The organism is Mesorhizobium sp. M1329, assembly GCF_040318035.1.
Lineage (GTDB): Bacteria > Pseudomonadota > Alphaproteobacteria > Rhizobiales > Rhizobiaceae > Mesorhizobium.
In genome coordinates this window covers 1-55,874 of record NZ_JAMYLN010000039.1, presented here as the reverse complement: position 1 = coordinate 55,874, position 55,874 = coordinate 1, and the positions used below count along the sequence as shown (strand labels likewise).

Genomic DNA, 55,874 nt, shown 5'->3' with positions numbered 1-55,874 from the left:
GAACGCTACTACGCCATGTTGGATGAACCAGCCATAGCCGCGTGACTCAAACGAAACGGCCTCCGGAAAACCCGGGGCGGTTCACGTCGTCGCCAACGCGCTCCTTGAGGTAGAGCCTTTTGGCGTCTTCAAGGGTCGGGACCGGCTGAACTTGCCGCGCACCATACATGAGTGCTCGAAGGGTAGCCGCATCTTTCGAGCCAATCCCCGTCGGGTTCCCCTCATCGTCGAGAGGATACTTCGCCGCGATCTGCTCAGCGATTACCTCGCGTTTGAGGGCCTCGCTGTCATGCTCGTCTTCGGTGCCAGACCATTCCGGGTCTAACCGCCATCGACGGACATCTTGCTGCCCCCATTTGAACTGCTCCAACGCTGTCAACGATTGGTGCGAGTTGGGCGAGGGCGCCTTCTTGCTGGAAAGGGCCGATAGGAGAAGCTTCTCGGCCTCGGCATGAACCTTAGGGTACTTCTTGATGGCTATGGCTTCGGTGGGGCCGAGCGGGATTAGGATTTCCCTCTTCCCCAAGATGGCCCGAAGTTCCTCCGGGATTTTGCGCCTGTAACGCCATCCGGCTTTGCCGCGTTTTTGTATATGCTTCACGTCAATCTTCATGCTCAGGGTACCCCGCAGTGTATCGCGCGGTGTATCTCTGGGGAAGCGGGAACCCTTGCAATCCTTGGGTTTCAAGGCTTTTCTGGTGATAGTGGCTCCCCGGGCCGGATTCGAACCAGCGACCAACCGGTTAACAGCCGGTTGCTCTACCACTGAGCTACCGGGGAACAGAGGCTCTTGCGTGAGTGGGGCAGCCTATAGCAAACCCGTTTCGGCTTTGCAAAGAAGCATTTCGCATTTTTTCGAGGCTTTTTGGCGCGAGGCTTTCTGGCAATGGGCGGCGAGCGCACTCATATGAGCTGTCTCACGCCTGTCACGGAACGGAAAAGGCCGTTGCGGCTTTCTCCGGCTGATGCAAACGGATCGACATTTCACATGACGGCAATGAGCGACGAACAGCCACCGGCCCGGAAAATCTCGGTCTTCGGCCGCCAGTTCACCATGCCGCGCTCGCGCGGCCTCAGGATTGCGATCGGTGTTGTGCTGATCATCGGCGGCATTCTCGGCTTCCTGCCGATCCTGGGTTTCTGGATGGTACCGATCGGATTGCTGGTGCTCTCCTATGAATTTGCATTGGTGCGCCGTCACCGGCGCCGCTTCGTCGTCTGGTGGGAGCGACGGCGCCGGCCGGATTGAGGTTGCCTGCTGACAAGCCGGAAACAGGCAATTGTTTTGAGAGCGGCGTGCTCCGCCTATCCACTACCGAGGCTCGTCGAAACAGCTTTCCAGGCGTTCGCAAAGTTCCTTGAGAACGGCGGTAGCCGACGCCAGCCGCGCCCGGTCGCGCGGCGGCAGGCTGTTTGCGCCTTCTATGCCGAGGCGGTCGATGGCATAGCGCACAAGCTCTGCAGACTGCGACAATCCGCGCGGTGTGCCGTCTTTCGTAGTTGCTTGAGCCATGGCGGAACCTCCTTTCTGCCCAACGTGATCGCCGGTATCGGGTTCCTCTCGCCGAGAATCATGCTTAACGATAAGCTAATATGTTATTGCTAGCATGGCATGGCGTTGATAAGCAGTGCCTCGATGTCGGAAGAACCGTTGGGAATGCATGGTGGCCGCTTGACGGCATTTTCGCCGCAACCTATTGGAGCCGGGTGGAACGCCGGGAGCAATGAGGCCTCGTGGCGGAGTGGTTACGCAGAGGACTGCAAATCCTTGCACCCCGGTTCGATTCCGGGCGAGGCCTCCAATGCCCGAGCTCCCGCGCGTCAGCGCCAGGGGCTTCAGTTCGGGTCGAAACAGCCGCGCCCTTCGCGCGGCAAGCGGATGGTTGGAACATGAGCGCTGATTTTGCCGAACGCCGGGTGAAGATGGTCGACGGCCAGATCCGCACCACCGACGTGACCAGCGCGCCGCTGCTCGAGACGATGCTTGTCGTGCCGCGCGAGGCCTTTGTTGCCCCCGGCCAGCGCGATCTTGCCTATATCGATGAGGACATCCGCATTGCCGATACGGCCGATGGTCCGCGCTATCTGATGGAGCCGTCGCCATTGGCCAAGCTGATGCAGCTGGCCGATATCGGCCCAAGCGATTCGGCACTCGATGTCGGTTGCGGCACCGGCTATGCGGCGGCGATCCTGTCGCGGCTGGCAAGGTCCGTGGTCGCGCTGGAATGCGATGCGGCGCTGGCCGAGACCGCCACGTCGACGCTCGCGGCACTTGGTTGCGACAATGTCACCGTGGTCCAGGGAGCGCTGCCGCAGGGCCATGCGGCCAAGGCGCCTTACGACGTCATCCTGATCGGCGGCAGCGTCGGCGAGGTGCCGGCGGCGCTGTTCGACCAGCTTGCCGAAGGCGGCCGACTCGTCGCCGTTGAAGGGCAGGGCAATTCGGGCGTAGCCCGGCTTTTTTTTAAGACTGGAGGGGTTGTAACGGGAAGACGCGCATTTAATGCGGCAATTAAGCCACTACCGGGATTTGAACGCATTCCCGCCTTCGAATTCTGAGTGATTTTGCCTTGCAGCGAAGGCGTTGTCATGATCGCTTGCGTTTGAACAATCGTTGCTGATCTGCATAACCGGGCGTTTCTGGGGCTTTCAGCGGGGGAACGATAAAAAACGCGGCGCCGGCTGATCAGAAGGAGAAGCCAGCGTGGCGCAGTTCCCGTGCAAAACGAATGAGGGAATATAACGTGCCGTCTGTACGCAAGTTGCTTTTTACCGCTGTCCTCGTTTCGGCGACCGCGCTGTCTCCAATGGCCGCCTCGGCCGAAACCATTCTCGGGGCACTTTCAAAGGCCTATCAGAACAATTCCTCGCTCAATTCTTCGCGCGCCGGCGCGCGCGTCACCGACGAGGGCGTGGCAATCGCCAAGTCCGGCTGGCGCCCGACCATCACTGGTTCCGGAAGTATTGATTATACCGCCAGCCACAGCAACCGGTTGCACCGAAACATCTCGATAACCACCGGCAACTTCGGCGTCGAGATCGACCAGACGCTGTTTGACGGTTTTCAGACCAGGAACAATGTGGCGGCCGCCGAATCGCGGGTCCGCGCTTCGTTCGAAAGCCTGCGCAACGCCGAAGAGAACACTCTTTTCAATGCGGCAAGTGCCTATATGGACGTTATCCGCGACCGGCAGGTCGCCGTGCTGACCGAACAGAACCTGCAATTCCTGACCGAGCAGGCACGTGCGGCGCGTTCGCGCTTTGAGGTCGGCGAAGGTACCCGCACCGACGTCGCGCAAGCCGACGCCCAGCGTGCCTCCGCGGTGGCGCAGTTGAGCGCCGCCCGCGCGACGGCGCTGGCAAGCGCTGCGACCTATCGCCAGATCGTCGGCGACGAGCCGGGCAGGCTCAGGCCGGCTTCGCCGGTGTCGAAGCTGTTGCCGTCGAGCCTCGATGCGGCGATCGCGATCGCATCGGCCGAGCATCCGGCCATCCTCGCTACCGCGCATCTGGTCGACGCGGCGGCGTTTTCGGTGAAGTCTGCCGAAGGCGCGTTGCTGCCGCAACTATCGGCGTCGGCCGGTGTTTCGAGCGCCATTCGCGGCACCGCGCCCGGCTCGCTCTCCTCGACACAGGATGGCGTAACCAATTCGGCGAACATCGGCGCGACATTGACGATACCGATCTATTCCGGCGGCCGGACCTCGGCATTGGTTCGCCAATCAAAGGAATCACTCAGCCAGGCCCGTATCGAGGTCGATGTCAGCCGCGACACCGTGCGCCAAGCGGTGACCTCGGCATGGTCGCAATACACCGCCGCGCAGCAAAGCGTCACGGCCAACCGGCAGGTGGTCGCCGCCGCGCAGCTTGCCTTGAACGGCGTCATCGAAGAGCGCAATGTCGGCCAGCGCACCACGCTCGACGTGCTCAACGCGCAGGCGACCCTCATCACCGCCAAGATCAATCTTGTCAGCGCCGAACGCGACGTGGTGGTAGCAAGCTATGCCATCCTCTCGGCGGTTGGCCATTTGTCGGCAGAGCGCCTTGCGCTCAACGTGACGAAGTACAGGCCGGAAGAGCACTACGACGCCGTCAAGGACAAGTGGATCGGCCTGCGCACGCCGGACGGCCGCTGATCGCCAGGCCGTGTTTTCAGCCCGCGCTCGAACGACGCGCGGGCTTCAACTCCCGACCCTAATCTGTTGAAATCCGAGATGTCGCCAGATTGGGGATTCTCGTAAGCCGTTCCGTCGGTTACGCTGTCGCCATGATTCGAATCCGGCATTGCCGGACAGGAAATCTGAGAACGAGTCACAAGGGCGGCGGATGTGACGATGGCGACGGCAAGCAGCGTACAGCGCGAACCTTCCATGGAAGAAATACTGGCTTCCATCAGGAGGATCATCGAGGACAGCGATACCGGCCGCAAGCAGCCGGGCGACACGGACGAACTGCGCCAGGATCTGCAACCGGCGCCGGCTGCGGGACGGGCAGCGGAGGGGGATGCGTTCCGTTCCGAACTGCGCGGCGGACTGGAGATCGCCAAGCCGGCCATGCGGGCCGAGGTGCAGCCAACGGTCGCGCCGGTCATCGAGCGCCTGGAAACGCCGCTCCGCCCCGGCCCGGTAAAAGCAACGGTGACGCTGGCTGAGGTGAACACCGCTCCCGAACCGCCCGCAAAGCCGGATCGGCCTGCGATGGCCAAGGCTGCCGAGACAACCGACACCATCATCGCCGATTGGCGGCGCGAGATCGCCGCGGTCGGCGACGCAATGGCCAAGCCGGAGCGCGCCGAGCCATCCCATACGCCGGACGTCGAGCCGAAGGCCGAGGTTTTCGAGGACGAGGCGACTGCTGGACCTGCGCCGGAGCCTTCGGAGATTGGGCTGGAGCCTTCGGAAAGCAGCCCGGGACCTTCGAAAATCGGATTTGCGCGTCCGGCGGCCAGCGAGGCGCCGCCCGCACGTCCCGCGATCCTTTCGGAGCATACGGGCCGGCAGGTTGCCGCCGCCTTCGGCGAGCTTTCCGACGCGTTTGCCAGCCGTAGCAAGAAGACCTTCGACGAGATGGCCGAGGAGATGCTGCGGCCCATGCTGCAGGACTGGCTGGACAACAACCTGCCGACGCTGGTCGAGCGGCTGGTGCGCGAGGAAATCGAGCGCGTCGCGCGCGGCGCGCAGTAGCAATTCGAGAAAACGCCGACAGGCGGCTCGACCGGCGAATTGTCGAGGTCGGCGCTGCCCCTCATCCGCCTGCGGACAGGCGCCATCGGCGAAGCATCCAATCTCCCCCCTTGCGGGGGAGATGCCCGGCAGGGCAGAGGGGGGTGCTGTCCCTCCGGCCTCTCAACGATCGCAGCCACGCCGTCAGGCAATTGAATTTCCGAGATTGGGGAAGACCGAAGTCGAGGTTGGCGATCCTTCCCACCCCCCTCTGTCCTGCCGGACATCTCCCCCGCAAGGGGGGAGATCGGATGTCTCTTTGGCTTTCGCCAACCACCAAGGCTGGAAGGCACGGCAAGGGGCAGCGCAAACCTGAAGCGATTGCCTTGCAACATTCAGTTCCGCGAGTTGCACCGAACCATGCCGGCGCTATGTATTGGCCATGCCGCCCTTGCGGTTGACTTGGCAACAACCTTCCGATTTACACCGGACCACAAATTCCGGACAGCGCGGACCGTTTTCCCATGCTCGAAAAGACCTACGACGCCAAAGCCGTCGAGCCGAAGATTGCCAGGATCTGGGAAGAGGCCGACGCGTTTCGTGCCGGCGCCGGGGCCGAGGAGGGGGCTGAAGCCTTCACCATCGTCATCCCACCGCCGAACGTCACCGGCTCGCTGCATATGGGCCATGCGCTCAACAACACGCTGCAGGACATTCTGGTGCGCTTCGAGCGCATGCGCGGCAAGAATGTCTTGTGGCAGCCGGGCATGGATCATGCCGGCATCGCCACGCAGATGGTGGTCGAGCGCCAGCTGATGGAAAAGCAGATCCACCGCCGCGACCTGACGCGCGATGAGTTCATCGACAAGGTCTGGGAGTGGAAGGACGAGTCCGGCGGCGCGATCCTCAACCAGCTGAAGCGGCTCGGGGCCTCGGCCGACTGGAGCCGGGAGCGCTTCACCATGGACGAGGGCCTCTCCAAGGCCGTGCTCGAAGTGTTCGTGACGCTCTACAAGGAAGGGCTGATCTACAAGGACAAGCGCCTTGTGAACTGGGACCCGAAGCTGTTGACCGCCATCTCGGATCTCGAGGTCGAGCAGCAGGAGGTCAACGGCAACCTCTGGCACTTCCGCTATCCGGTCGAAGGCACGACATTCGATCCGGAAAATCCGAAGACCTTCATCACCGTTGCGACGACCCGGCCGGAGACGATGCTGGGCGATACGGCTGTTGCTGTGCACCCCGACGACGAACGTTTCCGGCATCTTGTCGGCAAGAACCTTGTTCTGCCGATCGTCGGCCGCAGGATCCCGGTGGTCGCGGACGAGTATTCCGATCCCGAAAAAGGCAGCGGTGCGGTCAAGATCACGCCGGCGCATGACTTCAACGATTTCGAGGTCGGCAAGCGCCACCGGCTGCCGGCGGTCAACATCCTCACCGTCAATGCGGCGGTGAGCCTCAAGGACAATGAGGACTTTCTGGCCGGACTGGAAGTGACGCCGGAGCGCCAGGCTGTCTGGGACAGCCTCGACGGTCTCGACCGTTTCGATGCGCGCAAGAAGATCGTCGAGCTGATGGAGGCGGGCGGCTTTCTCGAGAAGGTCGAGCCGCATCGCCACACGGTGCCGCATGGCGACCGCGGCGGCGTGCCGATCGAGCTGTTTCTGACCGACCAATGGTATGTCAATGCGGCGGAACTGGCCAAGCCGGCGATCGCCTCGGTGCGCGAGAGCCGTACCAATTTCGTGCCCAAAAACTGGGAAAAGACCTATTTCGACTGGATGGAGAACATCCAGCCCTGGTGCATTTCGCGCCAACTGTGGTGGGGCCACCAGATCCCTGCCTGGTATGGGCCGGACGGGCATGTCTTTGTCGAAAAGACCGAGGAAGAGGCGCTCGGTGCCGCCGTCGAATATTATCTGGCGCTGGAAGGGCCGTGGAAGGCCTGGGTCGAGGACAAGCTCGAGAATTTCCAGCCTGGCGAGATCCTGACCCGCGACGAGGACGTGCTCGATACATGGTTCTCGTCGGCGCTGTGGCCGTTCTCGACGCTCGGCTGGCCGGACCAGACGCCGGAGCTGAAGACCTATTACCCGACCGACGTGCTGGTCACCGGTTTCGACATCATCTTCTTCTGGGTCGCCCGCATGATGATGATGGGCCTACATTTCATGGATCAGGAGCCGTTTCATACCGTCTATGTCCATGCGCTGGTTCGCGACAAGAACGGGCAGAAGATGTCGAAGTCGAAAGGCAACGTCATCGATCCGCTCGAGCTCATCGACGAATACGGCGCCGATGCGCTGCGCTTCACCTTGACGGTGATGGCAGCGCAAGGGCGCGACGTGAAGCTCGATCCGGCCCGCATTGCCGGCTATCGCAATTTCGGCACCAAGCTGTGGAACGCGACGCGCTTCGCCGAGATGAACGAAGTGGCGCGCGACGACGATTTCTGGCTGCAGGACGCCAAGCTGGCGGTCAACCGCTGGATCCTGACCGAGCTGACGCGAGCCGCGCGCGACATAACGGACGGCATCACCTCGTACCGATTCAACGAGGCGGCGGGTGCCGCCTACCGGTTCGTCTGGAACCAGTTCTGCGACTGGTACCTGGAACTGCTGAAGCCGGTGTTCATGGGCACCGACGAGGCCGCCAAGGCCGAGAGCAGGGCATGCGTCGCCTTCGTGCTGGACGAGATCTACAAGCTGCTGCATCCGATGATGCCGTTCATGACCGAGGAACTGTGGGCCGAAACCGCCGGTGAGGGCAGGCAACGGCCATCGCTGCTTTGTCATGCGGCATGGCCGTCGCCCGATTTCGAGGACGAGGCGGCCGCCGCCGATATCAACTGGCTGGTCGATCTCGTCTCCGGCATCCGCTCGGTGCGTTCGGAAATGAACGTGCCGCCAGCGGCGATCGCACCGCTCGTGGTGATCGGCGCCAACGACGCGACACGCGAAAGGCTCGAGCGTCAGGGCTCGGCTATCAAGCGTCTCGCGCGGGTCGGCGACATCTCGCTCGCCGAGGCGCCACCCAAGGGCTCCGCGCAGATCGTCGTTAACGAAGCGACCATTTGCCTGCCGCTCGGCAGCCTGATCGACCTTGCCGCCGAGGCAGCGCGCCTGCAGAAGGAACTTGCCAAGGTGACCGAGGAAATAGCGCGGCTCTACAAGAAGCTGTCCAACGAGAAATTCGTCGCCAACGCGCCGGAAGAGGTGGTGGAGGCCGAGCGTGAAAAACTCGCCGAATATCGCGAGGCGCAAGAGAAGCTTTCGGTGGCATTGACGCGGGTACGCGAGGCCGGCTGATCAAACAAATTGGGCCGGCTGGCCGCGATAGATTCGCCGGTCACGAATCTGCTTTCCAGATAGGCCGCCTGCCACGAAAACAGGCATTCCGCAGCGTAAATCTTGAGGCAAACTGAATGTTTTTGCCCCATTGTTGCCGTAATGTAACAATGGCTGGCTGGGCATGCAAAATGCCCCGTTTTGTAGTGATTTAGGCGGTTTTCCGGAGTTTTCTCGTTGATTTGTATTTGAGCCGGCCATTTTCCCGCCTTGTCGTGAAGGCCGACACCTTGTCGCAAATGCGTTCAGCCAAGGTGTACATGTACGCACGGCGAATTCGTTGTTGCGCCGTTAACCTGAATTGGTTCTAGCTTGATGCAAGGATATTTCGGGGAGGAGATTCATGTGTTATTCGCGTCTGAAAGTGCTGCTGGGCGCGGGGGCTTTTTCGCTGGCTTTGGCTGGGACGGTGCAAGCCGGGGGCTTTGACCGGGGCGGCGTCAACATCGACCAGCTGTTCGACGCGGCGCCATATTCGTTCGATGCGGGCGTGACCTATGTTTCGCCACAGCGCAAACTGAAGAATGTGCAGCGCCTGGATGGCTCGGGATTGTCGACGTCGGCGGTGGATGTTGGCGGCGACTATGCGGTGCCGCATGTCGGCATCAAAGCCAACATCTTTGAGCCCGTAGACTGTCTTGCGACCTATACGGAACCGTATGGTGCGGATGCAAAGTTCGGCGCCAACAACGCCTATTCGCCGACAGCGGTCAAATACGCCGTCGACACAAACGATTTCGGTCTTACCTGCTCCTATAAGGTGAACGTCGGCAAGGGCGCCATACGATTCATCGGCGGTGTCTCATACCAGCAGGTAGACGCGTTTCTTTCCCGCCAGACACTGCTCGCCTTCGGCAATACCGGCCTCGGCGTCTTCAAGCTATCCGACGAGGCATGGGGTTGGCGTGCGGGCGCAGCCTATGAGATCCCCGAGATCGCCCTGCGCGCCAGCCTGATGTACTCTTCGAGCTACAAATATGACGGGCTGTCGGGAACCGTCGACACGACCGGCTTCAGGGGCGCCTTTCCGGCGGACCTGGTTCCCGGCTCTACCGGGGTGTACCCGGTCTCGGCGTCGGCTGAGATACCTCAAGCTCTGGAATTCAAGCTGCAGAGCGGTATAGCCCCTGGCTGGCTGGCCTTTGGTTCCATCCGCTGGCAGGAGTGGAGCAAGCTTGGCGTCATTGCCATCAATGGCGTGCGCAGTCCGGTAACCGGTGCTCCCTCGCCCGTTTCATTCGACCTGCTTTATCGCGACGGCTGGACGGTCACGGGCGGTATCGGTCACAAGTTCACCGATCAATTGTCGGGCGTGGTTTCGCTGACCTGGGATCGCGGCACCTCGACGACCTCCGGCTATCAGTCGGATACCTGGGCCGTGGCCAGCGGCGTCTCCTATTCGCCGAACGATCAGGTCGAGGTCAGGCTCGGCGGCTCGATCGGTGTGCTGACGAGCGGGTCATCGACTTTCAGCGGTGTCGGCGACGTGGCAAATGCCGTCACCTATAGCTACGGCAACGACCTGCTTCTCGCCGGTTCGGCTTCCGTCAAGATCAAGTTCTAACTATTAATTTTTAAACGACAAAACGGCCGGGCACTGCCCGGCCGTTTGTTGGGTGCGTGGCGTCCGGCATTCGGCCGGCGCAACAATTGTCCCCATGATGTTCGCTCCTGTAATTGTGACGTTTTGGCAACAGTTTCTGAACAACCCTCGCGCCACCCGGCCGCCTGGGAACATTGCCCATTTCCCGCCATAAACCCGGCGCACCTCAAACTTGTCTCGGGACACGCGCCAAAAGGCTAGGCGAAGAGGCAGGCCGCACCGCCCGCGGTAAGGACGAGTATGGACGCCAGAGGGATCTCCAAGGCCAAGCTGCCGAGCCGCCACGTGACCGTTGGTCCCGAGCGGGCGCCGCATCGCTCCTACCTCTATGCGATGGGGCTGTCGGCGGCCGAGATCGCGCAGCCTCTGGTCGGTGTCGCCAGCTGCTGGAACGAGGCCGCACCCTGCAACATCTCGCTGATGCGCCAGGCGCAAGTCGTCAAGAAGGGCGTGGCATCCGCCAACGGCACGCCACGCGAATTCTGCACCATCACCGTTACCGACGGCATCGCCATGGGCCATCAGGGTATGAAGTCGTCGCTGGTGTCGCGCGAGGTCATCGCCGACTCGGTCGAGCTCACCATGCGCGGCCATTGCTACGATGCGCTGGTTGGATTGGCCGGTTGCGACAAGTCGCTGCCTGGCATGATGATGGCCATGGTGCGCCTCAACGTGCCGTCGATCTTCATCTATGGCGGCTCGATCCTGCCCGGCAGCTACCGTGGCCGGCAGATCACCGTGCAGGACGTGTTCGAGGCGGTCGGCCAGCATTCGGTCGGCACCATCGGCGACGCCGAGCTGCTCGAGATCGAGCAAGCCGCCTGTCCGTCGGCCGGCTCCTGCGGCGCCCAGTTCACCGCCAATACCATGGCCACCGTCGCTGAGGCGATCGGCCTGGCGCTGCCCTATTCCTGCGGCGCGCCGGCACCCTACGAGATGCGCGACCGCTTCAATTTCGCTTCCGGCGAAAAGATCATGGAGCTGATCGCAAGGAACATCCGCCCGCGCGACATCGTTACTATAAAAGCGTTGGAAAATGCCGCGACCGTGGTCTCGGCCACTGGCGGCTCGACCAACGCGGCGCTGCATCTGCCGGCGATCGCGCACGAGGCCGGGATAAAGTTCGATCTTTTCGACGTGGCCAGGATATTCGAGAAAACACCCTATATCGCCGACCTCAAGCCGGGCGGCAAATACGTCGCCAAGGACATGTTCGAGGCCGGCGGCATTCCGCTCTTGATGAAGACGCTGCTCGACCATGGCTATCTTCATGGCGATTGCCTGACGGTGACCGGCCGCACTTTGGCCGAAAATATGGAACATGTTTCCTGGAATGACAGCCAGGATGTGGTCCGTCCCGCCAACAGGCCGATTACCCAGACCGGCGGGGTCGTGGGCTTGAAGGGTAACCTTGCCCCCGAAGGCGCGATCGTGAAGGTCGCCGGCATGACGGAGCTGAAATTCTCGGGTCCGGCGCGCTGCTTCGATTCGGAAGAGGAATGTTTCGAAGCGGTTACGCATCGCAACTATAGCGAAGGCGAGGTTCTCGTCATCCGTTACGAGGGTCCGCGCGGCGGCCCGGGCATGCGCGAAATGCTGTCGACGACGGCGGCTCTCTACGGCCAGGGCATGGGCGGCAAGGTGGCGCTCATCACCGACGGGCGTTTTTCGGGCGCGACGCGCGGTTTCTGCATCGGCCATGTCGGGCCGGAAGCGGCAGTGGGCGGCCCGATCGGGCTGCTTAGGGATGGCGACTTGATCTCGATCGATGCGGTGAACGGCACGATCGAGGTTGCATTGTCCAAAGCCGAACTGGCGGCGAGGGCAAAAGGATGGAAGGCGCGCACGACCGACTATCAGTCGGGCGCGATCTGGAAATACGCACAGACGGTCGGATCTGCCCGCGACGGCGCGGTCACCCATCCCGGCGGTGCCAAAGAAACACACTGCTATGCGGACATCTGAGTTGTTGAGGTCGTCTGTCCTTTCGGCACTGGTTGCGCTCGCCACGTTTGGCGCGACCTTGGGCGCCGTCGGCCAGGCCATGGCCTTCGACGACAAGGTGTTCGACGACAAGACCGGTGTGAAGCCGCAGTCGAGCCCGTGGGCGGTGTTCCAGTTCGGCTTTTCCGCCTACAAGAACGGCCATAAGGAGCAGGCCGCGGAAGCCTATAAATATGCCGCCGAGAACGGCCAGATCGGCGCCACCTGGAAGCTTGCGCGCATGTATGCCGAAGGCGATGGCGTGGCGCGAGACGACTACGCGGCATTCAAGTTCTTCAGCGAGATCGTCGACCAGGATGTCGAGCCCGGTTCGCCCGAGGAAAGCTATGTTTCGGACGCGCTGGTGGCGCTTGGCGACTATCTGAGGAAAGGCATTCCCGGCAGCCCCATCGAGGAGAACGAGGTGGCGGCCCAGGAATATTACATGCGTGCCGCCGCCAACTATCGCAATCCGAACGCCCAGTTCGAGATGGGCCAAATGTTCCTCAAGGGTGAGGGCGGCGTCAAGGCCAGCGTCAAGCAGGCCGGCCGCTGGTTCCAGCTGGCGGCCGAAAAGGGCCATGCGGGCGCGCAGGCGACGCTCGGCAACCTGCTTTTCCAAAGCGGCAAGATCGTGCGGGGGCTGGCGATGATGACCGCGGCGCTCGAACGGGCCTCACCTGCCGACCAGCCATGGATCCGCGGCATGCAGGAGGAAGCGTTTGCAGCCGCCGGCGAAGCCGACCGCCGCACCGCGATCTCGCTGGCCGACGACATCCTCACCAAGGGTGGCGGCGACCAGTAGGTCGGCAGAATTTCCGTTTTTAGATCAATTGTCGGTCGGTTCCGCCGGCATGCCGCCGGGCGCCGGCGTTGAGATCGGCGTGCCCTGCAGATGTGGGGCGAGCGTGTTCTCCGGGCAGCCATCCCGCTGCTTTGTCCAGGACGTGTTGTTGAGCACCATCTCGCAACGGGCGAGGTAGCTTTGGCCGGCAAGCGTCAGGCAGGCGACCCGGCCGATCTGGAATGATTTGCCGTTAGCCAGGCACTCTGCATCGGCAAAAGCAGGCGTCGCCACCGCCATCGCAAGCGCGCAGCCGATCGGGCAGAGTACAAATCGAGTAGTCATGGGAACCCCAGCCACCATGATGATTTCTCATCAAGCGCGCGATTTGTGGCGATAAGAGGTCAACTTATCAATGTGCCGCCGGACAGCAGCTCCGGTCAGGCCGGCTGCAGCGCCAGATCGATCGCCACCGGCACGTGGTCGGAGGGCTTTTCCCAGGCGCGCACCTGCTTTTCGATCGAAGCCGAGGAAAACCAGTTCGCGGCTTCGGGCGACAGAAGCAAATGGTCGATGCGGATGCCGTTGTTCTTCTGCCAGGCGCCGGCCTGATAGTCCCAGAAGGTAAAGACGTCCGGGGCGTCGGTGACAGCACGCACGGCTTCGGTGAAGCCGAGATTCTTCAGCCGCCGGAACGCCTGCCGCGTCGCGGGCTGGAACAGTGCATCGCTTAGCCAGTTTTCTGGATATTTGGCGTCGATCGGCTCGGGGATGACATTGTAGTCGCCGGCCAGCACCAGCGGCTCTTCCAGTGCAAGCCGCTCCTCGGCCCAGCGCTCCAGCCGTGCCATCCACGAAAGCTTATAGGAGAACTTCTTCTCGTCGTCGATCGGGTTGCCGTTCGGCAGATAGATCGAGGCAACGCGCAAGGCGCCCTTGTCGGTCGAGAACACGCCTTCGATAAAACGCGCCTGTTCGTCGGCATCGTCGCCCGGCAAGCCGCGATTGACCTCGTCGAAACGCAGCTTCGACAGGATGGCGACGCCGTTGAAGCCTTTTTGGCCGTAGGTCTCGACATTGTAGCCGAGCGCCTCGATCTCGGCCCGGGGAAACTGCTCGTCGACCGTCTTGATCTCCTGCAGGCAGGCGATGTCGGGCGCGCTTTCCGTCAGCCAATGGGTCAAATTGCCGATGCGGGCGCGAACGCCATTGATGTTCCAGGTGACGATTTTCATGGTGGCCTCGATAGGCTGGTGGTCCGGAGACTAGCGATCCGGTGGATGACGTTCGACAAGGCCGATCGTATTGCCTGCCGGGTCCTTTAGGAAGGCCATCCATTCGCTTTCCCCGGCCTGGCCGAACAGGCCTTCGGTGTCGCGATGGACGAGCGCCGGCGGCGCGGTGAAGGGAACGCCGGCGGCCTTTGCCGAAGCGTGGAACTCTTGGAGGCCGGATATGTCGAGATAGACGGTGCCGGCCGGCAGACCGTCGGTGAAAAGCAGGCGCACGTCACCGGCCAGGATGAAGGCGATGCCCGGCGGATCGAAACGCGCGTGCAGGCTCATGCCGAGCACCTCGCGCCAGAACGCCAGCGTTGCGTCGAGGTCGCGCCCGGCGGAAAGCGCGACCTGACGGACCGCGCCGATGTCGGGCATTTCTAGATCGAGAAGCTGGTGCCGCAGCCGCAGGAGGCGACCGCATTGGGGTTTCTGATCTGGAACGACTGGCCCATTAGGTCGTCGACGAAATCGATCACCGAGCCGCCCATATAGACCAGCGACAGGTCGTCGATCAGCACGGTCGCGCCGTCCTTTTCGATGGCGACGTCGTCGTCATTGCGCCTGTCGACCAGGTCGAACTTGTAGGAGAAGCCGGAACAGCCGCCGCCCTCGACCGAAACGCGCAGGGCCGTCTTACCGGCTTCGCTCGCCACAATCTTGGCGATCCGCCTGGCGGCGGCATCGGTCATCTCGACTTTCATGGCAGTCTTGGCATCAGCGCCCATGGGCGTCACCTTGCTTTCGGTTTTGTATGATAGGTATGAAGCGCGACGGGGCAAGTCAACTGCGGCATACGCTATGACCAACGAGTTGGGCGACATCGGATTCGGCTATCGGCCGCGCGCGGCCTATGCCAGCGACCCGGCGAAGTCGCGCGGGCGACTGTTCGACGAGGTGGAAAGCCCGACGCGCACGCCGTTCCAGCGCGACCGCGACCGCATCATCCATTCGACGGCGTTCCGCCGGCTGAAGCACAAGACGCAAGTGTTCGTCGCACACGAAGGCGACCATTACCGCACAAGGCTGACGCATTCGATCGAGGTGGCGCAAATCGCACGCGCTCTGGCGCGGGCGTTGCGCGGTGACGAGGACCTGGCCGAGGCGGTGGCCCTGGTGCACGACTTCGGCCACACGCCCTTCGGCCATACCGGCGAGGACGCGCTGAACGAGAAGATGGCCGCCTGGGGCGGCTTCGACCACAATGCGCAGTCGCTGCGCGTGGTGACGCGGCTGGAGCGGCGCTATGCCGAGTTCGACGGGCTGAACCTCACCTGGGAAACGCTGGAGGGGCTGGTCAAGCATAACGGGCCATTGACCGATGCCAAGGGGAAAGGGCTGAAGGGGCCGGTGCCGCAGGCGATCCGCGACTATTCCGAACTGCACGACCTCGAGCTCGACCGCTTCGCCGGTATCGAGGCGCAGTGCGCGGCGATTGCCGACGATATCGCCTACAACACCCACGACATCGATGACGGCTTGAGGGCAGGGCTGTTGACGCTGGATATGCTGGAGGGCGTCTCGCTGCCGGGGTCAATCCTCAAGGGCGTTCGTGAGCGCTATCCGGCGCTCGATGACGTACGGACCGGCCACGAGCTGATGCGCCGGCAGATCACCATCATGGTCGAGGACGTGATCGTCTCGACGACGGCCAATCTGGCGCGCATCAAGCCCGGCAGCGCCGAAGCGGTAAGGGCGGCCGGCGAGACGATGGTGAGCTTCTCCGCCGAGACGGCCGCATGGGAAAAGGAGCTGAAGGCCTTTCTTTACAAGCACCTCTACCGACACGCGGAGGTCATGCGGGTGCGCGCCGATGCCGATCAGATCGTCAGGGACCTGTTCGACGTCTATTTCGCCGATCCGCGCGCCATGCCGGATGGCTGGCGCGAAGGGCTCGACCGGGCAGAGGACCGCGTCAAGGCGCGCAGTGTTGCCGATTTCCTGGCCGGCATGACGGACACTTATGCGCTCAAGGAACACAGGCGTTTGTTTGACCATACGCCGGATTTGAGCTAGGGCGGGCTCGATTTTGCCGGCCAACGCGCCGGATCCATGCAAAACCGTCAGAGCCATAGCAATGAACATCTTCGCCGATTTCAACGCGCGAATCATAAAGGCCGTCGAAGCGCTTGATTTGAAAGACAAGGATGGCGTGTCGCCGGACCTGTCGCGCATCGCCGTCGAGCCGCCGCGCGATGCCAGCCACGGCGACCTCGCGACCAACGCTGCCATGGTGTTGGCCAAGCCGACCGGCCAGAGCCCGCGTGCGCTGGCCGAAAGGCTGGCCGAGGCGCTGCGCGCCGACGAGGATATCGCGGCCGCCGAGATCGCCGGCCCGGGCTTCGTCAATCTCAGGCTCAAGGACGGCTTCTGGCAGGCGCATCTGACGGCGCTGCTCGGCGAAGGCCGCAATTACGGCCGCTCGACGGTTGGCGGCGGCAAGAAAACCAATGTCGAATATGTCTCGGCCAACCCGACCGGGCCGATGCATGTCGGCCATTGCCGGGGTGCCGTGGTCGGCGACGCGCTGGCCAATCTGATGGCCTTCGCCGGTTACGACGTGACCAAGGAATACGTCATCAACGATGCCGGTTCGCAGATCGACGTGCTCGGACGCTCGGTCATGCTGCGCTACCGCGAGGCACTCGGCGATGAGATCGGCGAGATTCCGCCCGGGCTTTATCCAGGCGACTATCTGATCCCCGTTGGTCAGGCGCTGGCCAGCGAATTCGGCCGCTCCCTGCTGCAGATGCCGGACGAAGAGGCGCTTGCCATCGTCAAGGACAGGACGATCGATGCGATGATGACGATGATCCGCGAGGATCTGGCGTTGCTCAACGTGCATCATGACGTCTTCTTCTCCGAGCGGACGCTGCACGCCAACAATGCGAAGAAGATCCGCTCGGCGATCAGCGACCTGACGCTGAAGGGCCACATCTACAAGGGCAAGCTGCCGCCGCCCAAGGGCGAGAAGCCGGACGACTGGGAGGACCGCGAGCAGACGCTGTTCCGCTCGACCGCGGTCGGCGACGACATGGACCGGGCGCTGGTCAAGTCGGACGGCACCTTCACCTATTTCGCCGCCGATGTCGCCTACCTCAAGGACAAGGTCGATCGCGGCTTCGTCGACCTGATCTATGTGCTTGGCGCCGATCATGGCGGCTATGTGAAACGGCTAGAAGCGCTTGCCCGGGCGATTGCCGGCGACGAGGTCAAGCTTACCGTGCTGCTTTGCCAGCTGGTGAGGCTGTTTCGCGCCGGCGAGCCGGTGCGCATGTCGAAGCGGTCGGGCGAGTTCGTGACCTTGCGCGAAGTGGTCGAGGAGGTCGGCCGCGACCCGATCCGCTTCATGATGCTCTACCGCAAGAACGACGCGCCGCTCGACTTCGACTTCGCCAAGGTGACCGAGCAGTCGAAGGACAATCCGGTGTTCTACGTGCAGTACGCCTCGGCGCGCTGCCATTCGGTGTTCCGGCAGGCAAGCGAGCAATTGGGCGAGGCGATGTTCGACCGCAACCAGCTGGCCGCCGAAGTGGCTTTGCTGACAGATGAGGGGGAGATCGGCCTGATCAGGAAACTCGCCGAATATCCGCGGCTGATCGAAGCCGCGGCGCTCGCGCTCGAGCCCCACCGGCTGGCATTTTACCTCTACGAACTCGCTTCCAGCTTCCACGGACACTGGAACCGGGGCACCGATAATCCCGACTTACGTTTTGTTAAGGTTAACGACCGACAATTGACGCATGCCAGACTAGGGCTGGTGCAGGCTGTTTCGGACGTTTTGACGTCCGGCCTGACGCTGATCGGAGCCAATGCGCCCACCGAAATGCGTTAGGTTTGAGTAAAAAACCTGTCACCTTTTGCCCACATTGCGCTGGTAAGGGCCAACCCTACGCGACGTCCATGGCGTCCGAATGAGTGCGAGTTCGGGAACAATAATGGCAGACAGAACCCAGCTGAGAGCAGCCGACCAAAACGACATCGCCAACGATGATCCGTTCGCGGAACTGACCAGGATCATGGGGTTCGACCCGCGCCAGCCGGTCAAACCGCAAACGCCGGCCCAGCCGAAAGCCGCTGCCGCCGAACCGTCGGTGGATGAGGCCGATTTCGACATCGATCTCGAGAAGGAGTTGATGGGCGAGTTCGGCGCCGACGCCAATGACAATGCTCCCCCTGCCGAGCTTCGCGAGCCGACACTCGAACCGGACGCCGCCGACGAGATGGAGGACGCGCTTGCCGCCTCGTTCGAACAGGATTTCGCGTTCGACGACAGTGCGGCGGACGATGCTGCCCCCGTTACGGCCGCTCCTGTTGCACCCGACGAAATTGCCTCCGCCCCCGAAAGGGCGTTCGCTCCCGCTGTCGAGCCGGAGTTCGACGACGAGTTCGATAACGCCGTCGCCGGCTCGCTCGAAGACGTGTCGCCGTTCGAGGACGACCTGTCGAGTGACGACGAACTTGCCACCTCTGTCGACCAGGATTTTCGGCTCGACGACGATGTAACGGCCAAGATCGCGGTGACCGGCGAGGATGAACCCAGGGCCGCAGCCCAGGCGATCGAGCCGGTCGACGAGCCCGCCTTCGACCCCGCCTTGGACGATGAGTTCGACAACGCCGTGGCAAGTTCGCTCGAAGACGAGCTGATGCTCGAAGAGCATGAGCCGATGGAGCAGGCGGTCGCCGTTGACACCGTCGTGCACGCCACCGCGCCTGCGTTCGATGACGAGTTCGACGATGCCGTTGCAAGCTCGCTCGAAGACGAGCTGATATTCGACGAGCATGAGCCGGAGGAAAACGTCGCCGCTCCGGCATCGCCGGTTGAAGCGGTTTCGGCCGACGAGGATCTTGCCGGCCATTTCGATGATGCCATGGCCGATGTCGACATGGATTTCGACGTTCGCCCGAACGAGCCTGCCGAAATCGAAGAACCAGAGTTCATCGAAGAGCTGTCGATCGAAGAGCCAGAGGCCGCTCGACTTTCCGGCACGGCCGCTGAAGCGGCGTTCGACGACGATTTCGATCTGAGCTTCGACGATGCGCCTGCCGAGGACGCTGAAGAGCCCGTGGCGCAGGTTGCGGCCGAACCAGCGGCGCCGGCCGCTGTCGTCCCGACGGCTCCAGTGCCCGAGGAACGCAGCCTGGAAGACGAACTGAACGCGCTGCTCGGCGCGATGAGCACACGGCCGGCACAAGCGGTCAACGAACCTCAGACAAGCCAGCAGTCTGCCCAGCAGCCTGCCCAGAAGCCCGTGATGACTGTTCAGCAGCCCATCGCGCCGGTAATTCAGAAGCCAGCAGTGGCCGCTGAACAGCCAATGGCGGCGGTCAAAGACGTCGCTAACGAACCGATGCATGCTGTCGACGAGCTGGATTGGGAACTCGACGAGCACGAGCCCGCTGAGCCGGAGCAGTCCAGTGCCGCCGATGACGCCGATCTTGGCAGTGTCCTGCTTGATGAGCTTGAAGGCGAGGATTTCGGTGTCGAAGCCGCTGCCGGAACCACGGATGATTTAGACAACGATGCGCTCGATGCCGACTTCGCCAGGAACATCGGCCTGGATCATGACTCGGCCGACAAGAGTGCGGCAGCTGCTGCCGAAGAAGACCCGCTCGATGCGCTGAACTGGCTGACGACACGCGCCACACCGGCCGAGCCGGCCCGGTCGTGGAGCCGCGTGACACCGGTCGCACAGCCTCAGCCTGCTTTTGCAAGCCAGCCGGTGGCTTCGGCGCGTCCGGCACCACCGCCGCAGCCGGCTGCAACGCCGTCCTATCCGGCCGCACCGGTCGACGAGAGGCCGTCCTATGAAGATCGGCCCGCCTACACGGAAGCCGCACCAACCTCGCATCAACAGGCTTCCGCCTATGACGAGATGCCCGATGTCGAGACGGTCGACGTGCCCGAGCGCGTCGTGGCGCTGGCGGACGATCTCGACATTCCGGAGCTCAACTTCGACGATGACGAGCCGGTGGCGCCCGCCTACGACGATCTTGATGCCGATTTTGCCAGCCTTCTCACCGAAATGAATGCCACGGATATAGCGCCTGCCCCGGTGCGCAGTGCTGGCTATGACGATGAATACGATGCCGGCTTCGCGGCTGGCTATAAGCAAGATCGTAGCGAGACGCGCGCCTATGGCGCCAAGCCCGCGGAAGCCCCTGTCAGCGCGGCGGCCGCTTCCTATGCCGATGCAGCGGACGGTTTCGATCTGGGCCCATTGCCCGGTGGCCAGCCGGTTTCGCAGGCCGACGATTTCACCTTCGATGAGCTCGACTACGACCCCGAACTGGACGACGAGATGTCGGTTCCGGGCCTTGCCGAACGCGGGGCCGAAAGGCAGCCGCGCAGGCGCGGGCTGCTGATAGGAGCGGTAGTCGGCGCGGTGGCGATCGCCGGAGGCCTTGGTGCCTTTGCGTTGACCCTCGGCGGCAAGAGCGGCGGCGATGCGCCGGTTATCGTCAAGGCCGACAACAGGCCGATCAAGATCAAGCCGGAAAATCCAGGCGGCACTGTCGTGCCGAACCAGGACAACAAGGTCTATGACGCTGTGGTCAAGGGCGCCAAGCCCGCCGAGCCGGTTCAGCAGAAGCTGGTCACCAACACCGAAGAGCCCGTGGACCTGAAGGCCAACGAACCGGAGAGCCGTGTCGTCGATCTTTCGCCCAATGACCCCGATGCCGCCGACGATATCGACGCGCCCGGCACCGTGGCGTCCGACACCGACGCGTCTGGCACCAACCCGCCTGACACCAACGCGCCTGACCCCAATGCGCTTGGCGCCAATGCGGCTGGCGCTACCGAAACCGCCGCCGCACCGGCGCCCAAGTCCGAGGATCGCATCGCGCAGGTTCTGCAGGAGGCCGAGAAGGGTGCCAACCCCGAGATCGTCGCCGTTGCGCCGCGCAAGGTACGAACCATGGTCGTGAAACCTGACGGTTCGCTGGTGGCGCGCGAGGATCCGGCGCCTGCCGCCCCGCAAATGGCTGCTGCCGAGCCGGCCGATCCGGCGCCGCAGCACGTGGCTCCGTCGGCCCAGGCCGACGCCGCCGCGCAGACCGGCACCGTGCCCCTGATCGACCAAATGACAAGTGATCCGAAGATTGGCGACCAGCCGAACGGCGACCAGGCGAGTGGCGATCAGGCCGAAACAACCAAGCTGCAGCCGGCGCCCAAGCCCGACACAAAGGCCGAAGCCAAGCCGTCAGCCAGCAAGCAGTCCGCCAACACCCCGGACACGGTTCCGGTGGCGCCGCAGCGCCCGTCCGACCAGCCGGTCGACGTGGTCGGCGAGGTCAAGCCCGATCAGGTCGCTTCCATCGATCCGGCCGCGGCCGGCGCTGGTTCGTGGTCGATACAGATCGCTTCGCAGCCGACAGTCGAAAGCGCCCAGGCGACTTACCAGGATCTGCAGCGCCGCTACGGCAGCGTGCTTTCCGGCCGCACCGCCAACATCGTCAAGGCCGAGATCGCCGGCAAGGGCACCTTCTACCGCGTCCGCGTTCCGGCGCAGTCTCGCAACGAGGCGATCAAACTGTGCACCAGCTACAAGGCTGCCGGCGGCAATTGCTTCGTGTCCCACTAGCGGCACCAAAGCCCCTCGAAAAAAAGCCGGCGTCCGCGCCGGCTTTTTTGCGTGAACGGAAAGCTCTGGAGGCAATTGCGGGCGATTCCCTTTGTCGGCGCGAAGCTCTAAACTGTTCCGCATGACCGAATCAAAATCCATGATTCTCGGCTGCGCCGGGAAATCACTGACCCGCGACGAGATCCGTTTCTACCGCAACGAATGCCCGTGGGGCTTCATCCTGTTTGCGCGCAACATCGGCGAGACCGAGCAGATCCGCGATCTGGTCGCCGCGATGCGCGACTGCGTCGGGCGTGCGGATGCGCCGGTGTTCATCGACCAGGAGGGCGGCCGGGTGCAGCGCCTGCGGCCGCCGCTGGCGCCGAACTATCCGGCCGCCGGCGCGCTTGGCGCCTTGTGGCGCGACGACCATGATGCCGGCACCCGTGCCGCCTGGCTTATGGCGCGGCTGCATGCCTTCGATCTGCTGCGCTACGGCATCACGGCGGATTGCCTGCCGGTGCTCGACGTGCCGATCGAGGGCGCCAGCGACGTCATCGGCGCGCGCGCCTATGGCAAGGAGCCGCGCGCCGTCATCGAATTGGGTCGCGCCGCGGCGGAAGGGCTGATGGCGGGCGGCGTGCTGCCGGTGATGAAGCATATTCCCGGTCATGGAAGGGCCTTCGCCGATACGCATTTCGAACTGCCGACCGTCGACGCCTCGATCGGCGACCTGCAGCGGCATGATTTTGCCCCGTTCAGGGAGCTCAACCATTTGCCGATGGCGATGACGGCGCATGTCGTCTATAGCGCGATCGACCCGAAGAACCCGGCCACCACATCCGGCAAGGTCATCGAAAAGATCATCCGCGGCGAAATCGGCTTCGACGGGCTGTTGATGAGCGACGACACCTCGATGAAGGCACTTTCTGGGGATTTCCCGTCAAAGGCGGCCGCTATCCTTGCGGCGGGCTGCGATCTGGTCCTTCACTGCAACGGCGTGTTCGAGGAGATGGCCGGCATTGCATCGCGCACGACCGGGCTTGAGGGCAAGTCGTTTGAGCGCGCGGAGCGGGCGCTGACCTATATCAGGAACCGTGATCGGGCTGATGAAACCGAGGTTCGGGCCGAATTTGCCAGTTATTTCAACGCGGTGGCCTAGCATCAAAGGAAGCGAAGTGGCGGAAACATTGGACCTGAAGGCCGGCAAGGCCGCACCGATGGACCGCTTGTGGGCCGAGAACGACGATTCCCGGCTGACCGGCGATCCGGCGTTGGTCGTCGATGTCGCCGGTTTCGAAGGTCCGCTCGATCTTCTGCTGCATCTTGCCCGCAATCAGAAGGTCGACCTGTCGCGCATCTCGATCCTGGCGCTGGCCGAACAGTACCTGGCCTTCGTCGAGAAGGTGAGGGCGCTGAGACTGGAGCTTGCCGCCGACTATCTGGTGATGGCGGCGTGGCTGGCGTTTCTCAAGTCGAAACTCCTGATCCCCAAGCAGCCTGGCGACGAAGGCGAAAGCGGCGAGGAACTGGCGGCGGTGCTGCAGTTCCGGCTGAAGCGGCTGGAGGCGATGCGCGACGCGGCGGCACGGCTGGTCAACCGCAACCGGCTCGGACGCGACGTCTTTGCGCGCGGCATGCCGGAAATGGTGATCGTCGAGAAGCGCAATGCCTATTCGGCCTCGCTCTATGACCTGTTGACCGCCTATGCCCAGCAGCGCCAGAAGCAGGCGATCACCAATGTGACGATCGCCAGGCGCGGCGTGTGGTCGCTCAAGGATGCGCGCGACGTGCTGACCAGGCTGATCGGGTCGCTGCGCGATTGGACGGCGCTCGACAGTTTCCTGGTCGAGTACCTGGCCGGTCCGGAAGAGCGGCGCACCGCGGTTGCCAGCTCGTTTGCCGCGACGCTGGAACTGGTGCGCGAAGGCAAGATGGAGATGCGGCAGGACCAGGTGTTCGCGCCGCTTTATCTGCGCGGCCGCGCCCAGGCCATCAAGATAGTCGAGGTGACACCATGAGCGAACGCGCCAACGCTTCGGTCATTCCGTTCAAGGTCGACGACGACGCCGAGCAAGGCGCGGTCGCCGAGAACCCGGCACAAAATCAGGGGCAGAATTTGTCGCGGAATCCTGGCGAGCGGCTGCACATGGCGGAGGCCGTACGGATGGCAGAGGCGATCGTATTCGCCAGCGCCGAGCCGGTCAGCGAAAAACAGCTCACTTCGCGACTGCCCGACGGCATCAACATTGCCGCGGCGATGGCCGAACTGCAGCAGATCTATGCGCGGCGCGGCGTCAATCTGGTGCGCGTCGGCGATGCCTGGGCTTTTCGCACCGCCGGCGACCTCGCCTTCCTGATGAGCCGTGACACGGTGCAGCAGCGCAAACTGTCCCGCGCTGCCCTCGAAGTGCTGGCGATCATCGCCTACCACCAGCCGGTAACACGCGCCGAGATCGAGGATATCCGCGGCGTCGAGACGTCAAAGGGGACACTCGATACGCTGATGGAGACCGAATGGGTGAGAATGCGCGGCCGGCGCCGCACGCCCGGCCGTCCCGTCACCTACGGCACGACCGATATTTTCCTCGACCATTTCGCGCTCGAGGAGATACGCGATCTCCCCGGCATGGAGGAATTGAAGGGTGCGGGGCTGCTGTCCGGCCGCATGCCGTCGAATTTCTCGGTGCCGCTGCCGCCGGCCGACCCCGATGCGCTCACCGACGACGAGGATCCGCTGACCGACATCGACCTCGAAGAACTCGGCCTTTTGACGCCGCGCGTCACGGAAGATTGAGCCGAGCGCCATCTTAAAGCCACAGGCAGGATGGAACTGCGCCGATTGGTAGCGGGCCGCCGTGCCGAAAGTGCGTGACTTCGGCCACTCATTCATGAACTCTGTCGCAGTTCTGTTTGAATCCGAACCCGAAAGCGCATAGATCAGCGTCTGGGAAACCGTTCGAGAGAGATTTGCTATGGGTTCATTTTCGATTTGGCACTGGATGATCGTTCTGGTGATCGTGCTGCTGGTCTTCGGCCGCGGCAAGATCCCCGAGCTGATGGGCGACATGGCCAAGGGCATCAAGAGCTTCAAGAAGGGCATGGCCGACGACGAGACTGCTGAGGACAAGCGTACCGTCGAACACCGTGCCGACGAAACCGTTTCGGTGCCGAAGGAAAAGGCCAGCAAAAGCTGAGCCCAAAACTTTAGTCGGAACGTATAGCCATGTTCGAAGTCGGCTGGACCGAGATGCTGGTGATCGCGATCGTCATGATCGTGGTCGTCGGACCCAAGGATTTGCCCAACATGCTGCGCACCTTCGGCCGCACGACGGCGAAGCTGCGCGCCATGGCGTCCGATTTCCAGCGGCAGTTCAATGATGCGCTGAAGGAAGCCGAACTCGATGACGTCAAGAAGTCGGTCGATTCGCTGAGAAGCCTCAATCCGGCAGCCGAGATCAGGAAGCAGCTCAATCCATTCGAGCAGGCCGCCGCCGACGTCCGTTCCGGCGTCGATGCCGTGATGAAACCCAAGCCGGCCGTCGATGCCACCGCTTCGACGGAGCAGGCAGCCGAGCCGCTGAAGAACGGCGCAACGACGATGCCGGGCGTCAGCCCGCCGGAGCCGACGCCCGCCACGCCGATCTTTCCGGCGATGACGGACGAGTCCGTCGTGGCGCCGGCAGTGCAGGCGCAAACGGCTGCAGCGGCCGTGCCGCAAAAAGCACCTGCGGCAAGGAAGAAGCCGGCGCCCGCGAAAGCCGCGGCCGCCGCGCCGGCGAAGCCGGCAAAGACCGCTGCGCCGAAGGCCGCCGCAAAAGCTGAGCCGAAAGTTCAATCGGCAGCGAAGAAGCCGGCGTCAGGAGCGAAGAAGCCGGCCGCCAGGAAAACGGCGGGAGCCGCCAAGTGAGCGTTTCGGACAAGGAACAGGACGAGATCGAAAAATCGTCGGCTCCGCTGATGGAGCACCTGATCGAGTTGCGCCGGCGGCTGATCTGGTCGATCGGCGGTTTTTTCGTCGCCTTTCTGGTCTGCTTCTTTTTCGCCAAGCGGCTGTTCAACCTTCTGGTCATCCCGTTCAGATGGGCGACCCAATGGGCCGGGCTCGACCCGCACAAGGTCGAGCTGATCTATACGGCGCCACAGGAATTCTTCTTCACCCAGGTCAAGCTCGCCATGTTCGGCGGCATGGTCATCGCCTTTCCGCTGATCGCCACGCAGATCTACAAATTCATCGCGCCCGGCCTCTACAAGAACGAGCGCAACGCCTTCCTGCCGTTCCTGATCGCCTCTCCGATCCTGTTCCTGATGGGCGCGTCGCTGGTCTATTTCTTCTTCACGCCGATGGTGATGTGGTTCTTCCTCGCCATGCAGCAGACTGGCACCAATGACCAGGTGCAGATTTCGCTGCTGCCGAAAGTGTCCGAATATCTCAGCCTGATCATGACGCTGATCTTTTCCTTCGGCCTGGTGTTCCAGCTGCCGGTGGTGACCAGCCTGATGACGCGGGTCGGCATGCTGTCGTCCACGGCCCTGGCCGAAAAGCGCAAATGGGCGATCGTCATCGCCTTCGTGGTGGCGGCGGTGCTGACGCCGCCCGACCCGATGAGCCAGATCGGCCTAGCGATTCCGACGATCCTGCTCTACGAGGTCTCGATCTGGTCGGCCCGGCTGATCGAGCGCAGCAAGGAGCGCGACCGTGTGGCCCGGGAAAAGCAGGACGCCACCGAAGAGGTGGCCGAAAAGCCGGCGGATGCGTCTTCGACGTAGGTTCGGTTGAGGCGGGCAGCATCTTTTTGCCGGCCGCAGCAACTTTGTTCTTGCTTTGTGCCGGCAGCTATGCTACTAATTTGGGTATGGTGCCAATTGGCCCCAAAAACCCGCCTCCCGAGGCGGGTTTTTTGTTTCCAGGGCGAAAACTGCGGTGTTGTCGGACGTCAATGTCGGCGGGACTGCGCCCCCCTCTGTCCTGCCGGACATCTCCCCCACAGGTGGGGAGATCGGCTGTCCTTGCCGCTTTCGCCAATCTCCGGCGCTGAAAAAGCAAGCCGCCGGCGAAGCTGCCAATCTCCCTCCTTGTGGGGGAGATGTCCGGCAGGACAGAGGGGGGCGCGAAGGAACTCGGCCTGACATCTTGCATCAATGAAAGATGCGGTTTACGCCCTCTGGTCTTTGTTTTGGGCATGTCGTGGTCCCAAAACCACTGCGCACTTCTGGGCGACATGCCCCCTGAGGACGAACAGACCATGCTTGACATCAAATGGATTCGCGAGAACCCGAAGGCCCTTGTCGAGGCGCTGAAGAAGCGCTCGTGGTCGGCTGAGGCGGCGCAGTCTACAGTCGACGACCTGATCGCCGCGGATGAGGCCCGGCGCGAGCATCTGACCGAGCTGCAGACCAGGCAGGAACGCCGCAACGCCGCCTCGAAGGAGATCGGCAATGCCATGCGCTCGGGCGATGCCGCCCTTGCCGAAAGGCTGAAGGCCGAGGTCGGCGAGATCAAGACCTTCATCCAGAATGGCGAGGCGCGCGAGCGCGAGCTCGACAAGGCCCTGAACGATGCATTGGCGGTGCTGCCCAACGTGCCGTTCGACGACGTGCCGGTCGGCAAGGACGAGCACGACAACGTCGTCAAGCGCGTCGTCGGCAAGCTGCCGACGCGGCCGAACTGGGTGAAGGAGCATTTCGAGATCGGCGAAACGCTCGGCATGATGGATTTCGAGCGGGCAGCACGGCTTTCCGGCTCGCGCTTCACCGTGCTCAAAAGCGGCCTGGCGCGGATGGAACGCGCGCTCGGCCAGTTCATGCTGGATCTGCACACCACCGAGCACGGCTATGTGGAGATCCAGCCGCCGCTGATGGTGCGCGACGAGGTGCTTTTCGGAACCGGGCAACTTCCGAAATTCGAGGAGGATTTATTCTTCGTTCGGCATGGGGACGGCAGGCTTGGCCTAATCCCAACCGCCGAAATCCCGCTCACCAATCTGGTTCGCGACGAAATCACGCCGCACGAAAAACTGCCGCTGCGCTATACGGCGCTGACGCCGTGCTTCCGCTCGGAGGCGGGGTCGGCCGGGCGTGACACGCGCGGCATGCTGCGGCAGCACCAGTTCTACAAGGTCGAGCTGGTGTCGATCACCGACCAGGAGACTTCGGTTGCCGAGCATGAGCGCATGACCGAATGCGCCGAGGAGGTGCTGAAGCGGCTCGGCCTGCCGTTCCGCACCATGACGCTGTGCACCGGCGACATGGGCTTTGGCGCGCGCAAGACCTACGACATCGAGGTCTGGCTGCCCGGCCAGAATGCCTATCGCGAGATATCGTCGTGCTCGGTGTGCGGCGATTTCCAGGCGCGGCGCATGGACGCCCGCTACAAGGACAAGGACGGCAAGGGCAACCGCTTCGTCCACACGCTGAACGGTTCGGGCACCGCCGTCGGCCGCGCTCTCATTGCCGTCATCGAAAATTACCAGAACGAGGACGGCAGCGTAACCATTCCTGAAGCGCTTCGCCCTTACATGGGCGGTCTGGAAAAGATCGAATCGAAATAATGCGCATCCTTCTGACCAACGACGACGGCATCCATGCCGAGGGCCTTGCATCACTCGAACGCATCGCCCGCACGCTGTCGGACGACGTCTGGGTGGTGGCGCCGGAACAGGACCAGTCCGGCTATGCGCATTCGCTGTCGATCTCGGAGCCGCTGCGGCTCAGGAAAATCGGCGAAAAGCACTTTGCCGTGCGCGGCACGCCGACCGACTGCGTCATCATGGGCGTGAAAAAGATCCTGCCCGAAGCGCCCGACCTGATCCTGTCCGGCGTCAATTCTGGCGCCAACATCGCCGACGACGTCACCTATTCGGGCACCGTCGCCGGAGCCATGGAAGGCGCGCTGCTCGGCGTGCGCTCGATCGCCATCAGCCAGGCCTATTCCTATGTCGGCGAGGACCGCGTCGTTCCCTACGAGACCACCGAAGCGCTGGCGCCGGCGCTGCTCGAAAAGCTCGTCGCCATGCCGTTGCCGGACGGCGTGCTGCTCAACGTCAATTTTCCGAATTGTGCGCCGGAAGAGATCGCCGGAACTGTGGTCACTTCGCAGGGCAAGCTGGTCCACAGCCTGTGGGTCGACGAGCGGCGCGATGGGCGCGGCCTGCCATACTACTGGCTGCGCTTCGGCCGCGAGCCGGTCGAGGGCAAGCAAGGCACCGACCTCCATGCCTTGCGCAATCGGCTGGTGTCGGTGACGCCGCTGCAGCTCGATCTCACCGCGCATGAAATCCGCGATCAACTGGCCGAGGCGCTCGCATGAGCTTGAACCACGCTGCAACGGTCGACGAGCGCGAAGGTTTCGCTGCCTTCCTGCTTCGCCTGCGCGGCAGGGGCACGGTGCCGAAGGCGCTGATCGCCGCCTTCGAGGCGACGCCGCGGCGCGGCTTTCTGTCTCCGCATTTCCACTCGATCGCCTGGTCGGACCGTATGCTGCCGATCGAATGCGGCGAGGCCATCGAAGGCGCCGACCTGCAGGCGGCGGTGATCGCGGCACTTGCCATCGAGCCGGGCAACCGCGTGCTTGAGATCGGCACCGGGTCCGGCTACACGGCGGCGGTGATGTCGCGGCTTGCCGCGCGGATCGTCACCATCGACCGTTACAAGACGCTGGCCGAACAGGCCCGGCAGCGCCTCGAGGCGCTCGCCATCGGCAATGTCATCGTGCGCCAGGCGGACGGTTCCAACGGGCTGGCCAACGAAGCGCCGTTCGACCGCATCGTCGCCTGGGCGGCTTTCGACAGCCTGCCGCGCTTTCTCCTCGACCAATTGTCGAGCGGCGGCATCGTCATCGCGCCGATCGGACCCGACGAAGGCGAGCAGGTGCTGGCCAAGCTGACCAAGGTCGGCAGCCGCTTCGAACGCGAGGATATCGGCCTGGTGCGGCTGCAGCCGATCCTGCGCGGCGTCGCCGCGGTGATTTAGGCTGTGTCGATATTCAGGTGAGGCCGGCCTGCAAATTGCGGCTTCCTCCGCTTCCGGTGCTCACGTACCCAAAAGTACGCTCCGCTCCGGTTCTCGGAACCCACCATTTTCGGCTCGGCCTGACCTGAATCTCAACGCACCCGGCACCCGATCCCGAATATTTTAAGAAAATTTGCGCCAGATTCTACAGGTTTAACCGACCGGTAACATTAACGCGCTTTAATCACACTCAGTTGTACCGGGTCTGTGCGGGTTAGTGCGATGCAATTCAGTGTTTTGAAGGCAAACGGACGCAATCTGGCGCGTGGCTGCGCCGTCCTCATGATCGCAGGCGCTGCGACTGGGTGTAGTTCCCAGGTGGCGCGGTTCAACAGCGTCGACGACGTGTTCACCGCCTCGACCAACAACCAGCGCGCCATCATCGACAAGCAGGACGCTGCCCAGCCCTATCCGGGCGATGTTGCGGCCGCCCCGATCGACGGCAGCCACACCCAGTCGGTCAGCCGCTCAAGCCTCGAACCGGTCACGGCGCAGCAATTGCCGCCGCCGGCTCCCGCCCTGGCGCCTGCCGCCCGTCCGGTGCGCACCGCTGCCGCGCCGGCCTTGACGCCTGCCGCTCCTCGTGTCGACAGGACGGCAACCGGCACCGTCGCTCCGGCGGCAAGGCCATTCAAGAATGCCGAGCCCGACGCGCCGCGCATGGCGACGGCCGCCGGCGCGCCACATGCGACCGAGATCGTCGTCAAGGACGGCGAGACCATTTCCGGCCTGTCGCGGCGCTACGGCGTGCCGGCCGACGCCATCATGAAAGTCAACGGGCTGAGCGCGACCAAGGGGCTGAAGACCGGCCAGAAGCTCGTCATCCCGGCCTATGCGTATTCGAGCAACGGCGCCGCGCCGAAAGTCGCTGATGCCAAGCCAGCGAACGGCACCAGGCACGACCAGCCGGCCGACGCGCCGGAGAAGGTGGCCGTGCTGCCGCAGCAGCCGAAGCTCAGGGAAGGCAAGTCTGCCGCGCAGGTCGACGCGTCGGCTGCCGCGAGCCAGCCGAAGGATGGAAAGACTGCGGCGAAGGTGGCTTCGGCGGCGGCCAAGCCGGCCGGTGCCGGCGGCACTTACACGGTTCAGCAAGGCGATACGCTGTCGGCCATCGCCAGAAAGACCGGCGTCGGCGTCGTCGCGTTGAAGCAGGCGAACGGCATGCAGGATGGACTGCTCAAGATCGGCCAGACCCTGAAAGTGCCGGCAGGCGGAACCGCTGTCGTCGCCAGTGCGAAGCCGGCAAAGGTCGATCCGGTGACGACGGCCACCACCCAGCCGTCGGCCAAAGCCACGCCGACGCAAACGCTCGCCTCCTACACGCCGCCGAAGAAGGATGCGAAAGTCATCCAGCAGGCCGAGGACGACGATGCGGTAGCGCCGGATGCAACCGGCGTCGGCAAGATGCGCTGGCCGGTGCGCGGCCGTGTGATCTCAAGCTTCGGCGGCGGCAAGGATGGCGTCGACATTGCCGTGCCCGAGGGGACGCCGGTCAAGGCGGCTGAAAACGGCGTCGTCATCTATGCCGGTGACGGCCTCAAGGAATTCGGCAACACGGTGCTGGTGCGGCACGAAAACGGTCTGGTCACCGTCTATGGCCATACCAGCTCGATCGAGGTGCAGCGCGGCCAGAAGGTCAAGCGCGGCCAGGAAATCGCCCTGTCCGGCATGAGCGGCACCACCGACTCGCCGAAACTGCATTTCGAAGTGCGCAAGAACTCGGCGCCGGTCGATCCTTCGACCTATCTCGAATAGAAAACGAAAAGCGATTTGCGGGCCACCTGACCTTCAGCCCGCCGAGGAAGTCCGCGCCGCAAGGTGCGGGCTTCTTCTGTTGTTCGTCCTTGAGCGGCTAATCCTTGAGCGATTTGCCGAGCCGGCCTGCCAGATCCTGGGTGAACTGCCAGGCGACGCGGCCCGAACGGCTGCCGCGCGTCGTCGCCCATTCCAGCGCCTCGGCGCGCAGCGTCTCGGGATCGATCGCGAGATCGTGATGGCGGACATAGCCGTCGATCATGTCGAGATATTCGTCCTGAGAACATTTGTGGAAGCCAAGCCACAGGCCGAAACGGTCCGACAGCGAAACCTTCTCCTCGACCGCTTCGGACGGATTGATCGCCGTCGAGCGCTCATTGTCGATCATGTCGCGCGGCAACAGATGCCGCCGGTTCGAGGTGGCATAGAAGATGACGTTGGCCGGGCGGCCCTCGACACCGCCTTCAAGAGCTGCCTTCAGCGATTTGTAGGATGTATCGTCGTGGTCGAATGACAGGTCGTCGCAAAACAGGATGAAACGGAACGGCGCTGCCTTCAGCAGTCCCATCAGCTTCGGCAGCGTGTCGATGTCTTCGCGATGGATCTCGATAAGCTTGAGCGGCAGGTCGAGCTTTGTCGAAGCGTTGACCGCGGCGTGCACCGCCTTGACCAGCGACGATTTGCCCATGCCGCGCGCGCCCCACAACAGCACGTTGTTGGCAGCATAGCCGGAGGCGAAGCGCTCGGTGTTGTCGACCAATATGTCGCGGACGCGATCGACCCCGCGGATCAGGCCGATGTCGACGCGGTTGACCTTGAGCACCGGCTCCAGATAGCCGGGATCGGCCTGCCAGACGAAGCAATCGGCCTCGCCGAGGTCGGTTTGCGGCACCGGCGGTGGCGCGAGGCGGGCGACCGCCTCGATCAGGCGGTCGAGCTTCTGGCTCAGGATATCGATGCTGCTGTCGGTCATCTCTTGTCTTTTTTGTTTCGCATTCAGGACGGTGCGGCAGGCCAACCTACCTGATTTCAGCGGTTTCGAAACTCGTCCCAAGCATTTGTTCGGGCATGATCTTTTGCCGAAACCGAGCGTCGCTTTTCGGGATCACCCTCTAACACAGCTCACCAGGCCGGAAAAGCAGCCGATTTGCCCGCCCGCGCAGTTGCATTGGCAACGTTACCGACTATATTCCGGCCAAATTTGGCGGGGCCGTCAAATTTCCGCAAAACCGTTTGGCGGCTGTTTTTCAAAATTCAGGAGTACCTCGATGTTCGTGACACCGGCATACGCCCAAGGCATCGGCGGGGACTCGTCCGCAATGTTTATCCAGATCGTACCGTTTGCTCTGATTTTCGTGATCATGTATTTTCTGATCATCCGGCCGCAGCGCACGCAGCTGAAGAAGCGCGGCGAGATGCTTTCGGCGATCCGCCGAGGCGATACGGTGGTCACCGGCGGCGGCTTCGTCGGCAAGGTGACCAAGGTGATCGACGATAATGAGCTCGAAGTCGACCTTGGCGGCATCAAGGTGACGGCACTGCGCTCGACGATCGCCGAGGTGCGCGTCAAGGGCGAGCCGGTGGCGAACCAGAACGCCAAGAAATAACCGAATTGCCGGCGGAACGATCCGCGGGCAGGGCTCTGACGAACGACGGCATATGTTCCACCTTTGGCGCCTGAAGCTGATCCTGACGTGGCTTGCCGTAGCCAGCACGCTTATCTTCCACGCGACCAATATCTTCGCCGCCGGTTATACCATGCGACCAGAATGGCTTGCCGAAAGCCGGTCAACCGTTGAAGCAAGCCAGCAAGATGGTCCACACATCCTGCTCAGGTTGGATGTGTCCGACGTGATCGAGGGCCGGCTGAAAGCAACACGCGACGAGGTCCGGTCGCTGCTACGCGAAGCAAGGATCGGCTATACCGGCCTTGCCAGTTCGGGTCGGACCGTTCAAGTGCACATAACAGATCCGGCTCAGCTTGACCTCGCCAAGGCGACACTCAAAACGGTGACCGATCCTGTCGCGGACAGCGGTGTCCAGGAAATGACCCTGGACGACAGTAGGCCCGGCCTGCTCAAATTCACCGTAACGGATGCAGGTTTGAAGTATCGAACTTCGGCCGCGCTCGCACAGTCGGTTGAGGTCATCAAAGATCGTATCCGCGACCTGGGCGCCCACTCGGTGGTTCGGTCAACGAATGAAGACGGCATATTGGTCCGCACGTCGGGCGTTGCCGATCCGCAAAGGCTAGGACAAATTCTCACCCGGCCCGGTCACCTGAGCTTCCAGTTCGTTGATCTGTCGATGCCAGTCGACGAGGCAATCGGCGGCCGCCCGCCCGTCGGCTCGGCGGTTTTTTATTCGATGGACGATCCTCCGGTTCCCTACTTGATCGAAAATCGGGTTATCCTTTCCGGTAAAAATGTGCTGGATGCGCAAGCAACCCGCAATTTGGCGACCGATGAGCCTGTCGTCTCATTCCGGCTTGATTCCCGGGGTACGGCGCGTTTCAAATGGGCTACGACGCAGAATATCGGCAAGCCGTTTGCAGTTATATTAGACGATAAGGTTATTTCGGCGCCTGTTATCCGAGAGCCCATTGAAGGCGACACCGGTCAGATATCGGGAAATTTCACCGCTGAAAGCGCCAATGACCTCGCCTTGCTGCTGCGCACCGGCCCCTTGCCAGCAAGATTGACAATCGCCGAGGAAGCACGATAGGGCCGGCCGTGGTCAGAATTAGAAATATGCCCGTAAACCGACCGATGGCGGAACGCTGCCGCTTGTACGCCTGAACGGATAAGAACTGATGCTTTATTTTTCGCGCTTCAAGATGATCCTGATCTGGCTGGCCGTCGCCGCCACAGTGGTCCTCGCTGCGCCCAACCTTTTTTCCGCCAGCACGCTGGCCAAATTGCCCGACTGGGTGCCGAAGCGGCAGATGACGCTCGGCCTCGACCTGCAGGGCGGCTCGCACATCCTGCTCAGGATGGATCCGAACGATTTGATCAAGGATCGGCTGGAGACGACGCGCGACGAAATCAGGACGCTGCTGCGCGATGCCAAGATCGGCTATACCGGCCTTTCCGGAACGGGCCGCACGGTGCAGGTCCGCATCACCGATCCCGCACAGATCGACGCTGCCAAGACAGCCTTGAAACCATTGACCAATCCGGTGGCCGCAGGCCTGTTCAGCGGCGGCTCCATCCAGGAGATGACGCTGGATGATTCCGAGCCTGGCCTGCTCAAATTTGCCGTTACCGATGCGGGGATCAAATATCGCACCTCGACGGCGCTGACGCAGGCGATCCAGGTTGTCGAGCGTCGCGTCAACGAACTCGGCACCACCGAGCCGATCGTGCAGCGCCAAGGCGACGACCGTATCCTGGTGCAGGTGCCTGGTCTCCAGGACCCGCAGCGGCTGAAGGAAATTCTTGGCCAGACCGCCAAGCTGACGTTCCAGATGGTCGACCAATCGATGCCGGTGCAGGACGCGCTGAACGGCCGTCCGCCGCCGGGATCCTCGGTGCTGTATTCGCAGGACGACCCGCCGGTTCCGTACCTGATCGAGAACCGCGTCATCGTTTCCGGTGAAAACCTTGTCGATGCCCAGGCGACCTTCAATTCCCAGACCAACGAGCCGGTTGTTTCGTTCCGGTTCGATTCGAAAGGGGCGCAGCGGTTCGGGCAGGCGACGGCACAGAACGTCGGCAAGCTGTTTGCCATCATCCTCGACAATCAGGTGATTTCGGCACCGCAGATCCGTGAACCGATCCCGGGCGGTACCGGCCAGATATCGGGAAATTTCACCGCCGAGAGCGCCAACGACCTCGCCGTGCTGCTGCGCGCCGGCGCCTTGCCGGCGACGCTGACGGTGATCGAAGAGCGCACGGTGGGGCCGGGACTTGGCCAGGACTCCATCCATGCCGGCAAGGTCGCCGGCATCATCGGGTCGATCCTGGTGGTGGCATTCATGTTCATCGCCTACGGCTTCCTCGGCTTCCTCGCCAACATCGCGCTGGCGGTGCATGTGGCGATGATCGTCGGGCTGCTGTCGCTGCTTGGAGCGACGCTGACCTTACCCGGCATCGCCGGTATCGTGCTGACCATCGGCATGGCGGTCGATTCGAACGTTCTCATCTATGAACGCATCCGCGAGGAGCGACGTGCCGGCCGCTCGGTCATTCAGGCGATCGATACCGGTTTCAGCAAGGCGCTGGCGACCATCGTCGATTCCAACGTGACGTCGCTGATCGCGACCGTGGTGCTGTTCTGGCTCGGAACCGGGCCGGTGAAGGGCTTTGCCGTCACCTATGCCATCGGCATCCTGACCACGGTCTTCACCGCCTTCACCTTCACCCGCCTGCTGGTGTCGATCTGGCTTCGCCGCGCCCGTCCGAAGGAGTTGCCGCGGGCGCCTGTGACGTTCATTCCACCCGGCACGAAAATTCCGTTCATGGGCATCCGCCGCTGGACGTTCACACTGTCCAGCGTGCTTTCGGTGCTGTCGGTCATCGGGTTCATGACCATCGACATCAATTACGGCATCGATTTCAAGGGCGGGTCACTGATCGAGGTGCAGTCCAAGGCCGGCAATGCCGATCTGGCCGACATCCGCGGCAGGCTGACGGAACTCAATATCGGCGAAGTGCAGGTTCAGCAGTTCGGCGAGCCGAACGACGTGCTGATCCGCGTCGGTACTCAGGAGGGTGGCGAGAACGCCGAACAGACCGTCATCGACAAGGTGCGCGGCGAGCTGCAGGACCAGTATGATTTCCGCCGCGTCGAAGTGGTCGGGCCGACGGTCTCGGGCGAACTTGCCAAGCAAGGCACCATCGCCATGCTTGTCGCGTTGCTTGGTATTCTGATCTATGTCTGGTTCCGCTTCGAATGGCAGTTCGCGGTCGGCGCCATAGTTGCGACCGTGCACGACGTGGTCATGACGATCGGCTTCTTCGTCATCACCGGCCTCGAATTCAACCAGTCGTCGCTGGCGGCGATCCTCACTATCATCGGTTATTCGCTCAACGACACCATCGTCGTCTATGACCGTGTTCGCGAGGATCTGCGAAAATACAAGCGAATGCCGCTGCCGCAATTGCTGAACAACGCCATCAACGAGACGCTGTCGAGGACGACGCTGACCTCGGTGACGACAATCCTGGCGCTGCTTGCGCTGGTGCTGTTCGGCGGCGAGGTGATCCGCTCGTTCACCATGGCGATGCTGTTCGGCGTCGTATTCGGCACTTATTCGTCGATCTTTATCGCCGCGCCACTGCTTATCCTGTTCAAGCTGCGGCCGCAGGCCACAGCGTCCGATGAGGAAAAGCCGGTGGGCGGCGGCAAAGCCATAGCCACCTGACGGCTTGCCTCAAAAGTGGCCAAGGGCATCGTCATCCGCGAGGCGCATTTCCCCGGCCGCGCACCGATCGAGGCTTATGGCAATGGCGGTTTCCGCTTTGCCGACATGTCGCATCGCGGCTCGCTGCTGTGCCTGCCTTTTGGCATCTATGGCTGGGAGCCGGCCGATCCGCTGGCGCTGACGTCAGCGGATTTCGCCAAGTTGTTCAATGAGGCCGCCACGGTCGAGATCCTGCTGGTCGGCAGCGGCAAGGACCTGAGGCCATTGCCTGCAGCGCTGCGTGCGGCGCTGAAAGAAGCGGGCATTTCCGCCGATCCGATGTCGACCGGGGCGGCGGTGCGGACCTATAATGTGCTGCTGGCGGAAGACCGCGCCGTGGCCGCAGCACTCATCGCCGTCGACTGACGTGACCGAAAACACCAAAGTCGTCATTGAGACCGTGCGTGCCGCCGATCATGACCGCTATCTCAGCGTGCTCTATGCGCCCGAGAACAAGCGCGACGCGCTGTTTTCGCTCTATGCCTTCAATGCCGAAGTCGCCGGCATACGCGATCGCATCCACGAGGCGCTGCCGGGGGAGGTGCGGCTGCAATGGTGGCGAGACGTCATCGCAGCCGAAGGGGATCGCGCTAAGGTCGGCCATCCCGTGGCGGACGCGCTGAGAGCGACGATTTCCGCTCACCGCCTGCCCAAGGCCGCTTTCGACAACATGCTCGAAGCGCGCATCTTCGATCTCTATGACGACCCGATGCCGTCGCGCACCGATCTCGAAGGCTATTGCGGCGAGACTGCCGCAGCACTTATCCAGCTTGCGGCGATGGTGCTCGATCCGGTCGAAGCGCCGCGCTTTGCCGAACTTGCCGGCAGGGCAGGTTGTGCGCAGGCGATGACTGGTCTCCTGCTGCTGCTGCCGCCGCACCGCAAGCGGGGACAGTGCTTTGTCCCGGCCGACATCTTGGCCGCCGCAGGAACGTCGCCGCAAGAATTCGTTACAGACGACGGCGGGCCGGGCGCGCAACGCGCAGTAGCCGCGATGGTCGCGCTGGCACGCGAGCATCTTTCCGCTTTCGAGCAGGGAGCGTCCGCTCTACCGGTTTCGCTGCGGCCGGCCTTTCTGCCACTGGCTCTGACGGGCGCCTATCTCGGCAAGATGGACGGCTCCCGCCATTCACCGCTTGATGGCGCGGTGCGGCTTTCGGCCTTGCGCCGGCATTGGCTCTTGTTCCGGCGCGCGACGCAAGGCTGGCCGGTCGCATAGAGGCTGCCGCGTAGCCAACCCGACCGTTATTCCGCAGCCTCCGCCCGGGAAGGCAGCCCCAGCCATTCGCGGCAGTCGGCCAGAGCGCGCGATGTCACCGCGTGCCGCTTGGCGACCGTCTTGTCCTTGCCGCGCAGCCGCTTGCCTTCGATCTTTGGCGCGTCCACGGGCGGGAACAGGCCGAAATTGACGTTCATCGGCTGGAAGGAGCGCTTTCCCGTCTCGTCGTCGGAGACAATATGGCCACCGGTGATGTGGTTGAGCAGCGCGCCGAAGGCGGTGGTCAAGGGCGGCAGCGATGGTGCACGGCCAAGCCTTTCGGCGGCCGCGAAACGCCCGGCAAGCAGGCCGATGGCGGCACTCTCGACATAGCCCTCGCAGCCGGTGATCTGGCCGGCAAAACGCAGGCCGGGCCGCGACTTCAACTGCAGCGAAGCGTCGAGCAGCGTCGGCGAATTGATGTAGGTGTTGCGGTGCAGGCCGCCGAGGCGGGCGAACTCGGCATTCTCCAGCCCGGGGATGGTGCGGAAAATGCGCACCTGCTCGGCGTGCTTCAGCTTGGTCTGGAAGCCGACCATGTTGTAGAGCGTGCCCAGCGCATTGTCCTGGCGAAGCTGGACGACGGCATAGGCCTTTACGGACGGATTGTGCGCATTGGTCAGCCCCATCGGCTTCATCGGCCCGTAGCGCAATGTCTCGACGCCGCGCTCGGCCATCACCTCGATCGGCAGGCAGCCGTCGAAATAGGGCGTGCCTTCCCACTGCTTGAATTCGGTTTTCTGGCCGTCGACCAGCGCCTGTACGAAGGCAAGGTACTGCTCCTTGTCCATCGGGCAATTGATGTAGTCCTTGCCGGTGCCGCCAGGCCCGACCTTGTCGTAGCGCGACTGGAACCAGCAGATATCCATGTCGATCGTGTCGAAATGGACGATTGGCGCGATGGCATCGAAGAAGGCGAGCGCGTCGGCGCCGGTTACTTCGGCGATCGATTGAGCGAGCGAAGGCGCGGTCAGCGGGCCGGTGGCGATAATCGCCTGGTCCCAATCCGCCGGCGGCAGGCCGGGCACTTCCTCGCGTCGAATGGTGATGAGCGGGTGGGCTTCGAGCTTCCGGGTTACCGCTTCGGAAAATCCGTCGCGGTCGACGGCGAGCGCACCGCCGGCCGGCACCTGGTGCGCATCGCCGGCACTCATGATCAGTGAACCGGCCAGCCGCATTTCGGCGTGCAGCAGGCCGACGGCATTGGTTTGCGCATCGTCGGAGCGGAAGGAATTGGAACAGACGAGCTCGGCCAGCCCGTCGGTCTTGTGCGCGTCGGTACCGCGGACGGGACGCATTTCATGCAGGACAACGGGAACGCCGGCTTGCGCCGCCTGCCAGGCGGCTTCGGAACCGGCAAGTCCGCCGCCGATAATGTGAATGGGGTTCTTGTCCATGAGCGCCGAAATAGTCGCTTGGCGCAAGGATTGCAATTGCCAGGGGATCGCACCGCAAGTGGGCTGCCTGGGAAAGACCGCCCAAAACAACAACACCCGCCGGGGGAGGAGGTCCGGCGGGTGTCGTTTTGTTGGCCGATCCTCGGGAGGAGGTGAAGATCGACCGTATTCGCCATCGCCGGGGAGGAGGTCGGCTTTGACGAAATTCTTTTCGCCGTTTGGAAGGGCGCGAAACCCTTTTAGAAACAACGCCCGCCGGGGGAGGAGGTCCGGCGGGCGCCGTTTTTGTGGTCAACCCTCGGGAGGAGGTGAAGGCTGACCGTATCCGTCAGGGTCGGGGAGGAGGTCGACCCTGGCGAAATTCTTGTTGTTAGATCGCCCTGCGAGCGACCATCTTGATCTCGTCACGGACGATGCCGAGATCGTTGAGCTGGCGGTTCGACAGGCGACCCAGCTCGGTAACCGTCTCGCGGTAGACGCGCGAGTTACGATAGTTGCGGATCAGGTTCATTGTCGTTCTCTTTTCAAAACTGGCTCGGACCATTTGCGGTCCGAAGGATTAGACCGCCTTGCGGGCGACGTAATGAATGTCGCTGCGGCTGATGCCGAGGTCGGTCAGTTCACGGGTGCTCAGGCGGCTCAGCTCGGACACGGTGTCCCGGTAGCGGCGCCAGTTGCGATAGTTGCGGATCAGGTTCATGGTATTCTCGTTTCGTCTTTCTTTCGGATCATTCCGTCTTTGTGTGCACCGTGAAAATAGGTGGGGTCATATCGATTTAAAAGCGCTATTGGTGCATGGCAGCAATGCAAATTGTGCAATGCAACATTAACACGCGTCCGGTTTTCCGCCCAGATCGGAAAATGCCGTTAGGTCAAACGCTTGGCCGGATGAGCTAAAAGAACCAAGGAAAGGGGGAGGGGCAATGGCGAGCTATTCGTCACGGGTCAGGTCGGATATCGCGCGATGGCAGCAGGCTGGCCTGATCGACGCGCCGATAGCCGAGGCTCTAACGCGCGACGTCGAGGCAAACGAACGCAAATCGCTGAGTTTCGGCTCGATCCTGGCGATGATGGCGGCGCTGCTGTTCGGCGCAGCAGTCCTGATCTTTATCGCCGCCAACTGGGAAGTCATCCCGCGGCTGGTGCGGGTCGCGGCACTTTTTGCCGTAATCCTTGCCGGTTATGTCGGCGGCGCGGTGCTGAAGATGCGCGACCATGCGGCGATCGGCGAAGCGCTGTGGATCGTCGCAGCGGCGGCATTCGGCGGTTCGATCGCGCTGATCGGCCAGATGTATCATTTATCGGGCGACGAGGCCTCGGCCTTGATCACCTGTGGCGCCGGCACGGCGCTGGCGGCGGTGGCGCTGCGCTCAAACCCGCTGACCGTCGCTGCCGTTGGCATCGCCGATGCCTGGCTGTTCCTGAGAGGATTCGACTACTTCCGGCGCACGGAATTTCCGCATCTCTTCGTGGTCATGGCGCTGGTTCTCTTCGCCGTTTCGTTCTGGACGCGCAGCCAGGCGGCGCGCCACCTGATCATCCTGTCGGTCCTCTTCTACCTCGTGCTGTTGGTCATGCAATACGACACGCTGCAAGTTGCCATCCCGCTCGTTGCCGCGTCGGTGCTGCTTTTTACCGCTGCGATCTTTGCTGCCGGGCCGGTCGACAGGATCTTGCAACTGGGTGGCAGGCTGCCCTTGCACGCGCTGATCGGCTTTCTCACCGGCCTGGCGATGATCCAATTCGAACTGGCGGATGAAAGCAGCTACAATAGCGGCTTCGCCATTGCATCGGCTGTTGTGCTGGCCGGCATCGTCGCGGCGATCGTGCTGGGCGGCCGCGAGAGCCGGGGGTTGCGTTGGGTTGCCTATGCGGGCTTCGCCTTCGAACTCGCTATCATCTATGTGGTGATGCTGCAATCAATGCTCGACACGGCAGGCTTCTTCCTTGCGGCGGCGGTGCTTCTCGCCGTTCTTGCTTTCATTATCATTCGCATAGAAAAGCGCATGAACGCCCCGAACATGACAGGAGCGGCGGCATGATGACCGGCAAGAGACTGATCATCTCGGCGGTAGCCCTGGCGCTCGTCCAGATCGGCTTTCTGAGCTGGATCATCGCCGGACGCGCGGCGATCCTGCGCGACGGCAAGCAGGTCCTGCTCAAGGTCGAGCCGATCGATCCGCGCGATCTCTTGCGCGGTGACTACATTCGGCTCGGCTACGACATTTCGCGCATATCGGTGAAGCTGATCGGCAACATTCCGGCCGGCAAGCTTTCCAGGGAGAACACGTCGATCGTGGTCAGGCTGAAGCAGGGCGCCGACGGCTATTGGGGGCCGACCGCGGCTTGGTTCGGGCAAGCGCCGGTGCCGGCAGCATCCGGTGAAGCCGATATCGTCGGACACGTCTCCGAGGGGTGGGATATCAGCCAGGGAGAAACGACGATCGCGCCGGAGTACGGCATCGAGCGCTTCTATCTGCCGGAAGGCGAGGGGATAGCGATCCAGAACGACATGCGGGTGCGGCCGTTCGGCATCCGCGTGGCGATCGCGGCCAACGGCACGGCGCAGATCAAGGCGCTGGTGGACGGTGACAAGACGCTATTCGAGGAGCCGCTTTATTAGTCCTCCTTCGCCAAGGCTTCGGAGGATTCCCTTCGTCTGTCGAGTTGGCTCAGATGGCGTGCCACCCGAAGCTCGAAGAGCGAAGGGTGGTGCGGATGAAGGGACTCGAACCCCCACGCCTTTCGGCACTGGAACCTAAATCCAGGGCGTCTACCAATTCCGCCACATCCGCATTGCCCGGCCAATCCCATGTAGCCATCATTCTGTCAATGTCAGGGCCGATATCGGCATCATTGGCCGGAATGCAAAGATGGTTGAAAATCAGCGTCGCCTGTGACAAAAGGCGTGTCGAATGTGACGGGACGCGACGATCCGCTTCTGCAGAATGTGATAAGAAGTAGGAAAAACAAAGACTTATTCACATTTTGGAGCGTATTTCTGGAGGATTTGTGCCGCGTTGGGCGGACAGATCGCCAAGTCCCGCACCAAAAGCCATTCCCGGCAAGATCATACCGGCAGGCTGTAAACGGCAGGGGCCGTTTGACGGCCTCATTGGTGGAAACAAAGGTTTTATGATGCAGGTCACCGAAACGCTCAACTCCGGTCTCAAGCGCGAGATCAAGATCACCGTGCCGGCCGGTGACATGGAAGCCAAGCTGATGGCGCGGCTTACCGACGCCAGGAACAAGGTCCGCATCAACGGCTTCCGCCCTGGCAAGGTGCCGGTCCAGCATCTGCGCAAGGTCTACGGCAAATCGTTCATGGCCGAAGTGGTCAACGAGATCCTCAACGATTCGACCCGTTCAATCATCACCGGGCGCGGCGAAAAGGCCGCCATGCAGCCCGAAGTGATCATGACCGAGGACGAGAAGGAAGCCGAGAAGATCCTGGCCGGCGGCGCCGATTTCGAGTTCCGCCTGAACTACGAGGTCATTCCGCCGATTGAGATCAAGGATTTCTCCGACATCAAGGTGACGCGCCAGGTGTTCGACGTGCCGGACGAAGAGATCGACGAGCAGGTCAAGCGTGTCGCTGAATCCGCCCGCACTTACGAGCCGAAGACCGGCAAGGCCGCCGAGGGCGACCGCGTGACCATCGATTATGTCGGCAAGATTGACGGCGAAGCCTTCAACGGCGGCGCCGGCGCCGATCAGCCGCTGGTGCTCGGCTCGAAGGAATTCATCCCCGGCTTCGAGGACCAGCTGGTCGGCAGCAAGGCCGGCGACGAGAAGCAGGTCACGGTCACCTTCCCGGAAAACTACCAGGCGGCGCATCTGGCCGGCAAGGAAGCCACTTTCGACGTGACCGTCAAGGAAGTGTCGAAGCCCGGCGAACTTGAGATCAACGACGAGATGGCCAAAAATCTCGGCCTGGAATCGCTGGAGCGCCTGCGCGAGGTGGTGCGCGGTCAGATCGAGAACCAGTTCGGCTCGATAACGCGCCAGAAAGTCAAGCGGCAGTTGCTCGACCAACTCGACGCTGCTTACTCGTTTGAGGCGCCGTCCAAGCTCGTCGAGGCCGAGTTCAACAACATCTGGAACCAGGTCAACCGCGACCTCGAAGCTGCCGGACGCACCTTTGCCGACGAAGAGACGACGGAAGAAGAAGCGCGTGCCGAATATATGCGGCTTGCCGAGCGCCGCGTGCGTCTCGGCCTGGTTCTCGCCGAAATCGGCGAGAAGGCCGGCGTCACCGTGACGGACGAGGAATTGCAGCGCGGCCTGTTCGAGCAGGTGCGTCGCTATCCGGCCAACCAGCAGCAGGAAGCCTTCGAATTCTATCGCAACAATCCCGAAGCGCTGAACACGTTGCGGGCGCCGATGTTCGAAGAGAAGGTGGTCGACCATTTGCTCGGCCAGATTTCTGTCACCGATGTCAAAGTCAGCAAGGAAGAGCTGCTGGCCGACGACGAGGATACTGAGACAACCAAGGCCAAGCCGGCGAAGAAGGCGGCTGCGAAAAAAGCGGACGCCAACAAGGCCGACGACGACGCTGAAGAGCCGAAGAAAAAGGCCACGCCGAAGAAGAAGGCCGCCAAGGACGCTGAATAACGTTTCTGCTGAATTCCGAAAGGCCGCCTTCTTGAGGCGGCCTTTTTCGTTGTGGCGCAGACGCAACGGATTTCACGCATCTGGCGGTCGAGGTAGCGATACGAAGCTTTGATGATTATCTGCGCTGGGTTGCGGACCGCAGCGGTTGTTGGAGGCATCGTTGAGACAGTTCTTCGGTATCGGAAGCGTGATGGCGGCGGCGTTCCTGCTTGCATCGGTCTGCGGGATCGCCCAGGCCGATACCGGTCTCGACAACTGGCGGTTCGACAAGAGCAGCGATGGCCTTGTCACCGCCTCGCTTTACGCGACCAATAAGCTCATCACCGGCGGCGGCGCATTGAGCTACAGCCCGGTATTGACGATCGCCTGCCGGACCGCCGGCGAACCACGTTGGAGCGAATGGCTGCAGCTGAGCGACACCGTTTCCGCCAGCCGAACCATCGCCATGTCGGTGACTGTCGACCAATCCGGCAAGCTCAACGAAAGCTGGTCGGTCGGCCCGCGCAGCAGGATGCTGGTCCGCGACGGTGCCGACGGCATCAGGCGACTGATTTCCGCGGACCGGCTGCTGTTGTCCTGGCGGTTCGGATTGCTGGCGGGGCGCGGCACAGCCGACTTCGACCTCGCCGGAGTTGAAGAGGCGGTCGGCCGGATCGCCGCCACCTGCAACACCAAATTGCCTTGAGCAGATTGTCCGCATTAAACCTTTGCATGGTCGAACTCTACCTGCCGGCCGGGTTCTGTGGTATATAGGTGCCGCAACTCCAGGCAGTGGATATCCGTTCTGCCATTCAAGAGCGCATGCCAGCGGACTAAATGTCGGCCTGTGCAGGTCAGCCAGGGCAAATTGGCGATCAGGGAGGAAATGCCATGCGTGCCATTGTGTTTTTTATCATCATGTCCGTCGCCACCGTCATTGCCGGCCCCTCTCGGGCACAGGATGCCGCGGCGGGTGAGAAGGTCTTCGCCAAATGCAAGGTCTGCCACGTCGCAGACAAGGACCAAAACAAGATCGGTCCGTCCTTGAACGGCGTCATCGGTCGAACGGCCGGCACGCATCCGGGGTTCAGCTATTCCAAGGCCATGACCGAGGCCGGAAAATCCGGCGTTAAATGGGACGAAGCCACGCTGACGACCTACCTTCACGATCCCAAGGCGATGGTCAAAGGAACGAAGATGGCATTCCCCGGCCTCAAGAAGGACGAGGACGTCGCCAATGTCATTGCTTATCTGAAGCAATTCTCCAAATAGCCCGGCTCTTCCGCCGAGTCTTGGTATCGCAAACAGGTCGAGGCCTCGGCCGCAATCTGCCGGCAGTGTCGGTGGGGAGGCGGCTCGTTGCAAAAAAGACATTGGCCGGCTAGGCTGCCGTTCCCATCGGTGGTCGTCTGAATGTCGACTGAAGAAAGCCGCCTCAAAGATACCGGCATCCGCCTCTCGGAGGCGACGGCGGGTGATTTCTTTGCGCTTTTGAAACCACGCGTCATGGCGCTTGCCGTGTTTACTGCCTTCGTCGGCCTGATGATGGCGCCCGGCGTGATGAATCCAGTTATCGCCGTAATTGCCATCGGCGCAATCGCGGTTGGAGCCGGAGCCGCCGGCGCGCTCAATATGTGGTACGACGCAGACATAGACGCCTTGATGTCTCGCACGTCCAAGCGACCAATTCCGTCCGGTCGCGTCGCGCCTGGCGAAGCTCTCAGCTTCGGTCTGGTGCTTTCCGCACTGTCGGTCATGACGCTCGGCGTGCTGGTGGGGTGGCTTGCCGCATCGTTGTTGGCGTTTACCATCTTTTTCTATGTCGTTATCTACACGATGTGGCTGAAGCGCTCGACGCCACAGAATATCGTCATAGGCGGCGCGGCAGGCGCCCTTCCTCCGGTGATCGGGTGGGCTGCTGCAACCAGCGCAATCGGCATTGAAAGTCTCATCCTGTTTCTGATCATTTTCCTCTGGACGCCGCCTCATTTCTGGGCGCTGGCCCTTTTCAAGGTCGGCGACTATGCCGCGGCGGGTATCCCGATGATGCCGAATGTGGCTGGGCAAGGCTCGACCAGAAAACAAATCTTCGCCTATTCGCTGCTCTTGGCGCCAATCGGCGTGCTTCCTTGGGGCTTCGGCTTCGCGAGCGGATATTATGGCACTGTTTCAGCCGCCTTAGGCGCAGGTTTCATTTGGCACGCCTGGAAGGTTCTCGTCGCCGACAAGGAGATGAAGCCGGCAAAGGCGCTGTTTGCGTATTCGATTGTCTATCTTTTCGCGATCTTTGCGGCGCTGCTTGCCGACACCATTGTAATGCGAGTGGTCGCGTCAGCCGGCTATTGACCCCGGCTCAAAACATCACGTTGGCAGCCCACAAAATCCCAGCAACAGCAGAATAACGACGCCAAGGCCGAGTATGAGAACTGTCCTTCCATCCATGACCTTCACCTTCGACTAGAAGAGCATATCGAAGAACGGCGTCCGGAGCTAGTCAGGCTACCGGCGACCTCTTACTCCCGGGCCTTCCTACAAAGCGCGACAAGTCCCCCGCATGAGAGTATATTGATCATGGTGCAGGTCGCGGTTTGCGTGGGCCAATCATGCAGAATGGCAGCACCGTAAAACGCGACCTTACCGGACCTGGTCTGGAGGAATGGTCATGGCAAGCTTTCACGTGATAGCAGGCGCCAGCGAGACGCTGGAACACACCAGAATTCGAAAAATCGGTGTCTCCGATCTTTTTGATGCGCTGAGGCGTGGCGTCGATGATTTCATGGTCAAGCCGTCGCACATCGTTTTTCTCTGCCTGATCTATCCGATTGCGGGAGTCGTGCTTGCTGTCTGGACATCAGGCAACAACACGCTGCCATTGCTGTTTCCGCTTGTTTCCGGCTTTGCACTGATTGGTCCGTTCGCGGCGATCGGTCTCTATGAGATCAGCCGGCGACGGGAAGCCGGGCTCGACGCCTCGTGGAGGCACGCCTTTGAGGTCAGGAGTTCTCCGGCACTGCCGGCTATCGCAGCGGTCGGCGTCATGCTGCTTGCGATCTTCATCGCCTGGCTTTTGACGGCCCAGATATTCTACCAGGCCCTATTCGGCCCGGCGCCGCCGCAATCGCTGTCCAGCTTCATCAGTGAAATATTCGCCACGGGACGCGGCTGGACGCTCATCATCCTGGGTCACGCCATCGGCTTCGTGTTCGCCGCGGTTGTGTTGTGTACCACGGTCGTCGCATTCCCGTTGTTGCTCGACCGCGATGTCGGCGCCTACGAAGCCATCCATACCTCGGTGCGCGTTGTCCTGGCCAACCCGATCGTGATGGCGGTGTGGGGCCTTATCGTCGCCGTCGCCCTGATCGTCGGCTCGCTGCCAGTGTTCGCCGGGTTGGCGGTCGTGCTGCCGATCCTTGGTCATGCCACCTGGCATGTCTACCGGAAAGTTGTGGAATCGCCGCCGGCCACCAGGCCGTGAGCTGAAACCTGTCGTGCCCGTACCGCCGAAAGAGCTGGTGCGGGCAGGGTGGGGCAGAGCGTTCAATAGGCCGGATGGCTGAAACGGGCCTGGCGCGCGTCCTTTGTCAGGTCGCGGAAATCCTTGCCGCTCACGTGCACAAGCGTCTTGTGGTCGCCGCCCTCGAAATAGATTTCGGGAGCATCGCCGAGGCTTTCGTCGAGGACCACCGGCACATCATAGGCAGCGCCGATCGGCGGCACAGCGCCGACGTCGCAATCGCCGAACAACGAGACCACCTCGTCTTCGGAGGCCAGCCCAAGAGGCTTGTCCATGACGTCCTGCAATGTCGCGAGTTCTATCCTGTGCGTGCTTGGAACCACGGCCAGCGCGTAGCCACGGTCGTGGTGAACGACCACCGATTTGGCCATTATGCTGCCGGGCACATGTGCCGCAATGGCGGATTGTCTGCTTGTCGCCGTGCGGTGATGCTCGACGGTGTCGTAGGAAATTCCTTTCCTATCGATGAAATCCTTCAGTCTGTTTGCGATGGTCATCTTGGGCGCCCCTTGCTGGTGTTCGCGACGCATGTGGAAACGCCGGCATCGCCTGACGTCTCCGATACCAACAGAAATGGACCAGCCGTGGATTGTTTCAAGGCGAAGGCTCCAGGACCGGACCGCCTGGAGCCGGATTGCATGTCAGGGCCCGGCCCCGAAAAACGCCATTCGGGTGAGAAGCGTGTAGTCCGCTTCGAAGACCATCATCGTCACGAACACCAGCACCAGCACCGGCGGCAGGATGATTGCATATGTCAGCGCCAGCCGTTCCCAGGCCATGTGCATGAAGATAGCGACGATCAGCCCTGCCTTGAGGATCATGAAGATCAGGATCAGCGACCATCTGACATAGCCGTGGAGACCGAAATAGTCGACCAGATACGAGCAGGTGCTGAGGATGAACAACCACGCCCAGACCACCAGATAGAGCTTGATCGGGTGCTCCTGATGAACCTCCGCTGGGGTAACGCCGGTCGTCGTCGCCTCATGCACATGGGCGCTGTCCAGCGCATGCTGTCCGAGGCCGTTTGCGGTTGCTTCAGCCATGTCCTGCCTCTCACCAAAGATAGAAAAATGCGAAAATGAACACCCAGACCAGATCGACGAAATGCCAGTAAAGCCCCATGATTTCGACGTTCTCGTAGCGGCCCCTCCGGCTGGTGAAGAAGCCGGGCCGTCCGACGTCGTAGTCCCCGCGCCAGACCTTTCGCGCCACGATGATCAGGAAGATCACCCCGATCGTCACATGCGTGCCGTGGAAGCCGGTAATCATGAAAAAGGATGCGCCGAACTGTGCAGCGCCCCAGGGATTGCCCCAAGGCCGCACGCCTTCGGTGATCAGCTTGGTCCATTCGAAGGCCTGCATGCCGACGAAGGTCGCGCCGAGTGCTGCGGTCAAAAGCATCAGCACTGCCGTCTTGCGGCGGTCGCGGCGGTAGCCGAAATTGACCGCCATGGCCATCGTTCCGCTGCTCGAGATCAGCACGAAGGTCATGATAGCGATAAGGATCAGTGGAATGTCGGAGCCGCCGATGCGCAGGGCAAAGACCTCGCTCGGATTGGGCCACGGCACGCGTGTTGAGATACGCGCGGTCATGTAGGAGAGCAGGAAGCAGCCGAAGATGAACGTGTCGCTGAGCAGGAAGATCCACATCATGGCCTTGCCCCAGGACACGTTTTTGAACGCCCGCTGATCCGAGGACCAGTCGGCGGCGATGCCTTGCCAGCCTGCGGGCCGCGGCTCTGTTCGGCCGATGTGGGCCAGTGTCGTCTCTGCCATCCGCCCGTTCCTCCTAGGTCAGCAACCCTCGGCAAATGTCGATTAAAGTCGAAGCCCAGCCGGCCAGAAGCGCAAAGATGGCGAGCCAGACGAAAAGCAGGAAATGCCAGTACATGGCGCACAGCTCGACACTGAGGCGCAGCCGCTGCGGCTGCGCACCGTTCCAGGCGCCGACGCTCGTTCTGCCCAGCCCGACCAGTCCTCCCAGTATGTGCAGGCCATGCATTCCCGTTAGCAGGTAGAAGAAGCTGTTGGCCGGATTGGACGCCAGAAAATAGCCGTCCGCACTCAGTTCCCGCCATGCCACAAGCTGTCCAATCAGGAAGACGAGCGCCGTGAGTCCGGCAGTGGCGAGGCCGAGCCTGACCATGTCCATTTGACCCTTGCGCGCCGCGAGCGAAGCGCACTGTATCGCAATGCTGCTCAAGATCAGTACGCCGGTGTTAAGCCAGAGCAGGGGCGGGATGGGCAGCGGCCGCCAATCCGACAGTGCCATGCGCATGAAGTAAGCACTGGTGAACAGCGCGAACAGGCAGCCGACGACGGCAAGGAAGACGCCGAGACCGATCTTTGCGGTCGGCAGCGCCGATCGGTCCAGAGCGACAAAATCGCCGATCATACCTTGCTCGAGCCACGGCTTCGTCATTAGCCGCTGATGGGAAAGCCACCACCCGGCAATACCGGCGATCACGAGCAGGAAGACCAGGATTACGCTCATGCCGGCTCCCTGGAGGGCGCGAAGGAGCCCGGAACGTTTTGCGGTATGAAGTCCTCCTTGGCTCCCGGTACGCTGTAGTCATAGGCCCAGCGATAGACGATCGGCAGATCCTTGCCGAAGTTGCCGTGGGCGGGCGGTGTTTCAGGCGTCTGCCACTCGAGCGTCGTGGCCCGCCACGGATTGCCGCCAGCCTCGCGACCATGGCGGATGCTCCAGATGAGATTGAACAGGAACACCAGTTGGGCAAAGCCGACAATGAACGCCATGATGCTGATGAACGAGTTCAGGTGGTGGGCCGATTCCGTCATGATCGTCATGTCGGTCAATTCGTTGTAGCGCCGCGGCACGCCCATCAAGCCGAGATAGTGCATTGGAAAGAAGATCAGATAGGCGCCGAGGAAGGTGACCCAGAAATGGAACCGGCCCAGTGTCTCGTTCAGCATCCGGCCGGTGACCTTCGGATACCAGTGATAGATCGCGCCGAAGATTACGATGATCGGCGCAACTCCCATGACCATATGGAAATGGGCGACGACGAACATCGTGTCCGACAGCGGAACGTCGACGACGACATTGCCGAGGAACAAGCCGGTCAACCCGCCATTGACGAAGGTGACGATGAAGGCCAGGGCAAAAAGCATCGGTATGGTGAGGTGGATGTCGCCACGCCACAGCGTCAGCACCCAGTTGTAGACCTTGATGGCTGTTGGAACGGCGATGATCAATGTCGTGGTGGCGAAGAAAAAGCCGAAATAGGGATGCATGCCGCTGACATACATGTGGTGCGCCCAGACCACGAAGCTCAGCGCGCCGATGCCGACGATGGCCCAGACCATCATGCGGTAGCCGAAGATGTTCTTGCGCGCATGGGTGCTGATCAGGTCGGATACGATGCCGAAGGCCGGAAGCGCCACGATGTAGACCTCCGGATGGCCGAAGAACCAGAACAGATGCTGGAACAGGATCGGGCTGCCGCCGCCATGCTGCAACTGTTCGCCCATCTCGACGATCGCCGGCATGAAGAAGCTGGTGCCGAGCGCCCGGTCGAGCAGCATCATCACGCAGGCGACGAACAGCGCCGGGAAGGCGAGCAGCGCCATGACGGTGGCGGTGAAAATACCCCAGACAGTAAGCGGAAGGCGCATCAGCGTCATGCCGCGTGTGCGGCCCTGCAGCACCGTCACGACATAGTTCAAGCCGCCCATGGTAAAGCCGACGATGAACAGGATCAGCGAGACAAGCATCAGGATGATGCCCCAGTCCTGGCCGCCTGGCGTACCGGTCATGATCGCCTGCGGCGGATAGAGCGTCCAGCCGGCACCCGTCGGTCCGCCAGGCGCAAAGAAGCTCGACACCAGGACCAGCACGGCGAGCAGATAGATCCAGTAGCTCAGCATGTTGACATAGGGAAAGACCATGTCGCGAGCACCAACCATCAACGGGATCAGATAGTTGCCGAAGCCGCCCAGGAAGAGTGCTGTGAGCAGGTAGATCACCATGATCATGCCGTGCATGGTGATGAACTGGTAGTAGGCCTCCGGGGTGATGAAATCGAATGTGCCGGGGAAGCCGAGCTGCAGCCGCATCAGCCAGGATAGCACCAGCGCGACCATGCCGATCGCTGTCGCCGTCGCCGAATACTGGATGGCGATGACCTTGGCGTCCTGCGAGAAAACGTATTTCGTCCACCAGCTGTGCGGATGGTAGAGTTCCATTTCCGCGACTTCGGCCGGCGGTACCGCATCTGCAGGTGTGATATCGACCATAGGAACACCTCCGTGCCCTTTTCGGCCAGCCCGACAGTTCGGGCTTGCCGCAGTAATTTCAATCCCGACGGCGCACCGTCGTTCCGGTTTCCTACTCTGCCGAGCCCATCTGCTGGGGCGCGGACAGCTGCGCAAAAGTCTGCTGCTGGCCAAGCCATGCCAGATAGTCTTCCTGAGTATCGACCATGACCACGCCATGCATCATCGGATGTCCCTGGCCGCAGAGTTCGGCACACAGGACCTGGAAGGTTCCGGTCTTGGTCGGAGTGAACCAGAAATAGGTGACCGAGCCCGGGATCATGTCCATCTTGGCGCGGAATTCCGGCACGTAGAAATCGTGCAGCACATCGATCGAGCGGAGCAGCATCTTGACGGGTTTGCCTACCGGGAGGTGCAGGTCGGCCGCTTCCACTACGACATCGTCCTGGCCGTTGGCATCGGTGGCGATGACGCCGAGTGGATTTTCAGCGTTGACGTCGCGGGTGTCGGATGTGCCGAGCTTGCCGTCCTTGCCGGGGAGGCGGAAACTCCATTGCCACTGCTGGCCGACGACTTCGACCTCGGTTGCGTCGCTTGGAACATTTACGAACCGGCTCCAGACGAACAGTCCGGGAACGAGCAAAGCCGTGACGCCAACTGCAGTGACGACCGTCAGCCAGGATTCGAGGCGCCTGTTCTCAGGTTCATATGCCGCCTGATTGCCTTCCCGATGACGGAAGCGGAAGACGCAATAGGCCATGAAAAGAACCACGGCGGCGAAGACGACGCCGGTGATCCAGAAAGTTATGATGATGGTGTTGTCGATATAGTCCCAGTTCGAGGCAATCGGCGTCCACCACCATGGGCTCAGGAAGTGGAACAACACCGAGCCCACGACTATCAGAACGAGTACAAGCGCAACGGCCATGTCCCGGTTCCTCCCGGTATTCCAAGCGGCGCAAGCCGTCCCGGGAAATACCAAGTGCATCATAACTTGATTTGCGATGAAAATTCTAGAGCCGGCTGTGGGAAGAGCAAAAATACCATTTCTCGGCGCTGGCGGTCCTTCGATTCGGCGGTGATCAGCGGCAGGCCTTCATCCACCTCCAGCTCAGCCACCCGATGGCGAGAGCGGCAAGCATTGTCAGCGTCGAGTAGCCGGCAAGGGCGGGCACGCCGAATATGCCGGCAGTCACCGGAACGGCGATCGTCGGGGATCGTCGCGCGCAGGTTCTACAGGAACAGCAGCATGACGAAGAGCGTCAGCACGATTGCTTCGAGCAGTGTCCGTTCACCTGCTCGACCGACAGCTCGACGAAGGGAGTGGAGCCACCTTATTGGCCGGCAGATGTCACCCGCCAAACTGTGTTGCCAACGTCGTCAGCAATGAGCAGGGCCCCGGTTTTGTCGACAGCCAGGCCGACAGGCCGGCCGCGCGCCTTGTTGTCCTTGTCCAGGAAGTCAGTCACCACGTCGGTAGCGACGCCGCTCGGACGGCCGCCGCTGAATGGTACGAACACCACCTTGTAGCCATTGAAGCGCGTGCGGTTCCAGCTGCCGTGCTCGCCAACGAAGGCGCCGCCGCGATATGCCTCGGGAAGGCCGGTTGCCGTATAGAAGACCAGTCCCAGAGGGGCGACGTGGGAACTCAGTGCATAATCCGGAACGATCGCTTTCGCGACCAGGTCCGGACGCTGGGGCATGACGCGGGGATCGAGATGCTGGCCATAATAGCTGTATGGCCATCCGTAGAAGCCGCCATCCTTTACCGAGGTCAGATAATCCGGTAAGAGATTGGGGCCGAGCTCGTCGCGCTCATTGATCACTGCCCAGAGCGCGCCGGTCTGCGGCTCCCAGCTCAGGCCGTTTGGATTGCGCAAACCGCTGGCGAAAATGCGTGACCGGCCGGTGGCCCTGTCTACCTGCCAGATGGCGGCGCGGTTCTTCTCCGCCTCAATGCCGTTTTCGGCGACGTTGCTGTTCGAGCCGACGCCGACATAGAGCAGCGAGCCGTCGGGGCTTGCCACCAGGCTCTTTGTCCAATGGTGGTCGATCGGGCCGCCGGGCAGGGCGGTGAGCGGCGTTCCGGGCGCGGTGATCTTTGTGTCACCGGTGTTGTAGGGATAGCGGACGATGGAATCGGTATTGGCGACATAGAGATCGCTTCCCACCAGCGCCACGCCGAAGGGGGAGCTCAGGTGGTCGAGGAATACGCTGGTCAGCTCCGGCTTGCCATCGCCATCGGCGTCGCGCAGCAGCGTAATGCGATTGCTCGGGCCGCTGTCGCCGCCCGAGGTGACCCAGGATTCGATCCAGCCCATCACCAAATCCTTGGGCCGTTTGATCGGTTCGCCACCCGGCGCTTTGGACTCGACCACCAGGACGTCGCCATTGGGCAGCACATAAAGCGACCGCGGATGCTGCAAGCCGTGGGCAAAAGCCTGGATCTGCAATCCCTGCGCGACTGTCGGCTTTTCATCGTTCTTCCATCCGACCACGGAAGCGAGATGCATAGGCGGGAAGAAATATTGGATCGGCTCCGGCAGGTTTGGATTCGGCCCTATCTGACTGCCGGGATCCGGGTCGTTGCCGCTGCACGCTGCAAGAGTGATCGCCGCAGTGCAAATAAGGACCGACACCGCGATGCGCCTGGTCTGACCGATGGAGCTTGCTACGCGCATCAATCCGCCACTCCGACGTGATGCCGGTACACCATGGACCAGCCCAGCCAACCAGTGAAGATGAGGATGAGCACGACAACCGCCGAGAGGATCAAGCCGGTGGGAACGATGGAGGTCCATGCATCGCGGGTGTGCACGAGCATGTTGATGATGGACAATGCCAACGCCAGCAGATTGCCGAGCACGTGCGGCCAGGCGGGGGGCTGTGCCCTTATCAGCGGATTAGCCAGGAAATCGATCAGCCCCGCGATCGCTGCAAGGCAGCCCATGATCACGCCGACGGTAACCAGCCAAGCGGAGAAGTCAGCCCACATCATCTCCGCTGTTCGCCAATAGGCCAGATCCGTCAGCAGGGTGCCGACGAAGCAGGCGATCGGAAACGGCACGAGCATCGGATGAATAGGATGTCCCGCAATCCTGGCCGTCGAACGCGGGTTGTCACGGACCATAATGCGCAATCCTTCTCAGTTCTCGCCCAAACAAATTGCCATCCGGCCTCCGGCGGCTGTTGCCGAGAGGCCGGCAGACGACCCGTCGATCCGTCAGGCCCAAGAAAGGGCGCTGGCTGGCTGCGCCTGCTAGGCGGCGGACTGGGTCGGCGGGTTCTGGTACATCATCCAGAGCTCGATCGCGGCCAGGACGGCGACCAGAATGCCGATCACGACATGCACGGTCATCGCCGTTGTCGCCTGGAATCCAAGCACCCAGGGAGACACGAGGACCCACAGTCCGACGACCAGATTCACCCACTCTTCCCACACGGCAAATGCCGCGAGGGCGGCAATCGAAAGCACGACGATCAAGATTCCGCTGCCGAGGGCGTTCTGCGTCTGCGGGCCTGCCGCAAAGGCGAAGATCCAGGGAGAAAAGAACAGAATTGCCCCAAGGATCAGGTTGGCTACGTCACAGAGCCTGGCGTTTGTCCACTGGTTCATGGCATCCTCCATAAGGAGCGTTTATGGCTCCCGAGTTCGGCAAGGTGGTGCCTAAGTTCGGCGCGATACGCCCGAAGCCGCTCACTCCGTGTCACGGCAGTGCCCTTACCCGGCCGGAGTTGCGCATCTGGCGAACTCCAGTCAAATCCGGCTATCTAACTGAATTCCGGGCATTATGTTCCATTGGGCGCCGGCACGTCTGGATCAATTGATGGTGATCGAGCAAATCCAAACCTGCCTATCACGGGGCGGCGGGGCGGCGGCGTGTAGCTCATTCTGTCTTTTTATCGAGCCGGTGAAACATTTCTCATGGATCGCAGTTCTTGGATCCAGAGGAGTTGAATAAGGGCAACCTATTGCACGC

Annotated in this window: 53 protein-coding genes and 3 tRNA genes; 34 read left to right on the top strand and 22 right to left on the bottom strand. The window is 62.2% G+C overall.

Annotated elements, in window-relative coordinates; genetic code table 11:
* Nucleotides 1–46: 46 nt before the first annotated feature.
* Both NKH21_RS28370 and NKH21_RS28365 read right to left on the bottom strand, forming a co-directional pair.
* Nucleotides 47–613: a hypothetical protein gene (locus NKH21_RS28370; protein ID WP_352869158.1), complete on the bottom strand. Its 567-nt coding sequence runs from the start codon at nt 611–613 to the stop codon at nt 47–49.
* A 92-nt stretch (nt 614–705) separates the two neighbouring features.
* Nucleotides 706–780: transfer RNA gene (locus tag NKH21_RS28365), tRNA-Asn, on the bottom strand.
* A 208-nt stretch (nt 781–988) separates the two neighbouring features.
* Here NKH21_RS28365 and NKH21_RS28360 point away from each other — a divergent pair.
* Complete coding sequence (locus tag NKH21_RS28360) at nt 989–1,249, top strand: hypothetical protein (RefSeq protein ID WP_023676401.1); 261 nt, start codon at nt 989–991, stop codon at nt 1,247–1,249.
* A 63-nt stretch (nt 1,250–1,312) separates the two neighbouring features.
* Here the strand turns inward: NKH21_RS28360 and NKH21_RS28355 are convergent, their stop codons facing one another.
* Nucleotides 1,313–1,513, bottom strand: a complete 201-nt coding sequence (locus NKH21_RS28355; RefSeq protein WP_352869155.1) for a hypothetical protein — start codon at nt 1,511–1,513, stop codon at nt 1,313–1,315.
* A 215-nt stretch (nt 1,514–1,728) separates the two neighbouring features.
* Between NKH21_RS28355 and NKH21_RS28350 the strand changes: the two genes are divergently transcribed.
* The 5 genes from NKH21_RS28350 (at nt 1,729) to NKH21_RS28330 (ending at nt 8,470) form a co-directional block, all read left to right on the top strand.
* Nucleotides 1,729–1,802 (top strand) — tRNA-Cys (locus NKH21_RS28350).
* Nucleotides 1,803–1,890: 88 nt separating this feature from the next.
* Nucleotides 1,891–2,559 carry a protein-L-isoaspartate O-methyltransferase family protein gene (locus NKH21_RS28345; RefSeq protein ID WP_352869152.1) on the top strand — a complete coding sequence of 223 codons (669 nt, stop codon included), beginning with the start codon at nt 1,891–1,893 and terminating at the stop codon, nt 2,557–2,559.
* A 185-nt stretch (nt 2,560–2,744) separates the two neighbouring features.
* Nucleotides 2,745–4,136, top strand: coding sequence for a TolC family outer membrane protein (locus NKH21_RS28340; protein ID WP_352666042.1), 1,392 nt, complete (start codon nt 2,745–2,747; stop codon nt 4,134–4,136).
* A gap of 198 nt (nt 4,137–4,334) precedes the next feature.
* Complete coding sequence (locus NKH21_RS28335; protein WP_352869146.1) at nt 4,335–5,183, top strand: PopZ family protein; 849 nt, start codon at nt 4,335–4,337, stop codon at nt 5,181–5,183.
* Nucleotides 5,184–5,686: 503 nt separating this feature from the next.
* A complete protein-coding gene (locus tag NKH21_RS28330) occupies nt 5,687–8,470 on the top strand; it encodes a valine--tRNA ligase (protein WP_352869143.1) in 2,784 nt (927 codons plus the stop codon).
* On the opposite strand, the gene NKH21_RS28325 is transcribed toward NKH21_RS28330, so the two are convergent.
* The gene (locus tag NKH21_RS28325) at nt 8,471–8,710 is read right to left on the bottom strand and encodes a hypothetical protein (protein WP_352869140.1); all 240 of its coding nucleotides are present in this window, start codon (nt 8,708–8,710) and stop codon (nt 8,471–8,473) included.
* A gap of 142 nt (nt 8,711–8,852) precedes the next feature.
* On the opposite strand from NKH21_RS28325, the gene NKH21_RS28320 reads away from it, so the two are divergent.
* The 3 genes from NKH21_RS28320 (at nt 8,853) to NKH21_RS28310 (ending at nt 12,900) form a co-directional block, all read left to right on the top strand.
* Nucleotides 8,853–10,073 (top strand): OmpP1/FadL family transporter, encoded by a 1,221-nt coding sequence (locus tag NKH21_RS28320; RefSeq protein WP_352869137.1) that lies wholly within the window; start codon nt 8,853–8,855, stop codon nt 10,071–10,073.
* Between the two features lie 279 nt (nt 10,074–10,352).
* Nucleotides 10,353–12,077 (top strand): dihydroxy-acid dehydratase, encoded by a 1,725-nt coding sequence (gene ilvD / locus NKH21_RS28315; RefSeq protein WP_352869134.1) that lies wholly within the window; start codon nt 10,353–10,355, stop codon nt 12,075–12,077.
* Entirely contained in the window at nt 12,064–12,900 is an 837-nt protein-coding gene (locus tag NKH21_RS28310) for a tetratricopeptide repeat protein (protein WP_292663816.1), read from the top strand. Before ilvD ends, NKH21_RS28310 begins: the two co-directional genes overlap by 14 nt.
* Before the next feature lie 24 nt (nt 12,901–12,924).
* Here NKH21_RS28310 and NKH21_RS28305 read toward each other — a convergent pair whose 3' ends face one another.
* From NKH21_RS28305 to erpA, 4 genes are all read right to left on the bottom strand, one after another.
* Nucleotides 12,925–13,242 (bottom strand): hypothetical protein, encoded by a 318-nt coding sequence (locus tag NKH21_RS28305; RefSeq protein WP_352869131.1) that lies wholly within the window; start codon nt 13,240–13,242, stop codon nt 12,925–12,927.
* A gap of 77 nt (nt 13,243–13,319) precedes the next feature.
* Nucleotides 13,320–14,114, bottom strand: coding sequence for an exodeoxyribonuclease III (gene xth, locus NKH21_RS28300; RefSeq protein WP_352454506.1), 795 nt, complete (start codon nt 14,112–14,114; stop codon nt 13,320–13,322).
* A gap of 30 nt (nt 14,115–14,144) precedes the next feature.
* On the bottom strand, nt 14,145–14,534 hold the full coding sequence (locus NKH21_RS28295) for a VOC family protein (protein ID WP_352869128.1): 390 nt from the start codon (nt 14,532–14,534) through the stop codon (nt 14,145–14,147).
* A gap of 2 nt (nt 14,535–14,536) precedes the next feature.
* Nucleotides 14,537–14,884, bottom strand: coding sequence for an iron-sulfur cluster insertion protein ErpA (erpA, locus tag NKH21_RS28290; protein ID WP_254818314.1), 348 nt, complete (start codon nt 14,882–14,884; stop codon nt 14,537–14,539).
* A gap of 73 nt (nt 14,885–14,957) precedes the next feature.
* Here erpA and NKH21_RS28285 point away from each other — a divergent pair, with 73 nt between their 5' ends.
* From NKH21_RS28285 to NKH21_RS28225, 13 genes are all read left to right on the top strand, one after another.
* Nucleotides 14,958–16,172, top strand: coding sequence for a deoxyguanosinetriphosphate triphosphohydrolase (locus NKH21_RS28285; protein ID WP_352869124.1), 1,215 nt, complete (start codon nt 14,958–14,960; stop codon nt 16,170–16,172).
* 61 nt (nt 16,173–16,233) lie between these two features.
* Nucleotides 16,234–17,991, top strand: a complete 1,758-nt coding sequence (argS, locus tag NKH21_RS28280; RefSeq protein ID WP_352666050.1) for an arginine--tRNA ligase — start codon at nt 16,234–16,236, stop codon at nt 17,989–17,991.
* 103 nt (nt 17,992–18,094) lie between these two features.
* Nucleotides 18,095–21,742 carry an SPOR domain-containing protein gene (locus tag NKH21_RS28275; RefSeq protein WP_352869121.1) on the top strand — a complete coding sequence of 1,216 codons (3,648 nt, stop codon included), beginning with the start codon at nt 18,095–18,097 and terminating at the stop codon, nt 21,740–21,742.
* A gap of 121 nt (nt 21,743–21,863) precedes the next feature.
* Nucleotides 21,864–22,883: a beta-N-acetylhexosaminidase gene (nagZ, locus tag NKH21_RS28270; RefSeq protein WP_352666052.1), complete on the top strand. Its 1,020-nt coding sequence runs from the start codon at nt 21,864–21,866 to the stop codon at nt 22,881–22,883.
* Between the two features lie 58 nt (nt 22,884–22,941).
* Nucleotides 22,942–23,742: a segregation and condensation protein A gene (locus NKH21_RS28265; RefSeq protein ID WP_023678931.1), complete on the top strand. Its 801-nt coding sequence runs from the start codon at nt 22,942–22,944 to the stop codon at nt 23,740–23,742.
* Complete coding sequence (scpB, locus tag NKH21_RS28260) at nt 23,739–24,518, top strand: SMC-Scp complex subunit ScpB (protein WP_352451389.1); 780 nt, start codon at nt 23,739–23,741, stop codon at nt 24,516–24,518. The genes NKH21_RS28265 and scpB overlap by 4 nt, the downstream gene beginning before the upstream one ends.
* Nucleotides 24,519–24,696: 178 nt before the next feature.
* Nucleotides 24,697–24,918, top strand: coding sequence for a twin-arginine translocase TatA/TatE family subunit (locus tag NKH21_RS28255; protein ID WP_352490594.1), 222 nt, complete (start codon nt 24,697–24,699; stop codon nt 24,916–24,918).
* 29 nt (nt 24,919–24,947) lie between these two features.
* A complete protein-coding gene (tatB, locus tag NKH21_RS28250) occupies nt 24,948–25,631 on the top strand; it encodes a Sec-independent protein translocase protein TatB (protein ID WP_352666054.1) in 684 nt (227 codons plus the stop codon).
* Nucleotides 25,628–26,491 (top strand): twin-arginine translocase subunit TatC, encoded by an 864-nt coding sequence (gene tatC / locus NKH21_RS28245; protein ID WP_352869116.1) that lies wholly within the window; start codon nt 25,628–25,630, stop codon nt 26,489–26,491. Before tatB ends, tatC begins: the two co-directional genes overlap by 4 nt.
* A 476-nt stretch (nt 26,492–26,967) precedes the next feature.
* On the top strand, nt 26,968–28,272 hold the full coding sequence (serS, locus tag NKH21_RS28240; protein WP_352869113.1) for a serine--tRNA ligase: 1,305 nt from the start codon (nt 26,968–26,970) through the stop codon (nt 28,270–28,272).
* Nucleotides 28,272–29,030, top strand: a complete 759-nt coding sequence (surE, locus tag NKH21_RS28235) for a 5'/3'-nucleotidase SurE (protein WP_352869111.1) — start codon at nt 28,272–28,274, stop codon at nt 29,028–29,030. The genes serS and surE overlap by 1 nt, the downstream gene beginning before the upstream one ends.
* Entirely contained in the window at nt 29,027–29,692 is a 666-nt protein-coding gene (locus tag NKH21_RS28230; RefSeq protein WP_352490590.1) for a protein-L-isoaspartate(D-aspartate) O-methyltransferase, read from the top strand. Before surE ends, NKH21_RS28230 begins: the two co-directional genes overlap by 4 nt.
* A gap of 261 nt (nt 29,693–29,953) precedes the next feature.
* Nucleotides 29,954–31,486 (top strand): peptidoglycan DD-metalloendopeptidase family protein, encoded by a 1,533-nt coding sequence (locus NKH21_RS28225; protein WP_352869109.1) that lies wholly within the window; start codon nt 29,954–29,956, stop codon nt 31,484–31,486.
* Nucleotides 31,487–31,583: 97 nt separating this feature from the next.
* Here NKH21_RS28225 and NKH21_RS28220 read toward each other — a convergent pair whose 3' ends face one another.
* Nucleotides 31,584–32,459: an ATP-binding protein gene (locus NKH21_RS28220; RefSeq protein ID WP_352666059.1), complete on the bottom strand. Its 876-nt coding sequence runs from the start codon at nt 32,457–32,459 to the stop codon at nt 31,584–31,586.
* Between the two features lie 295 nt (nt 32,460–32,754).
* On the opposite strand from NKH21_RS28220, the gene yajC reads away from it, so the two are divergent.
* The 5 genes from yajC to NKH21_RS28195 all read left to right on the top strand — a co-directional run bounded on the left by yajC (nt 32,755) and on the right by NKH21_RS28195 (nt 38,109).
* On the top strand, nt 32,755–33,093 hold the full coding sequence (yajC, locus tag NKH21_RS28215) for a preprotein translocase subunit YajC (RefSeq protein ID WP_352666084.1): 339 nt from the start codon (nt 32,755–32,757) through the stop codon (nt 33,091–33,093).
* Between the two features lie 52 nt (nt 33,094–33,145).
* Entirely contained in the window at nt 33,146–34,210 is a 1,065-nt protein-coding gene (locus tag NKH21_RS28210) for a SecDF P1 head subdomain-containing protein (RefSeq protein WP_352869107.1), read from the top strand.
* An 88-nt stretch (nt 34,211–34,298) separates the two neighbouring features.
* Nucleotides 34,299–36,851, top strand: a complete 2,553-nt coding sequence (gene secDF, locus NKH21_RS28205) for a protein translocase subunit SecDF (RefSeq protein WP_352666061.1) — start codon at nt 34,299–34,301, stop codon at nt 36,849–36,851.
* A gap of 15 nt (nt 36,852–36,866) precedes the next feature.
* Nucleotides 36,867–37,256, top strand: a complete 390-nt coding sequence (locus NKH21_RS28200; RefSeq protein WP_352869104.1) for an Mth938-like domain-containing protein — start codon at nt 36,867–36,869, stop codon at nt 37,254–37,256.
* A 25-nt stretch (nt 37,257–37,281) separates the two neighbouring features.
* A complete protein-coding gene (locus NKH21_RS28195) occupies nt 37,282–38,109 on the top strand; it encodes a phytoene/squalene synthase family protein (protein WP_502911922.1) in 828 nt (275 codons plus the stop codon).
* A gap of 26 nt (nt 38,110–38,135) precedes the next feature.
* On the opposite strand, the gene trmFO is transcribed toward NKH21_RS28195, so the two are convergent.
* From trmFO to NKH21_RS28180, 3 genes are all read right to left on the bottom strand, one after another.
* Nucleotides 38,136–39,545 carry a methylenetetrahydrofolate--tRNA-(uracil(54)-C(5))-methyltransferase (FADH(2)-oxidizing) TrmFO gene (trmFO, locus tag NKH21_RS28190; RefSeq protein WP_352869098.1) on the bottom strand — a complete coding sequence of 470 codons (1,410 nt, stop codon included), beginning with the start codon at nt 39,543–39,545 and terminating at the stop codon, nt 38,136–38,138.
* Nucleotides 39,546–39,915: 370 nt separating this feature from the next.
* On the bottom strand, nt 39,916–40,056 hold the full coding sequence (locus tag NKH21_RS28185) for a DUF1127 domain-containing protein (protein ID WP_352869096.1): 141 nt from the start codon (nt 40,054–40,056) through the stop codon (nt 39,916–39,918).
* A 48-nt stretch (nt 40,057–40,104) separates the two neighbouring features.
* Nucleotides 40,105–40,245: a DUF1127 domain-containing protein gene (locus NKH21_RS28180; RefSeq protein ID WP_091596947.1), complete on the bottom strand. Its 141-nt coding sequence runs from the start codon at nt 40,243–40,245 to the stop codon at nt 40,105–40,107.
* 223 nt (nt 40,246–40,468) lie between these two features.
* Between NKH21_RS28180 and NKH21_RS28175 the strand changes: the two genes are divergently transcribed.
* Entirely contained in the window at nt 40,469–41,587 is a 1,119-nt protein-coding gene (locus NKH21_RS28175; RefSeq protein ID WP_352869093.1) for a DUF2157 domain-containing protein, read from the top strand.
* Nucleotides 41,584–42,168: a GDYXXLXY domain-containing protein gene (locus NKH21_RS28170; protein WP_352869091.1), complete on the top strand. Its 585-nt coding sequence runs from the start codon at nt 41,584–41,586 to the stop codon at nt 42,166–42,168. The genes NKH21_RS28175 and NKH21_RS28170 overlap by 4 nt, the downstream gene beginning before the upstream one ends.
* Before the next feature lie 87 nt (nt 42,169–42,255).
* On the opposite strand, the gene NKH21_RS28165 is transcribed toward NKH21_RS28170, so the two are convergent.
* Nucleotides 42,256–42,340 (bottom strand) — tRNA-Leu (locus NKH21_RS28165).
* Nucleotides 42,341–42,683: 343 nt separating this feature from the next.
* Here NKH21_RS28165 and tig point away from each other — a divergent pair.
* The 5 genes from tig to NKH21_RS28140 all read left to right on the top strand — a co-directional run bounded on the left by tig (nt 42,684) and on the right by NKH21_RS28140 (nt 47,613).
* A complete protein-coding gene (gene tig / locus NKH21_RS28160; protein WP_352869161.1) occupies nt 42,684–44,159 on the top strand; it encodes a trigger factor in 1,476 nt (491 codons plus the stop codon).
* A 160-nt stretch (nt 44,160–44,319) separates the two neighbouring features.
* Nucleotides 44,320–44,844 (top strand): hypothetical protein, encoded by a 525-nt coding sequence (locus NKH21_RS28155; RefSeq protein ID WP_352869089.1) that lies wholly within the window; start codon nt 44,320–44,322, stop codon nt 44,842–44,844.
* 212 nt (nt 44,845–45,056) lie between these two features.
* A complete protein-coding gene (locus NKH21_RS28150; protein WP_502899365.1) occupies nt 45,057–45,410 on the top strand; it encodes a c-type cytochrome in 354 nt (117 codons plus the stop codon).
* Nucleotides 45,411–45,551: 141 nt separating this feature from the next.
* Nucleotides 45,552–46,484 (top strand): heme o synthase, encoded by a 933-nt coding sequence (locus NKH21_RS28145; protein WP_352869087.1) that lies wholly within the window; start codon nt 45,552–45,554, stop codon nt 46,482–46,484.
* 316 nt (nt 46,485–46,800) lie between these two features.
* The gene (locus tag NKH21_RS28140) at nt 46,801–47,613 is read left to right on the top strand and encodes a DUF2189 domain-containing protein (protein ID WP_352666070.1); all 813 of its coding nucleotides are present in this window, start codon (nt 46,801–46,803) and stop codon (nt 47,611–47,613) included.
* A gap of 62 nt (nt 47,614–47,675) precedes the next feature.
* Here the strand turns inward: NKH21_RS28140 and NKH21_RS28135 are convergent, their stop codons facing one another.
* The 9 genes from NKH21_RS28135 to NKH21_RS28095 all read right to left on the bottom strand — a co-directional run bounded on the left by NKH21_RS28135 (nt 47,676) and on the right by NKH21_RS28095 (nt 55,510).
* Complete coding sequence (locus NKH21_RS28135) at nt 47,676–48,149, bottom strand: aminoacyl-tRNA deacylase (RefSeq protein ID WP_352869084.1); 474 nt, start codon at nt 48,147–48,149, stop codon at nt 47,676–47,678.
* Between the two features lie 144 nt (nt 48,150–48,293).
* Nucleotides 48,294–48,698 (bottom strand): cytochrome C oxidase subunit IV family protein, encoded by a 405-nt coding sequence (locus NKH21_RS28130; protein WP_352869081.1) that lies wholly within the window; start codon nt 48,696–48,698, stop codon nt 48,294–48,296.
* Nucleotides 48,699–48,708: 10 nt separating this feature from the next.
* Complete coding sequence (locus NKH21_RS28125) at nt 48,709–49,431, bottom strand: heme-copper oxidase subunit III family protein (protein ID WP_023678903.1); 723 nt, start codon at nt 49,429–49,431, stop codon at nt 48,709–48,711.
* Nucleotides 49,432–49,444: 13 nt separating this feature from the next.
* Complete coding sequence (locus tag NKH21_RS28120) at nt 49,445–50,149, bottom strand: cytochrome c oxidase subunit 3 (RefSeq protein WP_352869079.1); 705 nt, start codon at nt 50,147–50,149, stop codon at nt 49,445–49,447.
* Nucleotides 50,146–51,915, bottom strand: coding sequence for a cytochrome c oxidase subunit I (gene ctaD, locus NKH21_RS28115; protein WP_352666073.1), 1,770 nt, complete (start codon nt 51,913–51,915; stop codon nt 50,146–50,148). The genes NKH21_RS28120 and ctaD overlap by 4 nt, the downstream gene beginning before the upstream one ends.
* Nucleotides 51,916–52,006: 91 nt before the next feature.
* Entirely contained in the window at nt 52,007–52,822 is an 816-nt protein-coding gene (coxB, locus tag NKH21_RS28110) for a cytochrome c oxidase subunit II (protein WP_254818347.1), read from the bottom strand.
* A 406-nt stretch (nt 52,823–53,228) separates the two neighbouring features.
* Nucleotides 53,229–54,575 carry a PQQ-dependent sugar dehydrogenase gene (locus NKH21_RS28105; RefSeq protein ID WP_352869076.1) on the bottom strand — a complete coding sequence of 449 codons (1,347 nt, stop codon included), beginning with the start codon at nt 54,573–54,575 and terminating at the stop codon, nt 53,229–53,231.
* The gene (locus NKH21_RS28100) at nt 54,575–55,024 is read right to left on the bottom strand and encodes a DUF2231 domain-containing protein (RefSeq protein WP_352666075.1); all 450 of its coding nucleotides are present in this window, start codon (nt 55,022–55,024) and stop codon (nt 54,575–54,577) included. Before NKH21_RS28100 ends, NKH21_RS28105 begins: the two co-directional genes overlap by 1 nt.
* 129 nt (nt 55,025–55,153) lie before the next feature.
* Nucleotides 55,154–55,510 (bottom strand): SPW repeat protein, encoded by a 357-nt coding sequence (locus NKH21_RS28095; protein ID WP_051409696.1) that lies wholly within the window; start codon nt 55,508–55,510, stop codon nt 55,154–55,156.
* Nucleotides 55,511–55,874: the final 364 nt, after the last annotated feature.

Bases quoted from the DNA above. Each gene is read 5' to 3' on its own strand.
- NKH21_RS28370 (WP_352869158.1), bottom strand. From the start codon at position 613: ATGAAGATTGACGTGAAGCATATACAAAAACGCGGCAAAGCCGGATGG.
- NKH21_RS28360 (WP_023676401.1), top strand. From the start codon at position 989: ATGACGGCAATGAGCGACGAACAGCCACCGGCCCGGAAAATCTCGGTC.
- NKH21_RS28355 (WP_352869155.1), bottom strand. From the start codon at position 1,513: ATGGCTCAAGCAACTACGAAAGACGGCACACCGCGCGGATTGTCGCAG.
- NKH21_RS28345 (WP_352869152.1), top strand. From the start codon at position 1,891: ATGAGCGCTGATTTTGCCGAACGCCGGGTGAAGATGGTCGACGGCCAG.
- NKH21_RS28335 (WP_352869146.1), top strand. From the start codon at position 4,335: ATGGCGACGGCAAGCAGCGTACAGCGCGAACCTTCCATGGAAGAAATA.
- NKH21_RS28330 (WP_352869143.1), top strand. From the start codon at position 5,687: ATGCTCGAAAAGACCTACGACGCCAAAGCCGTCGAGCCGAAGATTGCC.
- NKH21_RS28325 (WP_352869140.1), bottom strand. From the start codon at position 8,710: ATGGCCGGCTCAAATACAAATCAACGAGAAAACTCCGGAAAACCGCCT.
- NKH21_RS28320 (WP_352869137.1), top strand. From the start codon at position 8,853: ATGTGTTATTCGCGTCTGAAAGTGCTGCTGGGCGCGGGGGCTTTTTCG.
- ilvD (WP_352869134.1), top strand. From the start codon at position 10,353: ATGGACGCCAGAGGGATCTCCAAGGCCAAGCTGCCGAGCCGCCACGTG.
- NKH21_RS28310 (WP_292663816.1), top strand. From the start codon at position 12,064: ATGCGGACATCTGAGTTGTTGAGGTCGTCTGTCCTTTCGGCACTGGTT.
- NKH21_RS28305 (WP_352869131.1), bottom strand. From the start codon at position 13,242: ATGGTGGCTGGGGTTCCCATGACTACTCGATTTGTACTCTGCCCGATC.
- xth (WP_352454506.1), bottom strand. From the start codon at position 14,114: ATGAAAATCGTCACCTGGAACATCAATGGCGTTCGCGCCCGCATCGGC.
- NKH21_RS28295 (WP_352869128.1), bottom strand. From the start codon at position 14,534: ATGCCCGACATCGGCGCGGTCCGTCAGGTCGCGCTTTCCGCCGGGCGC.
- erpA (WP_254818314.1), bottom strand. From the start codon at position 14,884: ATGGGCGCTGATGCCAAGACTGCCATGAAAGTCGAGATGACCGATGCC.
- NKH21_RS28285 (WP_352869124.1), top strand. From the start codon at position 14,958: ATGACCAACGAGTTGGGCGACATCGGATTCGGCTATCGGCCGCGCGCG.
- argS (WP_352666050.1), top strand. From the start codon at position 16,234: ATGAACATCTTCGCCGATTTCAACGCGCGAATCATAAAGGCCGTCGAA.
- NKH21_RS28275 (WP_352869121.1), top strand. From the start codon at position 18,095: ATGGCAGACAGAACCCAGCTGAGAGCAGCCGACCAAAACGACATCGCC.
- nagZ (WP_352666052.1), top strand. From the start codon at position 21,864: ATGACCGAATCAAAATCCATGATTCTCGGCTGCGCCGGGAAATCACTG.
- NKH21_RS28265 (WP_023678931.1), top strand. From the start codon at position 22,942: ATGGACCGCTTGTGGGCCGAGAACGACGATTCCCGGCTGACCGGCGAT.
- scpB (WP_352451389.1), top strand. From the start codon at position 23,739: ATGAGCGAACGCGCCAACGCTTCGGTCATTCCGTTCAAGGTCGACGAC.
- NKH21_RS28255 (WP_352490594.1), top strand. From the start codon at position 24,697: ATGGGTTCATTTTCGATTTGGCACTGGATGATCGTTCTGGTGATCGTG.
- tatB (WP_352666054.1), top strand. From the start codon at position 24,948: ATGTTCGAAGTCGGCTGGACCGAGATGCTGGTGATCGCGATCGTCATG.
- serS (WP_352869113.1), top strand. From the start codon at position 26,968: ATGCTTGACATCAAATGGATTCGCGAGAACCCGAAGGCCCTTGTCGAG.
- surE (WP_352869111.1), top strand. From the start codon at position 28,272: ATGCGCATCCTTCTGACCAACGACGACGGCATCCATGCCGAGGGCCTT.
- NKH21_RS28230 (WP_352490590.1), top strand. From the start codon at position 29,027: ATGAGCTTGAACCACGCTGCAACGGTCGACGAGCGCGAAGGTTTCGCT.
- NKH21_RS28225 (WP_352869109.1), top strand. From the start codon at position 29,954: ATGCAATTCAGTGTTTTGAAGGCAAACGGACGCAATCTGGCGCGTGGC.
- NKH21_RS28220 (WP_352666059.1), bottom strand. From the start codon at position 32,459: ATGACCGACAGCAGCATCGATATCCTGAGCCAGAAGCTCGACCGCCTG.
- yajC (WP_352666084.1), top strand. From the start codon at position 32,755: ATGTTCGTGACACCGGCATACGCCCAAGGCATCGGCGGGGACTCGTCC.
- NKH21_RS28210 (WP_352869107.1), top strand. From the start codon at position 33,146: ATGTTCCACCTTTGGCGCCTGAAGCTGATCCTGACGTGGCTTGCCGTA.
- secDF (WP_352666061.1), top strand. From the start codon at position 34,299: ATGCTTTATTTTTCGCGCTTCAAGATGATCCTGATCTGGCTGGCCGTC.
- trmFO (WP_352869098.1), bottom strand. From the start codon at position 39,545: ATGGACAAGAACCCCATTCACATTATCGGCGGCGGACTTGCCGGTTCC.
- NKH21_RS28185 (WP_352869096.1), bottom strand. From the start codon at position 40,056: ATGAACCTGATCCGCAACTATCGTAACTCGCGCGTCTACCGCGAGACG.
- NKH21_RS28180 (WP_091596947.1), bottom strand. From the start codon at position 40,245: ATGAACCTGATCCGCAACTATCGCAACTGGCGCCGCTACCGGGACACC.
- NKH21_RS28175 (WP_352869093.1), top strand. From the start codon at position 40,469: ATGGCGAGCTATTCGTCACGGGTCAGGTCGGATATCGCGCGATGGCAG.
- NKH21_RS28170 (WP_352869091.1), top strand. From the start codon at position 41,584: ATGATGACCGGCAAGAGACTGATCATCTCGGCGGTAGCCCTGGCGCTC.
- tig (WP_352869161.1), top strand. From the start codon at position 42,684: ATGCAGGTCACCGAAACGCTCAACTCCGGTCTCAAGCGCGAGATCAAG.
- NKH21_RS28150 (WP_502899365.1), top strand. From the start codon at position 45,057: ATGTCCGTCGCCACCGTCATTGCCGGCCCCTCTCGGGCACAGGATGCC.
- NKH21_RS28145 (WP_352869087.1), top strand. From the start codon at position 45,552: ATGTCGACTGAAGAAAGCCGCCTCAAAGATACCGGCATCCGCCTCTCG.
- NKH21_RS28140 (WP_352666070.1), top strand. From the start codon at position 46,801: ATGGCAAGCTTTCACGTGATAGCAGGCGCCAGCGAGACGCTGGAACAC.
- NKH21_RS28135 (WP_352869084.1), bottom strand. From the start codon at position 48,149: ATGACCATCGCAAACAGACTGAAGGATTTCATCGATAGGAAAGGAATT.
- NKH21_RS28130 (WP_352869081.1), bottom strand. From the start codon at position 48,698: ATGGCTGAAGCAACCGCAAACGGCCTCGGACAGCATGCGCTGGACAGC.
- NKH21_RS28125 (WP_023678903.1), bottom strand. From the start codon at position 49,431: ATGGCAGAGACGACACTGGCCCACATCGGCCGAACAGAGCCGCGGCCC.
- NKH21_RS28120 (WP_352869079.1), bottom strand. From the start codon at position 50,149: ATGAGCGTAATCCTGGTCTTCCTGCTCGTGATCGCCGGTATTGCCGGG.
- ctaD (WP_352666073.1), bottom strand. From the start codon at position 51,915: ATGGTCGATATCACACCTGCAGATGCGGTACCGCCGGCCGAAGTCGCG.
- coxB (WP_254818347.1), bottom strand. From the start codon at position 52,822: ATGGCCGTTGCGCTTGTACTCGTTCTGATAGTCGTGGGCTCGGTGTTG.
- NKH21_RS28105 (WP_352869076.1), bottom strand. From the start codon at position 54,575: ATGCGCGTAGCAAGCTCCATCGGTCAGACCAGGCGCATCGCGGTGTCG.
- NKH21_RS28100 (WP_352666075.1), bottom strand. From the start codon at position 55,024: ATGGTCCGTGACAACCCGCGTTCGACGGCCAGGATTGCGGGACATCCT.
- NKH21_RS28095 (WP_051409696.1), bottom strand. From the start codon at position 55,510: ATGAACCAGTGGACAAACGCCAGGCTCTGTGACGTAGCCAACCTGATC.